A 57671-nucleotide genomic window follows, 5' to 3' on the forward strand; every position below is an offset into this window, starting at 1 on the left:
TCGCATTGACCGCCGACTCCAAACAAAATATATCGACACGAAATGCAAAAGCTTAGAGGAGGCGCTCTCTCTCTGTCGGAAAGCACAGGAAGAGAAAAAGCCTTTGAGCGTTGGCCTATTGGGGAATGCGGCGGATGTTCTGCCGGAACTCGTTCGCCGAAATATCGTTCCGGATGTTTTAACTGACCAGACGAGCGCACATGACACGCTTAATGGGTATGTACCGAACGGATTTACACTGGAAGAAGCGATTCGCATGCGAAAGGAAGACCCCCAGCGATATATTCGAGAAGCCTGTCGTGCGATTTCTGAACATGTGCGGGCGATGCTCGAACTGATGCGGAGGGGGGCAGAAACTTTCGATTATGGGAATAACATTAGGCAAGTCGCCTTCGACGAAGGTGTGAAAGATGCGTTTGCCTTTCCGGGATTCGTGCCTGCCTATATTCGTCCGCTCTTTTGCGTGGGCAAAGGTCCGTTTCGATGGGCTGCATTGAGCGGAGACCCAGAAGACATCGCTGTCATAGACGAATACATTCTCGAAAACTTTGCAGAAGACACCGCTTTATGTCGTTGGATTCGGCTCGCATCGGAAAAGGTAAAATTCCAAGGGCTTCCTGCGAGGATTTGTTGGTTAGGGCTTGGCGACCGCGCCAAATTGGGATTGGCGATAAACGAATTAGTTGCGTCTGAAAAAGTCAAGGCGCCTGTCGTGATAGGGCGCGACCATTTGGATACGGGCTCCGTTGCTTCACCGAATCGTGAGACGGAAGGAATGAAAGACGGCAGCGATGCGATTAGTGATTGGGTGTTTTTGAATGCATTAATCAATGCGGTGAATGGCGCTTCTTGGGTGTCGGTTCATCACGGTGGGGGGGTCGGAATCGGATATTCACAGCACGCTGGAATGGTCATCGTTTGCGACGGAACACCTGAAGGCGCGGAACGACTCCAACGGGTGTTGCATTCCGATCCAGCCATCGGCGTAATGCGACATGCGGATGCAGGTTATGAAGAAGCGATCGAAACCGCGAAGAAAAAAGGCTTGAAAATTCCGATGTTGGATTAATTCGAAATCACTTCTTGTTTTTATGCCTCAACAGCTCCTGCTGTTGAGGCTTTCACACCTAGTAGGAAAAAGACAAAACTCAAGTTATTGAATAAAAAAATGACCCCCCACCTTCAAGGTTCCCCCTGCTTCGCAAGGGGAACCGGATTTTTTGGAAAACAATTCTAAACAAATTATATGCCTAAACAGATTTTATGCCTCAGCAGCTCCTGCTGTTGAGGCTTTCACACCTAGTAGGAAAAACGACAAAACTCAAGTTATTGAATAAATGACCCCCCACCTGAAAAAAGTTCCCCCTGCTTCGCAAAGGGAACCGGGGGGTTAAAAAGCAAATTGGAAACATATAAGCAAAATTCATCCCTCTAAATGGATAAGAGTTTTCGAGCAAAGATTCTGAGCGAGAAGGAAACGAACAATAAGACTTACTTCACCCTTCTCAGGAAAACGTCTTGATAGCCATTCTTATCCCCGGGCACCAAATTCGACGCCTCTGACTGGAATGCTACAAAAGTTCCATTTCCCGATAGAGACACCCCCCCACTCTCGCCATTTCCCTGTTCTCCTGAAGAGGATACCGAAACTAAAAGCGTGCGGTGATTTATCCTATCATAAATAAAAACATCCGATGGAGAATTCGTGTCACTGGAAACGAGATTCGAAGCGAGGGAATTAAAAGCCACGAAACGACCGTCGTCAGAAATCCCGAGACTTCCGTCCGTTCCACTCGCACCATTTCCTTCTTCGCCCGTCGAGGATACGGAAATTCTCGTAGTTTCCCCAGTGCGTCTATCGTGTACGAAGACATCCGAAACATTATTCGTGTCGTTAACAACGAAATTCGAAGCATAGGATTGAAAAACTACATATCTTCCATCAGCGCTAATCGTGGAGAAATAACTCCACGAATTTCCTTGAGCCCCGTCGGAAGACACTGAAATTCGCGTGGTTACTTTTGTCAATCTATCGTGTACGAACACATCGGCAAAACCGTTCGTGTCTCCCGCTACGAAAATCGAAGACCAAGAAACGAAGGAAACGAACCTTCCGTTCGCACTAATAGACGGGAAAGAGGCATACGCACTTTGTCCCGTAGATGAGACAGAAACTTTCGTTGTTTTTTTCGTGAGTCTATCGTGCACGAAGATTCCGTTCGAATTATCATGGGAAAGGTTATTCGCGTAAGATTCGAAAACAACATAACGTCCATCGGCGCTAATATCCAAACCGAAAAGCCCACTATGGTTGTTTCCTTGTTCTCCGAATGAAGATATGGAAACCCGAGACGTCTCCCCCGTTTGTATGTCATGAACGAAAACATCTGCATAGCTATTCGTATCCCCAGAAACTAAATTCGACGCATACGAAACGAAAGCAACGTAACGACCGTTTGCACTGATTTGCGGTGAAAAACTTCTCGCGTTTCCAAAAGCGCCTGAAGAAGACTTGGAAATTATTTTTGTCTCTCCCGACACCAAATCGCGAACGAAAACATCGGTGTAGTCATTTTCACGAGGAGAAAAATTCGATGCGTACGATTCGAATGCGACCACCTTTCCATCGGTGCTCACGGAAGGAAACCTGCTCTCTCCATTTCCCTGCTCGCCCGTCGAGGAGATGGAAACCAGAATCGTAGAGCCGAATTGCAGCCCGAGAATCGAAATAGTGACAAAGACACTCAAACGCACAAATACGAGACCTCCCATAGAGTTAGTATAACTTAAGTTTTCCTAAATGGAGGAATTTTTATGAATGCTCAGGATCCCATGACCCCACCCAGGGTGCCGTATGAACAAACTACGTTGCGTCGCCTGTTGGGAGCTATGTCCCTTTTCACCTTGTTCATGACTTTTCCGCAAGTTTGGATAATTTGGGCGACTCGTCAAGCAGCTGGCGTCTCCGTTGTTTCTTGGAGCGCTTATTTACTTTCGGCTATTCTTTGGCTTATTTATGGGTTGCAAAAGCGCGACAAGAATATTTATCTGCCATGCATCGGTTGGATTCTTTTAGATTGCGCGGTAATTGTCGGAGTAGTTGTTTATTCGTAAGAAAAAAACCTTGTTACGGTTAGAAATGCTTATGCTTCGGGAACATAATCAGATGTGAACGTAGAAACCCTCATTGCCCCAATCGGAGAATTGCACACACTCGCAGGAAAGCCCGGAGCGCGCAAAGGGGAGGAGATGCAAAATACCTCTGTACTACGCAATGCCGCTATGGCCATCGGAGAGGGAATCGTCCAGGAAGTAGGTGATGCAAAGGAATTACTAAGAAAATGGTCTTCTGTTCCCCGAATCGATGCCGCAGATCATTTGATAACACCCGGATTCGTAGACCCTCACACTCATCTCGTTTGGGGGGGCTCTCGCGCAGGTGAATTCATTCGACGATGCAGAGGGGAATCATATCAAAAAATTGCAGCAGAAGGCGGAGGAATTCTAAAAACTATGCGCGCGACACGCGAAGCGAGCGTCGAGGAATTAACGCAGGGGATTTTACGAAGGGCAGAACTCATGCTGCGAAAGGGGACAACGACTCTCGAAATCAAAGCGAGTTACGGGCTTTCGGAAGAGGGAGTTCGAAAAGAACTCGATGCGATTCGTGAAGCGAAACGTACATTGAAACAGCGTACGGTCGTCACGTTCATGGGGGCACACGCATTCCCCCCCGAAACCACACGCGAGGAATATATCGAACTTTTAGAAGCAAAACTCATACCTTTTGCAGCGAAACATCGTGCTGAGCCTGCTTTCAACGATGTGTTTTGCGACGAGGGGGCGTTCGACGTACGAGAATCCGAACGTATATTGCAAGCAGGTCTTCGATACAACCTGCGCCCGAAAATTCATTCCGATGAATTCAAAGTCTTGGGGGGGACGGAACTCGGAACGCGTTTAGGAGCGGCGAGTTGCGACCACCTTTTGCAAAGCGGCGATGCGCAAATCGAGGCTCTGGCGAATTCCGATACGATTGCCGTCGTGCTCCCTGGGACTGCGTTTTATCTCGATAAGCCTTATGCGAATGCGAGGAAGATGATCGACAAAGGCTGCGCGGTCGCTCTCGGAACGGATTTCAATCCGGGAACGAGCATGATTTGCGACATGCGTTTCGTTATGGGACTCGCTGTCGCAAAAATGAAACTCACCCCCGAAGAAGCATTGACAGCCGCAACGGTGAATGCGGCGGCGGCGCTCGAAGCTGCTGTTCCTAAACTCCTCGGTACGCTAACACCGGGAGCACCCGCTGACTTTTGTATTTGGAATGCGGGAAGTTTAGAGGAGTTAATCTATCAATTTGCACTTCCGCTCTCTCCAGAAGTTTATTGTGCGGGGAAAAAAGTTTGAAATTTCAACGGGTCATTTGCATCGTGCTCGATGGATGTGGAGCAGGACCTGCTCCCGACGCTCAGGATTTCGGGGACTGCGGTGAAAACGAAGGTAACACGCTCAAAAACGTTTGGGAATCCGTAGGCGGTTTCGAGGCTCCTGTCCTATCTCGCATGGGCTTTCTAAAAGCTGGGGGAATCGATTGCAAAGAAGTTGAGGCTGTGTGGGGAAGGCTGAGAGAAATTAGCAAAGGAAAAGACACGATTACCGGACATTGGGAGATGATGGGGGTTCATTTGCAGCGTCCGTTTCCGATCTATCCGCAAGGCTTTCCCCTTTCTATCATCAAAGAATTCGAAAAACGCATCGGGAGGCAAACCATCGGGAACGTTGCAGCCAGCGGAACGGAAATCATCCAGCGCCTCGGCAAACAACATATGGAAACCGGATGTCCGATTATTTACACGAGTGCGGACAGTGTTTTTCAAATCGCATGTCACGAAGAAATCGTTCCTTTAGAAGAACTCTATAAAATGTGCCGAATCGCGAGAGATTTACTCGTCGAGCCTCATGCTGTCGGTCGTGTTATCGCAAGACCATTCATCGGAACTCCGGAGACGGGTTTTCAGCGCACACGAAATCGAAAAGATTTTCCTTCGCCCCCACCGCACAACGCGATCGATATTATCTCGGAAAATATAGGCGAGGTTTTCGGAATCGGAGTGATTCCTGAAATTTTTTCGGGAAGAGGTTTTCGCTCTGTTCCTCGCACGCAAAACAACAAAGAACATTATCATATGCTTAGGAACGCTCTCGAATCCGATGCGAGGTTTATTTGGGCGAATTTCGAAGATTTCGATATGCTTTATGGACACAGGAACGACCCCCATGGATTTGCAAAAGCCCTCGAGGAGTTCGACACGATGCTTGCCGGTATTTTTTACCGGCTTCGAGAAGGGGATTTGCTTATACTCACTGCAGACCACGGGAACGACCCTACGACACCAAGCACTGACCACTCTCGGGAATACGTTCCTTTTTGTTTATGGACTTCGGGGATGCGAGGCACGAAGCATTTAGGAGATAGAGATGGTTTTTGGCATGTCGGCGCGACCATTTCGGACGCATTCGGTGTCCCTTTCCCATTTCGATCGAACTGCAGTGTCCTTGGAGAATTGCCAGTCTCATAGGGAAGCAACCAGTAACCTCACGGGGCAATTTCCACACCGATGACGGAAAAGTTAAATCGGGCATCACATTTTAAGTCCTTTTCTATGGCGCTTCATCAAGAGACCTCTCAAAAAACAAAAACCGAAGTTCGCACGCAACTTCACGTAGACCCGCGCGTTATCGTTTCGGCAAAAATATTAGAGTTACCTTTATGCGAACTCGAAGTCGCTGTGGAACAAGAATTGAGCGACAATCCTGCGTTGGAACGAGAAGAAAGCGCGAAAGAAATAGTAAAAGAAGAAGAAGAAATCTTTAAGAAATTTTATAAATCAAGGAACGAGCCACGAGAGGAAGAACAATTTTTCGAAACCGAAAACAATGCCGATTGGACAGATTTCATCCCCTCTAAAGTATCTCTGCACGATTACCTTCTTGCTCAGTTGTTACCGATTGTAAAACCTCATCAAAAGGAATTAGCGAAATTCATCGTTCATTCCGTAAACGAGCAAGGTTATTTAGAGATTCCCGATGAAGAAATCGCTTATCTTTGCGGTTCGGATTTAGACGAGGTTCGCGAAGTTATCGAAAAACTACAATCTTGCGAACCCACAGGAGTTGGCGCAAGAGATTTGAAAGAATGTTTGCTCCTCCAACTTCGTGCAACTCGAGACGAGGTTTCTGAACTCGCTTGCTCGATCGTGCAGAATCACTGGGATAGTGTGTTGCGCCGTCGCACGACTGGAATCGCGAGGAGTTACGGTGTGTCGAAAGGTGCGGTCGAGCGAGCCTTCGAACTCATTACTTCTCTTTCCCCATACCCAGGAGAAACATTCGGTGGGGAACTAAATTTAACAAGCTATCGAGCCACACCGAGCATAACTGCCGACGTAGTCTATCATCGAGACGAAACGGGAATACAAATCGAAGTTCGCGGATGCGATCCTTCGGAATTTTTCATCAATCCCCAATATCGCGCACGCTACCTGCAGATTCGTTCTCAATCGTCGAGAATTACTCCTGAGGAAAAAACTCATGTAAAAGAATATGTAAACCGCGCTGTGACTTTCGTGAAAAGTCTAAAACAGCGAAAAATCACGTTGATGAAAATCGCCATGTATCTGCTAAAAGAACAAGGTGGATTTATCACGACCGGTTCGTACCATTTTTTAAAGCCGCTTACACGTTTGCAAATTGCCCGAGCATTAGGAATGCACGAAAGTACGGTATGCCGTGCGACGATGAACAAATATGTTCAACTCGTGAACAAAGACGTAGTGTCTTTCGATTTCTTTTTTAAGCCGGCTTTGCGAATCCAGAAACTTATCGAAGAAATTCTACAAAATGAAAATCCGAATCATCCTCTTTCTGACCGAGAGATAAGCGAAATTTTGAAAAGACAAGGCGTTCACGTCGCTCGCCGCACGGTGAGCAAGTATCGGGAACAAATTCGCATGCTCTCCAGTTTTCACCGTCGCAGTGCCTAATTTCTTATAAGCACGCTTCGAAACTATCAACTTTGTTTACCTTTTCGAGATACACTCGAATGCGTGCACGAGGCTATTTCCTTTCTCCACACGAGTGATCTACATGGACGTCTGAACGAACACTCTGCGAAATCCCTGGCAGAGCTTCGCAAAGAAGCGGACTTTTATTTCGATTGCGGAGATTGTGTGAAATCAGGAAACATAGGTATTCCGAGACAACCCGAAAAGGTTTGGGAGTTATTGCGTTTTGCGAATTGCACGGCTGGAGTGCCCGGCAATCGAGAGTTTCATATTTCGATGAAGGGATTTCGAGCGAAATTAAAAGGCTGCAGTCATCCTATGCTCGCCGCGAATTTGCGATGGAACGGAAAACCGAGAAGCCCTCTAATGATTATTCGAAACAATGAAGAAACGAAATCCCCTCTGCCCTCTTACATCGTTTTCGATAGGATAGGTGTATTCGGTGTTATGGTTCCTATGGTGACGGAGCGAATGCAAGCGCGCAGAATTAGCGCTTTTCTATTCGACTCTCCAATAGAAGCGGCAGAAAAATGTGTGCAGGAATTACGAGGCAGAGTGGAACTGCTTATCTGCCTTTCCCATATCGGTTTAGACGAAGATATCCGGCTCGTGCAAGAGGTTAAGGGAATCGACATTATCTTTGGTGGACATAGTCATCACACATTGGAAAAGCCCGAAAAGGTCGGTAAGACTTGGATTTGTCATTCAGGCGCATTCGCGCGTTTTGCGGGAAAATATATTTGGGAAAAGTCGAAACTGCAAGGTGAACTCATTCCATTGGAATGAGTTCACTTAGCATGTAACGCTTTTCCCAAACTAACACAGGATAATGCTGCGGTTATCGTGTTTTCCCACTCGAACGCACATTGTGCAGACAAAGTGTCTGCACTCTTTGAATCATTTCGCGAACTTTATCGAATTAATCGTCTTTTTCGCAAAACGCTCATTATCTTGCGTAGGCATATACGTGCAAATCACTTGCCAAAACTTTCCGCCTTCCGATAAGGCACATGCATAAAATCCCAAATGTTGACCTTGAAAACGTGCATAGCCACCGAAATATCTCGCTTCACGACCTTGGATTTTTCCTTTCCAAGCAGAATACTTCGAATTCTTTTCATCGCAATTTGCGAGAAGTTGATTCAATGCTCCTTCGGCAGCGGCATCCAAATTCACTGAGTTCCCTCTAAGAACACCATACGACATATGAACCACGAATGTGCCGTGAATCATCTGGTAAGTTTCTAAATGGGAATATGCATTCTTAACCTCTGCCGATAGCGGCAAATCAATTTGGCTCGGTTTCGACGGCAATTCTACATTCGCCACCGATCTCCCAATCGTATAACGCTTCCAAATGAGTTTATCTGCTGGGTCTCCGAGTGCGTCATTTGACGAAGATGCAAGCACGCATACGGCTACGCTGATAATCAAACTCGATAAAAGTCGAAAGTTCCCTCTCATCACACCCTCCGTAGGACAGATCGCCCCATTAGCTTTATCATCGGCATGGCAATACGTAAAAGTAACGTCAATAATGCGAGGTTATTTCCCCCTCGCTGGGTTATAATTAGGCTCGATGAGTTCCTTCCCAGTAACGCTGGGTGTCGAAGAGGAAGTCTTCGTACTCGAAAGCGACCGACTCCTACCCACTTTACAATCCTTAGACTATTTGCGAAAACTTTTTTGGTCGAACCCACGAAAATACACCCAACACACAGCATCGAATTTCGCGAAAGGAAATGACCGTCAAGAGTGCTTCATGGGTTCTGTGGAGGTTGCAACGGATACTCACGAAAGTATCGCAACGCTTTTAGATGACCTCATCGAAAGAAGGAAAGAGTTTGCTAAGGCGTCGGAGGGTGGCTTGGTTGTTCCCGTTGGCGCGCTGTTCACCCTCGATTCTCCCACGAACACGGCAAGCACGCATATTCACGTGGGAGTCCCTAAAGAAGAAAGGCAGCGGGTTTACGAAAATTTAGTTTATTTTCTGCCCGTTCTCGCATTAGCCGCAGCGAACAGCCCCTATGCCGCAGGGGCATTTTGGGGTGTTAGTTATCGCATGGCTTCTAAGGGTCTTTTGGGACCGCTTCGAGAGGACAACGAATATCGTTTTCAAGACATTATTATCAGTAAGCGCTTAGGAACAATCGAAATTCGTATATTCGACCCTATCCCAGAAATTTTTCGGTTAAATGAAATCCTCCGGGCATTGCTTGCAATTGCAAAATATCCAAAACATTGTCCTCTCGACCGTGAGTTTTATAATAAGGAACGCGAAGATTGGACGCGAAATGGCATCACTCCCTTCGTGCGAAAACGATGGGAAGAGCTCCAAACGATTGTTCCATTTCCATTCGAGTTGTTAGAAAACACACTTTCCAAACACCTCGGAACGATTGCAATGAATTATTCGATACGCGATGCTTATTGCGAAGCGGACCGAATTTGGAGAGAACCGACAAAAGTTCCGAGAACGGAGAAACGCTCCTCGGCATTGCGAATCGTTTCGGGAATCACAGGTTATTATGCTCTGCGTCTTCCTTACATCGCCTACAAAGGCTATAAGGAGTGGCATGGTAAAAGCGGATAAAGAAAATGGGAAGCGTTAACGTATTCATTTTAATTTTCTCTGCACTCGTTATAAGTGCGATTGCGATTATATGGTTTTTGCGCAAAGTTTGGTTTTATAGAAATCCTAATCATTCGAATACTCCGCAAACTCATGATAGCGTTCTCAGCCCCGTGTATGGAATCGTTGCCTATGTCAAGAAAATCCAAGACGGATTTGTGATATGCGAAAAAAAAGGCGAGAGCATTCCGATAACAGAGATTACGAAAAGCGATTGGCCATCGGAGGAATCGAAAGGCGAAGGTTGGCTAATCGGAATAGCCATGACTGCCCTCGACGTGCATTATCAATATTCCCCCCTTCCGGCGCAGATTGAAAAAATCGAGCACATTCCTGCAAAGACGAACCTTCCGATGTTCGACCTCTGGGAATACGTTCGGATAACGTGGTTCAGGCGTTTGATACAACTTTTCGGCAAAAAGTACCTCTTTCGAAACGAACGCCAAGTAATGTGGTTACAAGGAAATCGCATCAAATTAGGCTTAGTACTTATAGCCGACAAATTCGTGAACAAAATTACGACTTTTGTCGCTCCTGGGGATATGGTCCCTGCTGGAGGCAAACTTTCCTTTATCGGGAGAGGGAGCCAGGTGGATGTCGTAGTTTGCGGAGTTCCTGAATTGCAAGTCCTCGTCCTGCCCGGAGACAAGGTTAAAGGTCCCGATACTATTCTCGCCAGAGTTCCTGAAATCTCCTCAAAACAAGAAAAAGTCGTTTCTGTAGCCGAATTCGGTCGTATATAAAACGTAACCATGAAACGAAAACTATCGAAATTCGCACTCTCTTTCTGCGGAGTAATGCTGGTAAGCATCACGACAATTCCTTATCTTAGTGGATGCCGAGGTGTAAATATTCTTAGCAGAGAAGAAGAAATTCGCATTGGGCGTGAAGCCTCTGCGGAGATCGAAAAAGAATACGAAGTGAGCACGAATCCAGCCGATATCAAACTCGTAGAAACCATCGGTCAAAAATTAGTTGCCGCAAATGGTTTGAAAGATTTTCCGTACACTTTCAAAGTTTTAGAGACACGAGAAATTAATGCGATTTCCCTTCCTGGTGGGCCGATTTATGTATTTCGGGGTTTGATCGATCTTACGGAAGGCGATAAGGATGAATTAGCCGCCGTCATTGCACATGAAATTGGACACATTCATCGCCGACACATCGCACAAATGTATTCACGAGGTGTGCTTGCAGATTTATTAATTTCACTCGGTACGGAAGGAACCGTACGCACAGGTGCACAACTCGCTGCCGTTTTAGCGCAACTGCAATATAGTCGAGACGACGAATACGAATCGGATAGATATTCCGTTCGTTTTACTTACAAAGCCGGTTATGACCCGAACGGCATTATTCGGTTTTTCGAAAAGATGAAACGTCTCGAAAAACAAGGCAAAGGCGATATCATCGAAAACAACCTTAGGACGCACCCTCTGACCGAGAACCGCATCAAGCGCGCAAAAGAGGAAATCGGTAAATTAGTCCCTGAACTCACGGCTGAAGCGGAGCAGGAATACCTTCAAAGCGCGTCGAAGGGTAATAATAGTGAACGGTGAAGGTCGCCACCATTCTGCCTGCATATAACGAGGAAAGAAGAATCGGTAAAGTACTCGAAGCGGTGTGCGCTGTCCGCTCGATAGACGAGATTATCGTCGTGAGTGACGGCTCGACCGACCGCACCGCTGAGGTCGCCAGAGCCTTCGAGGGCGTTACGGTGATTGCCCTGCCCAAAAACATCGGAAAGGGCGGAGCGATGGCTGCCGGGCTACGGCAAACGGACGCCGATGTGATTCTCTTTCTCGATGCCGACCTCATCGGTCTGCAGCCTCACCATATCGAGTCGCTCATAGAGCCGGTATTGAACGGTTGCGAAATGAGTATCGGGGTTTTTCGTAAGGGGAAATTCTGGACAGACACAGCTCACAAAATCGCTCCGTTCATAAGTGGGCAACGTGCAGTGAGACGTTATCTTTTAGACCAAATCCCATGGCTCGAAGAATGTCGAATGGGAGCTGAAGTTACGATTAATCAAACCGCAAAATCGAAGAATGTACGTGTCAAACGCGTTCCACTACTCGGTGTAAGTCACCCCCCCAAAGAAAAGAAATTCGGTTTGGTGAAAGGAACTGCTGCTCGTGCGAAAATGTATGCAGAGATGGGCAAGGCTTATGTAAAAACCCGACGCCGTTTACGCACTCGCAAGTGAATCGAATGTTTTTTCTGCTCCTCGCGTTTTCATGTTCCCTTTTAGGTTGCGCGGGAAATGCTGCCTATGATTATCCTCTTACTACTGAAAAAAGGATTACTGTCGCGCCCGATTCGCGTTCGAAGAACGTGCTCGTCGTGTATAACGCTGAAGATTCCGATAGTATAAAAATCGCTAAAGCATATCAAAAAGCCCGAGAGATTCCCGAGAAAAACCTGCTCTCCATCCGCGTGCCGATTGCGGAAAAAATATCCATCGAACTTTACGAAACGAAAATCCGAGAACCGATTCGAAAAGCAATTATAACTAAAAAACTCAAAATCGATTTCATCTTGCTCATCCGCGGAGTCCCGATTAAACTGGAAGAACCCGGAGAACATTCGGTAGATTCTCTGCTCGCAATCGAAGCGCATCCTTCGAGGAAGCAACCCGTTATCACTCGCGCAAAAAATGAACCCGAAAAAATGGCGAAGCTGGTCGCACCGAATCCTTATTATCGAGCGAAAGAACTTTTCGACAGCAACAAGTATAAAATCTTCCTTTGCACACGCCTCGATGGGTACACAGCGGAAGATGCTTTGCGATTGATTTCGAATTCTATAAACGCAAAACCCGAAAAAGGACTCTTCCTTCTCGATGCCGACCCGAATCGCAATCATGACGGATACAGAAGAACACAGCAAACTTTATTCGCTGCACGCGACATTCTCTCGAAAAAGGGATTTCAAGTTATCTTAGACGAGGGAGCATCTTTTATCGGACACCGAAATGGAATTATGGGCTACGCGAGTTGGGGGAGTAACGATGCGAAATTTTCGGAGCAAGGCTATCGCTCTTTACGCTTTCATCCGGGCGCTATCGCAGAAACGTTTGTCTCGACGAGCGCAAGAACATTCAAAAAAACTACGGGGGGGCAAAGCCTGATAGCCGACCTCGTTGAAGCAGGGATAACGGGAGTAAAAGGTTACGTGAGCGAACCGTACACTTATGCTTTAGCGCAAGTGGATATCCTTTTCGACCGCTACACATCCGGATTCACGTTGGCGGAAAGTTTTTACGCAGCGTCCCCTTTTCTCGGATGGAAAGATATCGTCATCGGCGACCCTTTATGCGCACCTTATAAAGACGGAAATCGCTAAAAAATCAAATATCTTTCAAGATTTTATTTTCGCCTCCTCGAAGGTTCCCCCTCTTCGCTACGCTCGAAGGCGAACCGGGCTCATTTGTCATGCAGTTGCCTTTATCTCGTTCCCAAACTCTGTTTGGGAACGCCCATCCCATGCATCTTCGTCTATCTCGCCCAAACTCTGTTTGGGAACGCATCTCATAAACGTAAGGCAGGTATTCAGAGAATCTCGCCCCCCCTTATGAACTGTCCCATAAAAGTCTCCTCCTTTCTCTAAGACTGCGAGAGTAAATTGCGTCCGCTTTAACGGTAATCTTACTGCGTGCCCAAAACGACGTGGTCGAACACCCATCGTTTCCTATCGAATTTCGTGCCCCTTCTCATCGCGCTCCCCTTCCCTCTGCTGGCATTTTATTTCGATAGAATCGGCAAAACGAATTTAGGAACTCTTTTTTGGGCACTATCTCCCTTTGCTTTTTGGATGACGATTAACTTTTTCGGACTTTTCCTAAATGGGCGGCTTCGGAAATCCCTTCTTCCTCTCCGACCGGGCGCGCAAAAAGCGTGGTTCGTCGGTTTCGCACGTCCTTCTTATCGAGGTTGGCTTCATCCGCACGAATTCGTGGGATGGCTTATTCTCAACGACGATAGCGTGGAATTCCTCGGAGAAAATCATTCTTATCGCTTGAACCGCGACGAAATCATCGCTATACGAAAAGCATGGAACATACATACTCTCTTAAGTTTGGGCGGTTGGATTTGTTTAGAAGGGCGAGTATCGGGTCAGCGCGTGCGCATGCTGGTCGAACCGAGAGAACGCGCAACGATGCTCGGAAACTTTCTTTTGAGAAACCAAATCATTCGAGAACTGCAAAATCATTTTTTGCTTAAGCGGTAAACTTCATGCATGCCCATTCGCAAAAAAACCGTACGAGACATCGACGTATCTGGAAAACGTGTATTCGTCCGATGCGATTTCAATGTGCCGTTAGAAAACGGTAAGATTTCCGACGATCGCCGCATCCGTGAATCTTTGCCTACGATACGTTATTTGCTCGAAAACAATGCCCGTGTGATTTTAGCGAGTCATTTAGGCAGACCGAAAGGATACGACAGTAAACTTTCTCTAAAGCCTGTTGCAGTGCGTCTATCCGAGTTGCTGAACCGAGAAGTTCCTCTCGCACCGGATTGCATCGGCGAGGAGGTGGAAGAACTCGTAGCAAAATTAGAGCCAGGGGGGGCACTGTTATTGGAGAATCTCCGTTTTCACGAAGAGGAAGAAGCGAATGACCCTCAGTTTGCCATGCTCCTTTCGAAACTCGCCGATATTTATGTAAACGACGCATTCGGAACGGCACATCGCGCTCATGCGAGCACGGAGGGCATCGGTCACTTCCTCCCTGCGGTCGCAGGTTTTCTCATGGAAAAGGAAATCGAATTCTTAGGTGGCGCACTCGAAAACCCGAAGCGTCCTTTTTTGGCTGTTTTAGGGGGGGCGAAAGTAAAAGACAAAATTAAAGTCATCGAGAATTTGCTCGGGAAGGTAGACCGCATGCTGATCGGTGGCGGAATGATGTTTACTTTTTATAAAGCCATCGGTTTAGAAATCGGAAAATCGCTTTTAGACGAAGCGAATCTTGATTTTGCAAAAAGAATTCTCAAGGAACACGGAGAAAAAATCATCCTCCCGAGTGACGTGGTCGTTGCGAAAGAAATTTCGGAAACGGCTGAAACGCATGTGGTAGATAAAGAACAAATTCCATCGGAGGAAATCGGGGGGGATATAGGACCTAAATCTCGGGATGAATTCGCCTCACACATCCATTCCGCAGGAACAGTGATTTGGAACGGTCCGATGGGCGTTTTCGAAATCGAGAAATTTTCGGAAGGCACTCGAGCGATAGCGGAGGCAATGGCTTCCTGCGGAGGGGTTACGATCGTAGGGGGGGGAGACACCGCCGCTGCTGTCGAAAAATTCGGCCTCGCGGAGAAAATGACCCATGTAAGCACCGGCGGAGGAGCGAGTTTGGAATTCTTAGAAGGCAAACTGCTCCCGGGCGTCGCTATCTTGCAAGACGCATAGAGCGCAGCTGTTGGCTAAAAATACAATTTGCTCGGATAAACAAAACTCCCCTATCGGTTTACGATAGGGGAGCTATAGAAAAAATTTCTCAAACGAATCTACCAATCGATCTGCTGACGACTGCTACCGGCTTCTACAATCACGTATCTGCCGTTTTGGAAATCGAGCGTGAAATTCAACCAAGTCGTCTGTCGTTCGTTCCATGGGTCTAAGTAATCATGTCGCGCGATGACGCGATACTCTCCGGAACGCGCTTTGCGTACACGAACGATTTGGAAGTTCTCCGTGTACACGCTCTGAATCAAGTCCGCTGTCATGTCGAAATAATCGTCTGTGCTGACCGTATAGGCGTATTTGCCTTCCATGAAGATATCCACTCTTCCGCCAGGGGGGGCGAGACGTTCGAGAGCGCGCACATCCGAATACTTAAACGCATCCACTAGATCGCTCAATGCGCGATCTAAAGCGCTATATCCATCGTAATGGCGAGAATAAGTGTATCCATAATAATCGTGATATGCGCCGTATCCACAATACACCCAACGTACTGGATCGTTGATAATCACGATGATGCGAGGGGATACAACGATAATACGCGAATACCAGATATAGGGCGGCACGCACCAATACCAATAATACGGCGAGAAATAGCATCCGAAACTCGGATAGAAGTAATAAAAATTGTATCCGAAGTGATAATCACACCAAAACGGATCGTAGTGCACATAACCTATGCGCAGATAAAACCCTTTATAGAACCCTTGGTCTTGAATTTTGAATTGATCAGAGCCTTTCAGTTCCTTGAGAACCGGTAAAGCCAATTGGGGGGGGCGCTTCGTAAGGAGCGTGGTTTGGTTATGACTTTGCGTCTTTTGGTTTTCTCTCGACGGGTTATCGTAAACCCGCGACGGAGCGGCTATTCCTTTCGTGCGAGGCTGATAAATGGGTCCCGTGTCCGTTCGATTCCTCTTTCTCGGATAAGCGCCTTGAATCACACTGTCGGGTTTCGAGGGAGCCTCCTGACGATAGGATGGTGCTTGGTTTTCACGAACCGGTTGTTTTTCGAATTCGGAGCGTCGAGAAGGTGGATTATTCTCTTCTCTGCGTGCCGGAGGAGCGCTCTCCTCTTTGCGCGACGGAGGGTTATCCTTTTTCGATGGAGGTTGACCAGGTTGCTGATTGAAAACTCTATCCGTTGCGTTGTGTTTTATTGGAGGATATCTCCTCGAATACTCGGTTACGGGGTCGCTGGGGTAGTTTTGCCGCTCGAAAAGAAGTCCTCCACGCTCTCTCGTGTTGCTTTCGTTCCTTATACGGTCATCGTGGGTTCTGTAAAGCCTCGATTCACGCTCATAACTCCTTGGATACGAACCACCAGAGGAATACGTTCGGACCTCCTTAGTTTGAATTTGGCGGTCATATGTTCTTCGAACTGTGGCATTTCCCGAATAAGGTTGCGAATTCGGATAGGTACGCGTGGGAGAAACCTGAGAGCGCGTTGGCGGCGCAGCCCCTTTTATCGAAGAGGAACTCGTCTTTGTCACGCTGCTCCTTTGTGGGGATTGCGAAGACTTCTGGGAGGAAGGTGACGAAGACGGGCTCCGGCTCGATTGGCTAATGCCCAGCCCTGTTCCGAATATTAGTAAAACAATTACACATAAAGACAAAAACCATCTCATCTTATTTGCCTCCGTTTCATTATGCCCCTTCTGAGGATGAGTGAAGGGCTTTCCCGCCGAATTGACTTCCCCAGTTTCCTTAGAGAGAGGCTTGGCATTTAATATAACGTGTGAATTCGGTAGCCGTTTCTCGAATTACTTTGTCAACACACCAAGGTTCAGGTGCAATAATCCACAAAACTGGGAAAAATAACGAGCAAACCCTAAGAAACCGATTTTCTTGGGGAGAAAGACAGGCTTAGGACTTTTATTTAAAAAGACGTGCAACAGAAAGTTATGGAAGAGCAAATCGCCGAACTTGAAAAGTGGCTCCCCGAATGCCTCCGTATTCATAAAGAAGTTCCTCTCCATCAATACACGACTCTTCAAACGGGAGGCAATGCACGCTATTTTGTCAAAGTTTCGAACATCGAAGACTTTGCGTTAGTAACGAGTCTCGCTCAGCAATGGAATCTTCCTCATTGGATAATCGGCTCGGGAAGCAACCTTCTCCCATCGGACAAAGGCGTTCCAGGCCTTGTCATTTTCAATGCTTGTTCAAGGATCGATTTGGATAACGACCTTTATGCAGAAACGGGTTGCTGGTTCCAAGACCTATATTTAAAATCTGCTCAACGCGGACTTGCGGGTCTTGAATTCGCAGTAGGAATCCCGGGAACTTTGGGGGGTGCGCTCGTGAGCAACGCAGGCGCTTATCGAGCCAACATTGCCGAGCGATTGGCTGGCATCGAAATCGTCGAAAACGGAGAAAGACGTTGGGTGAAGCCGCATTATCTTCAATTCGGTTATCGAGATTCCATCCTTCGAAGACCGAACGCTCCTTCGATTGCTCTTTTAGCCGTGCGATTGAGATTAGAGCCAGGCGACTCGAAACGCATATACGACTTAGCGCGGGAATATCAAAGGCAACGCATCAGCAAACAGCCCCCCCAGGCGAGCGCGGGTTCTTTTTTCAAAAACGTCGAAGACAAAGCCTTCGCAGAGACGCTCGATCTCTTGCCGGAAAAACTCAAAGAAGCCGGGGTAGTGCCTGCAGGATTTCTTATCGAGCACGCGGGATTGAAAGGCGCGCGTTGCGGACGGGCAATCATTTCGAAAAAACACGCGAATTTCATTTGCAATTTAGGGGGGGCAACGGCGACACAAATCGCGACATTAGCGAATCGCGCAAAAACTGCAGTTTACGAAAAATACGGCGTACGATTGGAGGAAGAGGTTTTATACTTCGGAGATTGGAGTGACGTGAATTGACGGATTCCGCCACGCTCGGATTCGTTCTTGCTTTGATCTCCGCCTTCCCGTTCGCAGCGTACATATTGCCTCGTAAATTAAGCACTCTCCCTGTTTTGGAATATCAGTTTTGGCTCTCGATTGCCATCGTTCCGAGTTTTCTTCTTGTTGCATGGGTTTTCCGAGCGCCGTTAACAGGACGCGGAGATTTACTTTTTTGGGCTTTTAGTTGCGGATTGCTTTGGGCGATGGGTTCGATTTTTTATAGTTTAGCGGTAGACCATCTGGGTGTCGCACGAAGTACACCGATAAAAAACCTCGCTCCTATGTTTGCAAGTATTTACGGCATCCTGATTTTCGGTGAATACACGATTCGCGAACCGCGTGGGATGTTGATGGATATTTTAGGTGTGAGTTTTATGGTGCTCGCGGCAGTGATTTTAGGAAGAGCGGGCGCATTGGAGCATGAACGAGCGTTCGCTTACGATGCGTCGAAAACGGAGGCGGAGCGAAAAAGAGCATTCATATGGGGTTGGGTATTTTCGTTCCTCACTGCGGTCATGTACGGAAGTTATTCGATACCGTTGAAACACGTATTGCGACAAGGTTTCAACCCTTTTTCCGCTTGTGCATATCTCGGCTTGGGCGTTTTGACATTTTCCACAATCATGTTTACCACTCGCAAAATTATGGGGGGGCAATTGAACTTCGATTTACCGAATCGAAGGGAATTAGGATTAACGACGTGCGCAGGTGTCATATGGGCATCGGGACAACTTTTAGGTACGGTCGCAATGCTTCACGTACCGATGTCCGTAAGTTGGCCAGTTTCGAATGTAAGCACGTTGATTGCCGTCGTATGGGGGGTTTGGGTGTTTCGAGAAGTACATCTGGAAAAGCATAAAGGGGAAGTCGCTGCCAGCGTCGGTCTTTACATTCTCGGTCTCGTGCTACTTGCATTAGCCGCACCTCGTGGAAAAGTTTAAAAAACTCTAAGAAGCGATTGTCGAAGATGTTTATATCTCTTTTCAAAAAATAGTATTCGTTAAAATAGTATTCGTTCTAAGCTGTGGTCTCTCTGTTGGTCCTGCCCTTTCGTTAGAACTATTTTCATGGACTTTTAAGAACATGGCGAGAATTTAAAAAGACATCGAAACCTCATAAATGTCATACTCGAGACATGAATTGGGTCGGATTCGTTTTGCTGGTGTACACGGTGCTCGTTTTGGCAGGAGGATTTTATGGGTACGTAGCGAAAGGGAGCCTGCCATCGTTGATTTCCGCAGTTGTCGCAGACATTCTCATCACGGTAGGCATCTTGCTCGCAGTAATCGGAAAACAACCTGTATGGGGTTACGGTCTTGGTGGAGGAGTCGCGCTAATTCTCGGAATCTTTTTCGCAATGCGGCTAGCAGGAGGAAGTCTTTTTCCAGGTTTACCGATGTTGATATTGAGTTTGATTACGGTCATTTGCGTGGTTTATTGGATCGCCGCTTCGGGCGCAAAACCTTGATTCTCGATAGGTTACACTTCGGGTTATGAGTGTCGCTGTCGTTACAGGTGGAACTGGTGCGCTGGGACGAGCAGTCGTGAATGCATTTTCACAAAGCGGATATGAAGTGTATTTGACAACGATAGATGAATCGGAACGGGCTGGATATCAAGGTCCGGGAAAAGTAGATGTCGTAAACCTGGCATCTCTCGAGGAGGCGAAACGATGGGTAGCGGGAATCAACAAACCCATTTCGGCTGCAGCATTAGTTGCAGGGGGGTTTACGATGCAGCCCATAGAAAAAGCGAGCGAAGAGGATTTCGAACACTTGATGAATTTGAACGCAAGGTCTGCTTTTTATTCGTTGTCGGTACTCGTGCCCTATTTAGAACGTGCTGGCTCTTCCTCTGTAGTTATGGTCGGGGCACGAGTTTATTCCGGTGCCGCGTCCATGGCTTTGTATGCAGGTAGTAAGGCGTTCGTGGTTAGCCTCGCGAAAAGTGCGTCAATCGAACTCAAAGCAAAGGGCATACGCGTGAATGTGATTCTCCCGGACATCATTGACACACCAGCGAATCGAAGAGTGATGCCTGACGCAGACTTCGAAAAATGGGCGAAACCCGAAGAAATTGCACAAGTGATACTTTATTTATGTTCGGAAGAATCGCGCTTGATAACAGGCGCTGCCATTCCCGTTGGAAGGTAAAATCTAACATGGCTGCATTTGCGGAAAGACTTAGTTTCGATGATGTTTTATTAGTTCCGAAGCGCTCGGAAGTTCTTCCGGACGAAGTAGATATCTCGACAGAAATTCTCCCTGGAATACGTTTGCACATCCCCTTCGTTTCCGCCCCGATGGATACGGTAACCGAAGCGCGTATGGCAATTGCGATGGCTCGTGAAGGAGGAGTGGGAGTGATTCATCGCAATCTGACAATCGATGAGCAAGCGGATATGGTGGACCGCGTCAAGCGCAGTGAACACGGAATCATTCATCAGCCCATCCATCTCCGACCCGATAACACGATTCAGGATGCCATAACCATTATGGAGAAATATCATATCAGTGGTGTTCCTATTACGAAGGAAGATGGAACCTTAGTCGGGATTCTAACGAACAGAGACATCCGTTTCGAATCGGATTACAGCCGTCCGATTCACGAACGAATGACGTCAAAAAATCTGATCACCGCACCTGAAGGAACAACGTTAGAGCAAGCAGAAAAAATCCTTCAAGAACACCGCATCGAGAAATTACCATTAGTAGATGAAAAAGGGATTCTAAAAGGTCTTATCACCATAAAAGATTTGTTGAAAATAAAAGAGTTTCCCCATGCAACGAAAGACGAGAGAGGACGTTTGGTTGTCGGCGCTGCAATCGGTCCTATGCGAGAACCTTACGAACGCGCAAAAGCAGTAACAGAGGCGGGCGCAGATTTCATAGTGATTGACGCAGCGCACGGTCATACGAAAGGGGTGATGAATTGCGTGAAATTACTAAAAGAAAAACTCCCTGATTTGAAAATCGTCGCAGGAAACGTCACAGACAGAGACGCTGTTTGCGAACTGGTCTCTTTAGGAGCAAATTGTCTTCGGGTTGGAATTGGAGCGGGTTCGATTTGCACGACTCGCGTGGTTGCTGGAATCGGTGTGCCGCAATTTTCTGCGACTTTGGAATGCGCGGAAATTGCCCGAGAATTGGGAGTTACCACGATTGCTGACGGGGGCATTCGTTCCAGTGGTGATATCGTGAAAGCCCTGGCGGCAGGCGCAAACGCCGTCATGATGGGGAATATGTTCGCCGGATGCGACGAAAGCCCCGGCGAAATCGAGATGTATCGTAATCGGGCATATAAGGTCTACCGAGGAATGGGTTCTGTCAGCGCAATGCGACGAGGAAGCAGCGATAGATATTTCTTCGTAAAAGACCCGAAATTGCTCGTTCCGGAAGGTGTAGAAGGACGAGTTCCTTACCGTGGACCTCTACATGAAACAATGTTGCAACTAGTAGGTGGTTTACGCTCAGGAATGGGTTACGTGGGGGCTCGGAACCTTTCAGAACTTTACGAAAGAGCAGAATTCGTCAAGATAACCCAGGCAGGGTTACGCGAAAGCCATCCTCACGACGTTTGGATTACGAAAGAACCTCCGAACTACGCATCCCCATGGATTGGAGAGGACGCGGAGTAAAGAAAGGGCTTTACTTTTCCTTTTGGGTTGAAAAAAGCCCTTTATATTGAAAAAAAACAAAGCGTCCTTTCCACGCTACATCGCTTGAGCGCTCGAGAAAAAGCGAAAAGTAATCGATGGCGCTGGCGGTATAACCATTTTTCGAGTCGGAAACGCGAAATGAAACGGGTTGTCAGCGTGAGTTTGGGTTCCAGCAAGAGGAACAAGCAAAGTCGCGTAACGCTCTTGGGAGAGGAATTTCTCATCGAAAGAAGAGGAGTGGATGGCGACTTGTGCGCGTTCGAGAGAGCGTTTCGAGAACTCGATGGAAAAGTGGATGCTTTAGGGGTAGGTGGTGCAGACATTTATCTTTGGGTGGATTCGAAAAGATATGCTTTCAGGCAAATCGAACGCATCGTCTCTTGCGCAAAACGTACACCCGTAGTAGATGGAAGCGGGCTCAAACATACACTCGAAAGAAAAATGATTTTTTTTCTTCGAGACGAGGGGATTATTCGTTTCGAAAAAGAAAAGGTTTTATTGACGATGGCAGTAGATCGTGTGGGTATGGCTCGTGCGCTTTCAGAAGTATGTCATCACGTCGTTTATGGTGATTTGATGTTCGGTTTAGGACTTCCGATACGTTTACGTAGTTATAAAACTTTGAGCGTTCTCGCAAAACTTGCGCTGCCTATCATCACCCGTTTGCCATTTCGTTGGTTTTATCCTGTCGGTGAGAAGCAGGAAAAAAGAAAACCAAAGTTTGCGTGGGCATTTAATGAAGCGACGGTTATCGCCGGGGATTGGCATTACATCTTGCGTTACTGCCCCGAAAAATTGCCGAACAAGACGATTATCACGAACACACTGCGCAAAGCAGATTTAGATTGGCTTCGAGAGGCAGGGGCACGCCGAGCAATTACGAGCACGCCGAACATCGAAGGCGAAACCTTCGGTACGAACGTAATGGAAGGTGTGATCGTCGCCATTCTCGGAAAGCGACCGCAAGATTTGACTGCGGAAGATTATGAAAACGTATTACGCAAACTGAAATGGCAGCCGAATATCTTCGAACTTTCCTAAAGAAAATATGACGAAAGCAAAAAAAGTTTCTAGGGAGGAGGAAAAAATATCGAAAAGACTGGCGCACCTTTTGTATTCCGCGCAAAACGCTTATCTCGTTTTTCTTTTCATTTTGCTACTTACCGTGGCGTTCATCTCTTTGAAATGGCGCATTCAACACGATTTACCTGCAGTTTTATATCCGGGCTATCTATTCATGCAAGGGAACATCCCTTACAAGGAGATTTTCGACATCAATTTTCCCGGTTCGTTTTTCCTATACGGTTTTTTGGCGAAATTTATCGGAATCGAAAACATCTCCTTACGCCTTTTCGATTTACTTATGCTTTTTCTCCTTTCTTGGATGGGCTGGGTATGTTTCGGACCGATAAATAAAAAGGGAACTCTTTTCGGAATCTCTTCTTTCGGATTATTTTATTTAGGAGACAGCTGGTGGCTTTCCTTACAACGAGAAGTTTTTATCCTTCTTTTTCTTTTATTCTCGCTCGTCCTTTTGCTCAAGAATTCAGAACGCTATAACTTTATTCGTTTCGGAATGATTGGGCTTCTCGGTGGATGCAGTGCGTTGATTAAGCCTCATGCATTATTAGGTTTTTTGTGGATTGTAATCTGGGATGGTTTTTTCCGAAAGCCCAAAGATTCTGCGTTCGGCAAACGATGGGTTTTCGCTTTCTGCGGATTCATCGTCCCATGGGCGCTCACGATAATTTATTTCCAAAAAATCGGAGCGCTGAGAGATTGGCTGGATTTAACGGTGAATTATTTACCGCTCTATGGAAGCATCGCTGGCAATATAGAAGTCGTCGAAGGTTCAGAACGGTTGTTGCGAATCCTTCAAGGATTACTGCTCACGGGGGGGATGTTCGCATTCGCTGGTGTCAGTCTTCTTTCTGGAATTGTCGGATTACGAGAACATCAGGAAGGACGTTCGCGTGTGCTTTTATTATTAGGTCTCGCATTCGCATATTGGCTTTATCCGGTGATCCCTGGTCAATTTTGGCTTTACCATTGGATTCCTTTCGTCTATTTCGCTTGTTTATTGGGGGGGCTATCTTTTTTCTCGATGGATGCTCCCCGAAACTTACGACCGACCCGTGTTCTGTTGTTAGCCGGTGTCGTTCTTACCTCTTCTCTACTTTTTCCTACGCGTGCGCTAAAAGAGGCTATTTCCGAAACGAACCCTCGCGAACTTGCACGTGTCGACGAAATGGTTGCGTTTTTAAAACCCCGCCTAAAGCCGGGCGACAACATTCAACCGCTCGATTGGACAGGGGGGGCTATTCACGCGATGCTCATCCTTCGTGCGAAGCTGGCGACTCGATATATGCAAGACTTTCACTTCTACCATCACATTTCTCATCCGTATATTCAAAGCCTCCGTCTCGATTTCATAACAAAACTGGAACGCGAAAAACCGAAATTCGTCATTCGCGTACTATCTCCTGATAAACCTTGGGTTTTCGGACCTGACACGACGAAGGAGTTTCCGGAGTTGAATTCTTTTCTTTCGAAAGAATACGTGATCGTAAAAGAAGGAACGGATTATCAAATTTTAGAGCGCAAACACTGATTCCGATAGATGCCTTTAAATTTCCCCTTTCAATTCCGCTTGCTCGCGTTGCCTTCTTAAAAAGGTAGGAATATCCAAATTCGGTGCAAGAAATTCCTCTTGAGCGCTCTCCGAGGAAACGGGCTCCGGAGCAGAAACACAACGTGGTGACATCCCAGCCGCGAGCACTGTGATTTGCACCTTTGCGCCCAATTCTTCACGTACCGCATGCCCGAAAATGATGTCGGAGTCATCTGGGTCGGTGTACTGCAACAAATATTCCATGGCATCGTACGCTTCTCCGAGTGTGAAGTCGTTCCCCGTTGTGATGTTGACGAGAAGTCTCTTCGCACCCTCGATGTTCGTTTCTAAAAAAGAACTGTTCGCCGCTGTCTCGGCTGCAGTTTTCGCTCTTTGGTCTCCCTCTCCCGTGCCTATTCCCATCAAAGCAACTCCTGCATTCGTGAGAATAGCGCGCACATCTGCAAAATCTACATTAATGAGACCAGGAGTAATAATTACCTCGCTTATCCCTTGGACTCCCAAACGTAAGACGTCATCGGCAGCATTGAAAGCTTCCTTCAAGGTTGCATGACGCGAGACGGATTGGAGAAGTTTATCGTTGGGAACTGTTATAAGAGTATCTACACAGCCCTTGAGTTCTTCCGCTGCTTTTTCGGCGACAACTCGTCGTCGAGGACCTTCGAACAAAAAGGGTTTTGTCACTATCGCAACTGTCAATGCCCCTACTTTTTTCGCTTTATCCGCTACAAAAGAAGCAGCGCCACTCCCGGTGCCACCACCCAGTCCAGCAGTGATAAAGACCATATCCGCATCCTCAACCGCTTGTTCGATTTCGCGGTTAGCGCTTTCCGCCGCGCTTCGACCTAGTTCGGAGTCACCTCCGCAGCCTAAACCCTGTGTAAGCGATTCTCCTATGAGAACTTTTTTTTCGGCTTCACAGGTAGAAAGCGCTTGAGCATCGGTGTTGATACCGATAAACTCTACACCAGAAAGCCGCGAAGCGATAATTCGGTTGACAGCGTTGCACCCTGCTCCACCGACTCCAATAACTTTAATTTTTGCGCGAGACGGAAGGTTATTTTGGGAAAACATAATTTTTTCGCTCCGTGTTCATTGAATGATGCTCCAGCAGTCGCTTAGCAAAAGGACGAAAGGCAAAAGGATTCCGCATCATAGCCTATTTAGAAATCCATTGTCTATTCGTATTCGATTATTCTTCGACTATATTCATTCTATTCGAATAAGAAAAATTCCCCTTTCGTTTTCTACTCATAGATTGTGGAAAAAGGCTCTTTTTAAAATTTTACAAAAACGATGAATTTCAAGGGTGATCAGCCTTGCAATAGGGTTTATGATTCGTGGATAATTGATTGAACGCTCAATGAACTCAGAGTCGCTACCCGTCCACCCTATGCGCCGAGCCAATCAGGCAACCCTGCGCCGTCGCCAACTCCTCGACGCAGCCCTTAAGGTGTTTTCCGAAAAGGGTTATGAAGAAGCGACCATGAAAGACGTCTCCGAGAAGGCTGGGGTAGCCCCTGGACTGCTTTACCACTACTTCGAGAGTAAAGAGATTTTGCTCATGGAAGTCGTCCAAGAGCACGGCTTCGTGCCGGAGATTTGCAAGGTCATGAGCCCGAACCCCGAGCGTCCTGCTCGGGAAGTACTTTTGGAGCAAGCACAAGAAATTTACCGCTTGTTCGATAAGAAGCAGAGCCTTATCCGCGTATTCGTTCGCGAGGCGATGAACAAGCCTCGTCTTTACGAGCTTTGGGTAAAGCACATCAAAGAAGGAGCGCGGCATTTAGCGAAGTATCTGCAAGCGAGGGTGGATGCCGGTGAATTGCGCAAACATAATACAGAGATGTCGGCAAGGATGCTGCTTCACAGCGTCATCTTGTTTCACATCGTAGGAGACCCCCCCGAAAAACTCAACGAAGTGGTGGATTGCTTGTTGTATGGAATTCTGAAATGAAACGTCCACGTGAGGTGAATAAATGAACCTTTCCTTTTTCGTTATCGGTTTGAGCATCGTACCGCAAATGATACAAGAGGTCGATGTTCTAACTTTGGATGAGGCAGTGGCGATAGCCAAACAAAAAGCCTTCAACGTGTTGAGTTCTCAAATGGAATTGGAGCGAATAAAAGGTGTGGTTCGTGAAGCCTATTCCATGCTCTTGCCGAAAATCGATTTCGAAGCGACCTACACACGCTTCGATAAAGAGATGACAACGATGTTCGATTCCAGCGAAGTCGTCATCCGTCCCATTGATCGAAAAAAATTGACATTGACATTAAGACAGCCCATCGATATCAGCGGAATGCTGAGTTTGGGAGTCTCTAGCGCGAGAGCATTGGAACGTTCCAGCAATGAACTCATTACTGCAGCGGTAAACAACGCTGCTCTCAACGCAAAGAGTGCTTACTACGACGTGATGAAAGCGATGGAACTCGTCTCCGTTGCAGAAGAAAATATGAAAAACGCGCAAGCGAGATTCGATTTGGCAAAGAAGCGCGTAGATGCGGGTGTAGCGCCACGTTTCGAAGTAATACGCGCTCAAGCAGACCTAAGCTCTGCCGAGCAGGGACTCATACGCGCACAAAATAACGTTTCGATTGCAAAAGCGAATTTGAATAACGTACTTGCAAGAGATATTAACACACCTTTCGAAATCGAGCGAATCGAAACTGCCCCGAAAATCGAAGCAGATATGGAGCAACTGAAAAAAACAGCACAAGAAAATCGACCTGAACTCAAGTCTTTGCGGAATCAAGTCGAATATTTTACGGCGGTGCGAAGAGGTCGCGAACGCGAGCGCTTTCCGAAACTCAATTTGAGTGTGCAATTCGAACACGACCCCGATGCGCAAGGATTCGGTTCGGAAAAAGACATGCTTTTCGGAACGGCAACCTTGGGGTTTCCGATTTATGAGGGGGGGGAAATCGCAGCGCGAGTCAAGCAAGCGCGCGCAGAAGAAGAAAAGGCTCGTATCGCTTTGCGAGAAGCGTCTCTCGCAGTCGAATTAGAAGTCCATCAAGCATATCTGGATGTACAAACCGCATATAAAGTAGTCGAAACAGCGCGGCGTAACGTAGATGAAGCAAAAGAGGCTCTGAGGCTGGCAACCATTCGATACGAAGCAGGTGTAAGCATTCAAGTCGAGGTTTCCGATGCGTCGGTGCAATATATAGATGCACTAACCTCTTACGTCAACGCAATCGCCGATTACCGAATGGCTTTAGCACGATTGCAGCGCGCAATCGGAACGGAAAAAATTCCTATAAAAGAATAACTATGAAAAAATTTATCTTTCTATTTTCTTTACTTCTCTTTGCAATTTGGTTAACGAGCTGCAAAGACATAGAAGCGCAAAAACAAGCCGCAATCCGCACGCAATTGCTATCGGATACCGTCGTTCCCGTCACGATCATTTCTCCGAGAATCCAAACCGTGCAGCAGACTCTCGACCTCAACGGAGAACTCGAAACGATGCAAGAAGTCACGTTGAGTTCTAAAGTGACAGGCAAACTCTCTTATGTAACCGTGCATGACGGTTCACCGGTTCGAGCAGGTCAGGTCATTGCGCAAGTAGACGCTACGGACCTCTATGAACAAGTCCGACAGGCAGAAGCAGCGGTGGCAGCAGCGCAAGCAGCTAAAAAACAAGCGGAGATGAATTTGAATATTGTCATCGAACAAACCAGTGCAATGATTGCGGAATCCGAATCCAAAGTGAAAGCGGCAAAAGCGCGTCTCGACATGCTTCGAAAAGGAGCGCGTGAACAAGAAAAACGTCAAGCCCAAGAACGAGTCAAAGCAGCAAAAGCAAAATTAGACAAAGCGAAAGCCGATGTCGAACGCGCGCGAAAACTTTTTAGTCAAGATGCGATTTCGAAAAGTGAACTCGATACAATGGAATCGGCATACGAAAGCGCTCAGGCAGAATATCAAACCGCGCTCGAAGCCTACGACTTAATTTTAGAGGGCACACGTACAGAAGAAATTCAACAAGCAGAGGAAGCGGTTCGCCAAGCGGAAGAACAACTCCGTTCTGCGAAGGCGAACGCGAATCAACGAACAGTCCATAAACAAAACGTATCGCAAGCACAAGCGAAACTCGAAGAAGCGCAAGCCATGCTTCGCTTAGCAAAAACGCGTTACAAAGATGCCACGATAACCTCGCCTATAGATGGTTACGTTTCAGGGAAACCTGCACAAGCAGGAACTGTTGTTTCTCCTGGTGTTCGCATTGCTACCATCGTCAGCATTCGTGGAACGTATTTCGAAGGGCAGATTCCCGAAACCGAAGTCCGAAAAGTTCGCATAGGTCAACGCGTTATCGTACATGTGGACGCATTGCCGAATGAGGAATTCACAGGAATTGTCGAAGCGATACGACCCGATGCCGACTCTTTAGGTCGAATCTTCCGAGCGAGAGTCGTAATCACCGATTCTGACAATAGACTTCGCCCAGGGATGTTCGCTCGCGCGAAATTGGTGCTGCGTGATATTCCCGATGCTTTAACGATTCCAATGGACGCGGTTCTCACCGATGAGGGAAAAAATTACGTATTCGTCGTTCGTGAAAACAAAGCAAAACGAATCGAAGTAACTCTCGGAGCGCGAAAAGATAACTGGGTGCAGGTTTCCGGTATTTCCCCATCGGAAAAAGTCATCGTGGAAGGGAAAACGCAATTAGCCGATGGAACTTCGATAAGAGTCGAAGCAGGTAGAAGCGATATGAAACACGATGTAGTGGGATTGAAATAATGGGTCTGACTCTTGCCGCAATTCGTCGACCCGTTTGGGTCGTTATGCTGATGTGTGCAGCGATGGTGCTCGGTTGGATCGGTCTCCGAAGCATGCGCGTAGAGCAAAACCCAGAAGTTTCTTTTCCTTTCATCACCATCGAGACGCAGTATTTCGGTGCATCTCCCGATGAAATCGAAACTCTCATCACTCGTAAAATAGAAGATGCAATTTCTACGATAAGCGGATTACGAAGTATTCGCTCTATTTCCGTCGAAGGCGTTTCGAGAGTATTAGCCGAATTCGAATTGAGCGTTTCCGTAGATGCCGCTCTAAACGATGTAAAGTCTAAAGTAGATGCAATCATAAATCGCCTTCCGGACGCTGCCGAGCCACCTGTTGTCACGAAATTCGACATCGGGGCAGAACCGATACTTTATCTTGCAGTCGAAAGCGAGACGATGGGCTCTCTCGAATTGCATGATTTCGTGGAGGAGCGAGTGCGCGATAGGCTTGCGAGAATTTCCGGTGTTGCAGACATCACGGTTTACGGGGGGGATAGGCGCGAGATACGCGTTGCAGTGCATCCTCAGAGGCTTTTGAGTTATGGCATCGGGATTTTGGAAGTTCAACGCGCATTGATGGAAGCGACGATGAATTTCCCCAGCGGCAAAATCAAAGAGGGTAATCGCGAAGTCGGAGTGCGGGTGCAAGGTGAATTTCAATCGGTAGACGAAATTCGAGACCTCGTTATTCCGATAGCGGATATGCGGAACCCCAACGCAAAGCCCGCTATCGTTCGACTGCGCGACATTGCCGAAGTAAAAGATGGACCGGCGGAGAGAGATGTCATCAGCCGTGTGAATGGAAGAGATGGTGTAGTTATCGCAATTCAAAAAACACGCGAAGGCAATACGGTAGAAATCACCGATAAAATCAAAGCGGAACTCGTAAGACTCGAAAAAGAATATCCTGTGCGCTTCGTAATTACGCAAGAAAGCGCGAAACGGGTGAAAGAAGCCCTCGAAGATTTGCAAACTGCTTTGGTTCTCGGAATCATGCTTGTTGTGGGAATCGTTTATTTGTTTCTCCATAATTTTCGAGGGACACTAATTGTTGCGCTCGCGATTCCCACCTGTTTATTCGCTGCATTCGCCGCTATCAACGCAATCGGTTTTACGATGAATACGATGACGATGTTGGGCCTTTCTTTGGCGGTGGGGATTCTCGTAGACGATGCCATTGTCGTTTTAGAAAACACGTATCGCCATTTGACTTTGGGAGAGCCACCTATGGAAGCGGCACTCAACGGAAGAATGGAAATCGGGCTTGCGGCGCTTTCGATTACCATGGTGGACGTCGTCGTGTTTTTGCCCGTTGCATTCATGGGGGGGATCATCGGACAGTTTTTCCGTCCCTTTGCGCTAACTGTCGCTGTCGCGACGTTGTTCTCGCTTCTCGTATCGTTTACGCTCACTCCCATGTTAGCGAGCCGTTGGTACAAGAAAGGAGAAGATATCGAAGCGAAACGCGGTTTTGCAAAATGGTTCGAAACGCGATTTCAAAGATTCGCGCAAGGGTATCGCAATTTGTTGGACGCAGCACTCAATAGACGCTGGCTCGTTTTCATGAGCGGCTGGGCGATACTTTTCGGCGTATTCATGGCAATTGCTGGGGGGGCTTCGAAAAACCTTTCTGAAGCGCTTTCTCCTGGAATCTTTATGTTCTTCGTAAGTGCGGGCGTTGCTCTTTTTGCATTTGTTTTGAGCGTGCTGTTTAGAAGAACGAACGCACGAATCTTGGCCGGTGGTGTCCTCTTCGGAGGTGTGCTCATCATTGCACCTGTCATTGGCTTTCTGCTCGCTCAAAATAAAGGCGGACCCCTCCTCACGAATCGCTTTGCACCCGGGGTGGAAACCGGACAAATTACCGCAATCATCGAAATGCCACCGGATTCTTCTTTAGAACGCACGCAAAACGTTGTCGAACGCATCGAAAAAATCGCAGCCACAATTCCAGAAACGGAATACGTGACGAGTACGGTAGGGGTAAGACGTTCTGGGGGGGGATTAGCGGGGAGCGACACAGGCTCGCAATACGCCCAGGTGCTCGTAACCCTAAAAGAACGAAAGGCGCTCATTGATTCCTTGATGTTCTGGCGACCTTCTGAAGACTTGCGAACCCGCTCGCAAGATGCAATTACTACCGAACTTCAACAAAAAGTCGGAAAAATTCCTGACGCAAAAATCGTCATTTCCTCCCAAACAGGATTCGGCTTCGGTCCCGATATTCAAGTCTCTATATCCGGAACGAAACCGGAAAACGTCTATGCAGGGGCTGTAAAAGCGAAAGAGGTTTTAAGCGAGATACCGGGAATCGTAAACCTCGATTTATCTACGAAACCCGGTAATCCGGAATTGAGAATCCGTCCCGATCGCATCAAACTCGCAGACTACGATATTTCCGTCACGACTCTGGGCGCAATTTCTCGAACCCTCTACGAAGGAAACACCGATGCGAAATACCGTGAAGGAAACCTCGAATACGATATAAGAGTGAACTTGGCAGACGTAGCGCGCTACAACGAACAAATGATGCCGCTCATCCCGATAACGTTTCAACAAAGAGAACCGGTTTATCTCGACGAAATCGCAAATATCGAACGCGCTACCGGACACGACAAAGTTGAGCGCTATGACAGAAATCGCACGATCATGGTAACAGGTTATCTACTTCCCGGTTATGTAGTCGGGACGGTCGGAGCGGAAATTCGCAACAAACTCTCCCAAACAAATTTGGGGGAAGGCGTAACTTTCGCGCTTCGAGGGGAAAACGAAGTGCAAGCGCGTGAATTTCCTTATCTTGGCCAAGCGTTCATGTTGGGTTTGCTTTTGGTGTTCATGGTGCTTGCCGCGCTTTTCGATAACATTCTTTATCCGTTCATCATTCAATTGGCACAACCGCAGGCATTGGTGGGGGCGCTTTTGGCATTGATGATTACGAATCGCCCGTTAGACCTCGTGGGGATGATCGGTTTTATCATGCTGATTGGCTTGGTCGGCAAAAATGCAATTCTATTAGTAGATTACGCAAATACGCTCCGTGGACGAGGTTTTTCTCGTCACGATGCGCTTTTGACTTCAGGTCAAACACGCTTGCGACCTGTCTTGATGACTACTTTGGCGATGATTCTTGCTATGATCCCCGTTGCATTGGCATTAGGTCGCGGCTCGGAATTTCGCGCACCATTAGGAGTCGTGATTATCGGTGGACTTTCTCTTTCCACTCTCCTTACGCTTTTCGTGATTCCCTGCAGTTATACGATTTTCGATGACTTATCGAATGCCATTGCCGGCATTTTCCGCAGAGGAAAACCGAAAACAGAAGTCGCAGGTGATGGCGAAATTTCGGAGGAAGCGCCAGCCGCTTCACAAAAGCCCAAAGAAGAAGTTCATACTGCCTCACGGGGAGAAAAAAGTGATGAGTAGCATTTTTGCTTTTTCATTAGGGTTCATAATCGGTGCGCAAGTCGTTCCGAAAACTGCTTTATTGGAATTCGACAAAGAGCCCGTATCTGAATTCGTAGCCGAAGGGAAAAGACTTGCGGAAAACAAAAAGCCTGCTTACACGACCGCATTCCCCTTCCAGAAAGTCCTTTCACGTTGGTGGAATGGGAAAACCTATCGTCCCATTGAATTCGTGTGGTGGTTTTCACCGGAATATGTATCGCTACGATTAGGTTATCTCGCTCGAAAAGAAGGCTGGAAAGAGGGAGAAATTTCTAAACGTTGGCGACAAATTCGTCAAGATAGAAAGGGGAAACTATCCTTTATCGTCCAATTGGCTGCAGCACCGAAAGTGGACATTCTCTCCGGCGAAAAAGCATGGGAAACGGATACGAAAGATTTAGAAAATGTGCATTTCGTTTTGATTGTAGGAAAAGAGATCTTCCATCCGACGAAAGCAGAAATCGTGCATGCGCGTCGAACACGTGAGGAGTATCTTCTCTCTCGTTTTCCGTGGCATCAATTTGCACCTGGAGGAAATTTATTGAGGGAAGAAACCGAGGAACCTCTCCCTTCCGCTCTGCCGATCGGGGAGTACTATCTACATCTTTTTATAGTCGAATTCTCGACGAAAGAACTCCAAAAGATATGGAATGAAAGCTCCAACCTCGTTTTAGAAATTAGAAGCCGAGGAAAGGAACGCACGGCAGTATTCTCTCTACGGTTAACCATCGGTACTTATAACACTGGGAATTGACCAGCGTCTCTTGAAGTGCTTTTGCTTCATCCGAGGCATTATATTGCGCAAATCAGGTAACATTTCATTTACAAATTAATGTCCGTTACAGAAGAAAAAGTTCTAAACGCATTGCGCACAGTTATAGACCCTGATCTGAAGAGGGACATCGTAAGTTTAGGGTTCGTAAAAGACGTTCGGATTTGCGATGGAAAAGTCGCATTCAAAATCGAACTGACGACACCTGCATGCCCGGTAAAAGACGAACTTAGAGAGCAAAGCAAAAACGCTGTTCTCGCATTGGATGGCGTGAGCGATGTCTCCATCGAGATGAGCGCGGTCGTCCGTCAGTCTATGCAGTCGGAGGATTTGCTGCCTGGAGTCAAGAACGTCATCGCAGTCGCCTCGGGAAAGGGGGGGGTAGGAAAAAGCACAGTGGCGGTTAATTTATCCGTAGCGTTGGCGAAGACCGGTGCAGAAGTGGGTCTCCTGGATGCAGACGTGTATGGACCCACAGTGCCTCTACTCATGGGCTGTGCGAAAGAAAAACCATCGGTCGAAAACGGAAAAATCATTCCTATCGAGCGATACAACATCAAAATGATGTCGCTGGGATTTTTATTGGAGGAAGGGCAAGCCGTATTATGGCGAGGTCCTATGGTTGCAGGAACGGTAAAGCAATTATTAGGAGACGTAGCATGGGGGGGGCTCGACTATCTCGTCGTGGATTTGCCTCCCGGAACGGGTGATGCCCCGATGTCTTTGGCGCAACTCGTTCCTTTAACGGGTGTCGTGATTGTCGCCACACCGCAAGACGTCGCCGCGAACATCGCAAGCAAATCCGTTGCGCTGTTCGAGCGTTTGAAAACTCCGATTTTGGGTGTAATCGAAAACATGTCTTCCTTCGTCTGCCCGGAATGCGGCAAAGAAACCAAAATTTTCAAAGGCTTGAGCGGAAAAGAGTTAGCGGAGCAATTCCATGTACCCTTTTTAGGTTCCATCCCGTTAGACCCCTTTATCAGCGATGCAGGCGACGAGGGAGTGCCGAGCATAATCGCTCACCCGAGCCGTACCCAGGCGAAACTATTTCATGAAATCGCAGGCAGATTGGCAGCAGAAGTGAGCAAAGCTGCTGCCTCGCGGGAATAACTTCTTCGACGCGCAAATTTTACATAATCTTTCTTATGGTAAGAACGCATCGTTTCTCCCTGCAAACGAAAGGCAATGACGATATGCATGACATAACGCCCTTCGTCGAGGAAGCAATAGCGAGCGGCGCGATAAGCTCTGGAATCGCGACAGTCTTCGTAGTCGGCTCAACCGCTGCGATAACGACCATCGAATACGAACCGGGGTTACAAAAGGATATGGCGGCTGCGATGGAAAGAATCGCACCTAAAGACGCTTATTACGCACATGAAGAGCGCTGGGGAGACGATAACGGACATGCTCATATCCGTGCTTCCTTAGTCGGACCTGCGCTCGTCGTTCCTTTTACCGAGAAGAAACTCGCTCTCGGTACTTGGCAGCAGATCGTCCTTATCGATTTCGACACTCGCCCACGCTCGCGAACGATCATCGTGCAAACGTTAGGGGAGTAATCCTTCGACGACTCTATCTTAGGCTTTCTGTTTCTTCTCTGGGGGGGATTGTTTCTTTTTTTTCGTTCTCCCTCTCGGCAGAAGGCGTCGCCAAATCGTGCTTCGCAACGAATATCCAATGGACAAACAACAAAACGACTGCGAGCGTGATATAAAAATCTGCCAGATTGAAAACGTGAATGATTTTGATATCGATAAAGTCCGTTACGCGTCCCTCATGAAAAATCCTGTCCGTAAAATTCCCGATAGCCCCAGCAGTAACCAACATCATGGAAGCGGAGAACAATCGAAAATTAGGGGGGGCATAAAGGTACCCGAATGTCGCCGCTATCGAGACGAGTACTGCGGTCGGTGCGAGCCAAATCCCGGCATTCGGGAATAAACCGAAAGCGATGCCTGTGTTATAAACGAGCGTAAGTTCGAAAATCCCCGGAATGACCACGAGGGATTGACCCGGAACGAGATTCGTCCTTATCGCAGATTTCGTAATCTGATCGAGCGCTAAGAAAATCGCTACTACTAGAATAAAGCGCGCTAATTTCAATGCCATCTTTATTTTCATTTGGAGATTGACGCCGCGAGCATTCTGTCTCGCTTGCAAAGCGGAACTCCGTTTACATCTTCGACATCTGGTCGGCGCAATCTACATCGCTCGCATTTTGCAAATTCCGAAGCCGCGAATTCGAACCTTTCCTCCTCAGAATCGTGCAATTCCAACCAACTTACACGCAAGATGGTCGGCAATTCATCCCCAAAAGTTTTAAGGACATCGAGGCTCTTTTTCGGAGCATAGACTTTTACATAGATATCCTGCATGTCCTTTACACCGGAAGTGTTCTTCCATGCTTCGAGTTCCGCATAAAGCCGGTCTTTGAAACGAAGAAACTCCTTCATTCGGGAAAAGAGCTCTGAGTTTTCTATTCGTTTCGCTTCCTCGTCCTCGATAGGTTCGATAACCTCTAAGAAAACAGTTTCTTTGCTCTCGAGGGAAGGGATTTTCCTATACACTTCTTCACACGTGTGCGGCAATATCGGAGCGATGAGTTTAACGAGACTCATCAATATTTCATAACACGCTCTTTGTGCACTTCTGCGGCTCGGAGAATCTGCCGGGTCGCAATACATCCTATCCTTTATCGCGTCTAAATAAAACGCACTCATCTCTCGTGCACAAAAATTATGGAGCGTTGAAGTAACTTCACGAAAATCATAAACATCGTACGCGTCGCAGCATTTTTTCTCTAAAAGCCTCATCTGAAAAACAGCCCATTTGTCTAACGGGTTTATTAGATTATAGGAATTTTTCGGGTTGTAATCATAAAGATTCGCCAAAAGGAACCGAAACGTGTTGCGAATTCTTCTATAAACATCGCCAATTTGTTCGATGATTTTATTACTGCAGGAAACATCCTCCGTATAATCCACACTTGCAGCCCACAAGCGCAAAATATCCGCCCCATGATGATTCGCGACGTCTACAGGGTCTACGACGTTTCCCAGGGATTTCGACATCCTGCGACCTTTTTCATCAACCACCCATCCGTGTGTCAGCACCTGACGATAGGGGGGGTGATTGCAAAGCGCCATAGCCGTTATCAAACTGCTGTTGAACCAACCTCGATGCTGGTCGCTTCCTTCTAAGTATAAATCTGCTGGCGATTCCAAGTTTTTCCAGTTTCCATAATTCCAATCCAAAACAGCGAGATGAGTAATTCCACTATCGAACCAAACATCTAAAACGTCGGTTTCTTTTCGGAATTCCGTTTCACCGGTTTCTGGATGACGAAATCCTTGTGGAAGAATTTCTTCTAAGGGAGTGGTAAACCAAGCCTCGGATCCGCCTTTTTCGACGATTTGCGCCGCGCGTTCCATAATTCGAGAATCCAACACAGGTTTCCCCGACGGAACACCGTATACAATCGGCAAGCCGACCCCCCATATTCTCTGTCGAGAAAGACACCAATCCGGTCTTGTCGAAACCATCGCCGTGATGCGCTCTCTTCCCGAGGGGGGGAACCATTTCACTTGCGAAATCGCTTCGAGTGCGCGTTTTCTCAAATTCAAATGGTCTACTTTGAGAAACCATTGTTCGGTCGTGCGGAAAATGACGGGATGCTTATCGCGTTCGCTATACGGATAGCTGTGGCGATAATCGTAGACTTTGATTAAGTTCCCTTCCTCTGCGAGTCTTTTCGGAATGACTTCATCGGCTTCGTGAATATGTAATCCTGCGAATTCTCCTGCTTCTTCCGTGAATACACCCGCTTCGTTCACGGGGCAAAGAATAGGGAGATTGTATTTTCTGCCTGTATGGAAATCCTCTTCACCATGTCCTGGTGCTGTATGAACGACTCCTGTTCCTTCTTCCGTATTCACATAATCCGCAAGGACACCGATGGATTCTCTATCAAAAATTGGATGTTTAAACACCACCTCCTCGAGTTCACGCCCTTTCACGCTCAATACTTTTTTACCAGGCGTTTTCCCTATATCCTCGAAAACCTTTTCGATGAGACCGGAATACAACAAATAAAAATCGCCTTCGCTTTCCACCAAAGCATATTCCAAATCGGGATGGAACGCGAGCGCGAGATTTCCCGGAATCGTCCAGGGAGTCGTCGTCCAAATCAAACCATAGATACGATTCGATGGGAAATTCGCAAAAATTCCTTTAGGGTCTTTCAATAACGGAAAGCGAACGTAAATCGCTTTGGATGTGTACTCTTCGTAGACTAATTCCGTTTCTGCGAGCGCTGTTTGACTATAAATTGACCAATGTGTCGGTCGTAAATCTCTATATATATATCCTTGTTCCGCGAGCTTTGCGAACGCGCGAACGATCGTCGCCTCGTAACCATAATCCATCGTTTTATATGGCTTTTCCCACTCACCGAAAACCGCTAATCTCTGAAATTGTTTCGTTTGGATTTCTGCATATTCTTCTGCATGCTTTCGGCATTCTTTGCGCATTTCATCGGGCGAGAGATTTTTTCCTTTTTTACGCTGAATCGCCATTTCGATCGGAAGTCCATGATTGTCGTATCCAGGGACATAAGGCGCGAGGAAACCGCGCAACGTTTTATATTTCACGACGAAATCTTTAAGAGATTTATTGAGCGCTGTTCCCATATGAATAGGACTATTCGTGTACGGTGGGCCGTCGTGCAAAATAAATTTTTTTGCGCCCTCGCGCTTTTTTTGAATCAAATAATAAACGCCGATTTCTTTCCAATACTGTTGTATCTCCGGCTCACGATGCGGCAAATCCGCCTTCATGGGAATCGTGAAAGCGGGATTGGGAAGATTCAACGTCGCTTTGAAGTCCACGGAGTTGCTATTTTACCGCTTTCTCCATGCGCGTCATAATTCACTATAGATTCGAAGCATGAAAAAACCGAAGAAGTTCCTTCCCGAAATCCCCCGCGATCACACACATCCAGTCTCTGCGAAGTGCGTAATCTCGTCTTTCGAAGCCCGCACGATGCTCGAACAAAAAGATTCTTTGGGGAAGAAAATAGAGGTTTCCTTGAATCTCGGGATGAGCGTAAGTGAAGTAGAAATCGCACGGGAAGGGGTGCGTATTTCGAAAGACGCGATTCTGCACTGGGAGATGCTCGAAAAAATTGCCGAAGCGGGGAGAAGAGTTTTTTATTTAGTAGGGAACGAATGGCACGAAGCGAAAAAGTTTTCGGAGCGCACAGGATTAATGAGAAGCCTTGTCGCTACAGGCAGAGCGCCGACGATGATGGTTTCTGGAATTCTGATGCATCGCATTAAGGAAATAGACCCGATAACAGATACACAAATGAAATTGAAAACGATTGCGCCTATTCGAGGATACGTATTGGATACGGCAACCGGCTTGGGCTATACCGCCATCGAAGCCGCTAAAACTGCCGAATATGTTCTTACGATAGAACTCGACCCAGTCTCATTGGAACTGGCAGCGATAAATCCGTGGTCCAAAAATCTTTTTACGAATCCGCGCATCGAGAGGATACTCGGAGATACTTCCGAATTGATCTACGAATTGCCCATAGGAAGTTTCAGCGTCGTGATTCATGACCCCCCCACGATATCTTTGGCCGGCGAGATGTATTCCGGAGCATTTTATGAGCAACTCTTTCGTGTTTTGAGTCGAAAAGGAAAACTCTTTCATTATGTCGGTGATCCAGAAAGCAGAACGAGTTCACGAGTCGTGAAAGGGGTAATGAGACGCTTGAACGATGTCGGCTTTCGCAAAGTACGCTTGCATCACGAAGCATTCGGCGTGAGCGCAGAAAAAATGTAAAGATATTTGGAACGTAAACAATTGGGGAAACAATCCGTTTAGATAGAAAACAAGGGGGGGCGTTGCCCCGTAGCATCATCGCGCCTCACGGCGCTCGACAGTTCCCCAGGCTGCTTTTGCAAAAGCCTCGAGGTTCGAATAATCCCCTCGCCACGTCGTATACATTACACCGACTACTCCGGAAACCGAGGCGGCATCTTCGAGCCACTTTTTGATGCTTTCCACTTCTCCATCATAATATCCAGCGAGAATTTGCTTATGCCCTCGCGATGCAAAGAATGGCAAACTCTTTTTGCGCTCAACGAAATTCCAATTCACGATAATGACCTCTTTCGGCAACCCGAGCCATGAACCTTCCCACGAACCATTTACGAGATAATAATCTCCACGCGCATTATGATAAGGGTCGAACATATCACTCCAAACGAAAACTCTCGCATTCGGAGACGCACTTCGAATCATCTCGATGCATCTTTTTACATTATCCGCGAGAAGTTGACCTGGGGTGAGTTTACGCGCGATACACGTTTTGCACCAATTGGCGACTCGAATTTCATCATGAGACATAAAATAACCTTTTGGGTCGAGAACGTTCTTCACGTTCGACAACTCTTGTTGCAATAAGGAATAAGTCTTCGGCTCACTCAAGCAGATACATACCTGCCCTTGATAAACTGTAATCGCGTGATAAAAACTCACTTTCAGTCGCTCTCCTTGTTTTATTCGCGAGTTCGGAGTCAATCGAAGGCGTGGAGGTTCGTGATAGACTTCGTATCCTCCGGGCCAGGGGACTGTTCCCATTCTTTCATCTATGACGGTTTCGAAATCCCTGCCCTCTACGTATTCGATTCCGCTCTCGCTTCGAACGGTCAGAGGACAACCTTCGCGTCGAATTACGTTGAGCAGCCCCACCTGCTCCATACGCGCATCGTCCCACCAAATTTTTCCGTTATTCCCCCCCCAAACTCCGAAGTAAATCCGCACACTCGTATTGTCTCTGCTGTTAAAAACGACATGATGCTCTTTCCAATCCTGCGTTGGCCGCACACCGAGCGAAGTGAAATCGAGCGACTTTCCCTCTCTTGTGAGCACGGCAATGCGCGCATTCCCTGCTCGGTCGAAGTTTTCCGTTTTAATCCAAACAGAAATATGATATTGCTTCCAAGGCTTCACTTCGACAAGTTGATGCACTCGAGCATTTCCGTGAGGGTTCACTTGCCCGATGTTTTCCATGCGCAAGGAACGAGCGCCGTGATGGACGATTCGCGAATCGGCGAATGTCGAAAGCCCTATATCGTCCTGAAATTCCCAGCCGGCGAATTTATCTCCTGTCGCTTCTTCGAAATCCAAATTCTTTGGAAGAGGCTGCTCTTCTTTAGCGAGTTCAGCGTATCTCTCTCGCGCTACGAATATCGCATCGTAAACCGGTAGTCCTTCGACGAGATTAGGGTCGTGGGATAAAAGCCCTTCGGAATATCCAATGGAAAAAACTGGGGGATAAATATCAAGTTCGAGTTGTTTTGCCGCTTGCTTTACTTTTTCTATGTTTTCGAAGTACTGCTTCGGTACTCGGTCGAGAATAGAGAGTTTGAAATCGGCCAAAACGATTCCGTTATATCCCGCATTTTTCGCCCGCTTCATGATACTGATCACTCTCTCGACGTTTTCGTTTACTTGAAGATTCCCCGTCACATATACCCAACGATATTCGAACTGTTCGGGCATTTTCGATGCAGTCAAAAAGCAACTTAGGAATACAAAATATAACGAATATAACAAAATAATCACCTCCTATCGAATTATCTTATAACGACGGGAATCCCCCCCTCCGCACCGACTGCGAAAATATGGTCGTCTTTATTAACTTTTTCTATCGTGATATGATTAGTCTCTCCTACGTGTTTCACATTCTGCCAAACCGGGCTCGTTGTTTCTCTCCAATACACGACGTATTTCACACCAGGTGTCGCTTTCCAAGTAAGCGTCGTGTCGTGTCCTTGTCGCATTTCCATGCGAACATCTGTCGGTTGCTCACCGGCATTAGCAAGAGATGCCATCGCAAGTAAATTCACCCGAGCGACATTCGCTAAATATTCGAAATCCATGTGTTCCGGCAAATCGTTTTCCGTATGCTGCCTCGTGTATTCCTCATGCACTTCCACGAAACGCACCGCCGTATAACCCTCTTCATTAAAAGGAACATGGTCTCCTGAGCGACCGAAGCGGTCTCTGCGAAAAACTAACTTTATATTGAAATCGGAATCTCTCGTTAGCCATTCTATCCATCGCGCGAGTTCACGACTTTGATGATTTTCGGATTCTTCGCTGAATATTCGAACTCGTTTGGGATCTTTTTGTCCGTTTAGATTTCCACTCGAACCCACCGTGTCGTTATTGAACACTGCTTCGATTTTCCATCCTTCGGCTTTTGCCTTTTTAGCAAAGGCGCGTGCTCCATGAAGTCCTTGTTCTTCTCCGCTAAACGCGCAAAACACCAAAGTATGTTTCCACTTGTGTTTCGCCATAACTCGTGCGAGTTCTAACGCCAGCGCGGTGCCACTACCGTCATCGTTCGCTCCAGGGGCGCGTCCAGTAATCGGGTCTTCGCGCAAATTCAAAGAATCTATGTGCCCCCCCAAGAGAATGATTTTGTCATCCTCCCCTGGCAGACGCGCAATCACTTGAACGACTTCTTTATCTTCGGGAACGCGCCTTCCCTTCGGAAGTGTGTACCGCATAATTTCGACTTGCAATCCAGGGATTTTTCGATACTCTTCTGCAATCCACTCGCATGCTTTAGTCAATTCCGGTGAAAGGGTGTTTCGAGTATGAAAGGAAGCCAATTTTTCTACGGTTTCACGCAGACGCTGAGGGCTAATCTCTTCGAGCATTTTCTCGATATTTTGTACCGGAGAAAGTGCAACAAAAAACGAAACTAAAGTTCCTACCATAATTTCCTCGATTTTTAAAAATTGAGAAGCAACGACCTAGCAAAATTGAGAGTATAATATAAACAAGACTGCCGAATCCCGACCTTCGGTCGGGAGCGGGGGACCCAAAACCAAGGGGTGAATTCGAAGGATCGAAAGAGTAGCTCTTGGCTCTAACCCGTCAGCTAACCCCGTAGGCGGAAAACAAGAGCGTCTTCGCGCACTCGCGGTGCTACGACGACGCTCCACACCAATTCCGAGGAGGTCGAAAAATGCTTTCGGAAATCGAAGTTCGTCGCCGTATCGCTGAAATAGAACACACAGAGGAGAATCCCGCTCAGAAAGCCCATCGTCTTTTGCAAATCGCCCAAGCGCTTCATGGTGATGTCTTGCGCCTATCGCGTGGGGTGGACATTTTGGAAGGAGACGGTGCAGAAGACGAGGTCAGGAGAATGAGGACTTCCCTTGAGCGCCTCAATCAACTCTCGAAGGAGGTTATGGAAAAAGCCAGGCACCTCCTCCGCCCGAAATCTTCTCACGAAGTGCCAACAAGTTTTCATTTCGGCAGATAGGACTTCGTTCTTTCGGAGTCGATATAATTCCCTGAATGAAGGGATTTTTGTCTATCTCCGATTTACCATTGCGACGAATAGGTCGCTCAAAGCGAATTTCGAGTTGGGATAAGACAGGTGCGAACCACGATTGGATTCCCTTCGAACCACGCGAAAGAAAAATCTTAGCCGAAGTGTCCGGTGCGGGAATCATTCGGCACATCTGGTTCACGATTAATCATCGGGATAGATTGTATCTGCGAAAAATGGTTTTGCGCGCGTGGTGGGATGGAGAAAAAACCCCGAGTATCGAAACGCCGGTAGGAGATTTCTTTTGCTTAGGACACGGCATCGCGAAAAGTTTCCAAAACGCAATGTTCAACACGGTAACGAGCGCATTTAACGAAAGTTGTCTCGGAGGGGGGGTGGCTTTGAACTGTTATTTCCCGATGCCTTTCGAAAAAGGAATGCGAATCGAAATCGAAAACGAAAGTGACGAACGCTGCGATAGCTTTTATTATTATGTAGACTACGACGAGCTCGAAAATCTGGAAGAAGGGATGTTACGGTTCCATGCCCAATATCGTCAAGAGATGCCTACACTGGTAAAAGGAGGCACAATCGCAAGCAAAGGCAAAAATTATTGGATGTACATGGACAAGAAAAACTTAACCGGAAAAGAGAACTATGTTATTCTCGAAGCGAAAGGTACGGGACATTATGTGGGATGCAATTTAAGCGTCCACAACATAGACCCGACGGTGCATATTAAAAAATTCGGAGACGAGGAATTGAAAGTCCCCGAATTGACGTGGTGGGGGGAAGGCGACGACATGTTTTTTATTGACGGTGAATCCTGGCCTCCGAGTTTGCATGGAACGGGAAGCGAAGATTATTTCACGCAAGCATGGGGAATGCACGACCATGCATACCTTTATGCCGGTGTATCTATTTATGAACATGATTCGAAATTTCCAGAACGCCATGCAACGACTTGCTATCGCCTGCATCTGCTCGATCCAGTGATTTTCCAAAAGAGCATTCTCTTCAGTATCGAACACGGTCATGCGAATTTACAGCAGAACAATTATTCTTCGGTCGCGTATTGGTATCAAACGGAACCGCATGCCGCTTTCCCCGTTCTTCCACTCGCTGAAGAACGGATTCCGAGATTTGCAATATTGTAATACATTCTTAGTAAAGAACAGTATGACATTCCAAGTTAGCGAACCTCCAAGTGCGGAATATGGTGGAAATTGGACAAGAGATAAACTTGATCGTCTCAAAAGATACTTACATCCTTATCAGCAAATTCTTAAAGGCGAGAAATATGGTAACTTTTTTAACACGATTTATGTTGACGCCTTCGCTGGATGTGGCAAGGTATACATAAAAAAAGGAAATGTAACTGAACAATCGGATTTTGAAGAATTTCATGAACCCGAAACAAAGGAGTTCGTCGAAGGCAGCGCTAAAATTGCTCTCGGTATTGACCCCCCCTTCGATGAATATATCTTCATCGACAAAAGTAAACAACGTACAAAAGAATTAAAACAACTTTTGGAAAATTATGGACGGGGAGGTCAAGTCATAAATCAAGATGCAAACTCATGGTTGCAAAATTGGTGTGACTCTACGGACTGGAATCGAACGAGAGCAGTTGTGTTCTTAGATCCATGGGGAATGCAGGTCGAATGGGAAACAATTAAAAAATTGGCATCAACTAAGGCAGTCGACATGTGGTGGCTGTTTCCACTCGGTATGGGTGTCTTGCGCTTGCTTGACAGAGATAAAATGCCTACAAAAGCACGAGAAAAACGATTAACAAAGACGTTCGGCAACGAAGATTGGAAAGAAAAATTGTACATCAAGAAAAAAGAGAATACGCTCTTCGGAGTTGAAGAACAGATAGTAAGAGACGCCGATTTAGAAACTCTAAAAAATTACATTCTAGAAAAACTCAGCTCAGTGTTCGTTAGAGTAGCTCCGAACCCGCTCGTTCTCCGCAATTCGAGAAATGCACCACTTTATCTACTTTGCTTTGCGGCATCAAATGTGAAAGGAGCAAAGACAGCCGTTAAAATTGCAAGTCATATTCTTGGGAGGTAATCATGGCTGGTGTTAGCGAGATTGAATGGACCGAAATGACATGGAACCCTGTAACAGGCTGTACTAAGGTCAGTCAGGGTTGTAAACATTGTTATGCTGAAAGATTCGCAAAGCGCCTCAAAGCAATGGGAGTAAAGCAGTATGAAAACGGATTTAAGATAACGCTTCATCCCGAACTTTTGGATGTTCCATTAAAATGGAAAAAGCCCCGTTTTATATTCGTAAATTCTATGAGCGATTTGTTTCACGAAAAAGTTCCATTTGAATTCATTCAGAAGGTTTTCAGGACAATGTGTGAGTGCACATGGCATACATTTCAAGTTCTCACAAAAAGAAGTGATCGCCTAAAAGAGATTGCTTCATTACTTCCCTGGCCAAATAATGTTTGGATGGGTGTCAGCGTGGAAGATGAGCGAGTTTTATACAGAGTACATGACCTTCTTCAAACACCAGCACGAGTAAAATTCCTATCATGTGAGCCTCTTATAGGACCACTCGATGATTTACCGCTTGATGGAATCCATTGGGTAATCGTGGGAGGAGAATCAGGACCAAAAGCCCGGCCTATGAAAAAAGAGTGGGTAATTTCAATTTATAGACAGTGCCGTCAAGCAAATGTCCCATTTTTTTTCAAGCAATGGGGTGGAGTACGAAAAGATCTAACCGGCAGACGATTAAACGGGAGAATCTACAACGAAATGCCAGAACCGATAAACCTATAATACGAAGTCATTCAAAACAATATCAGATCTCTTCTTATTTTCTAATTTCCGACATTACTTCAAATCGAACCATTCGTCCGTAGTGAAATTTCCGTCTTCGTCTAAATCTCCTAAGTTGTTCTTCACGAAATCCTCTGCCTGAAAGCCATAGCCGAAAGTGCCGGAGCGATATTTCGGTCTAAGCGTTTTCGCATGTCCGTCGCACCAAACCGTATTTCCCATCTCGTTATGCCGTGCGTGAAACCCCGGATAATTGAAGGAGGGGGGGTCGAGGTAAGCATTGCCCTCTAACGTCGCTTTATCGTAATCCCAATTGTTGATGCGAGCGGAATCGGCGAATGCTATCGTGTTCGCTGGGTCTTGGATTTGATGGGTAAAAACCGGAATCGGAACCTCCGTCCAGTCCGGTGGTTGATATTCAGAAGGGCTCAAATAAGCATAATTGTATGCGTAGCCCGTATATCCCAACACCGTTCGGAGGAAATTTTCGAACGAAGGGCACGCTTGAATAGCGCGATTGTTCATGTAGGGATAGAGCAATCCTTCGTTTTCGCGCAATTTTTCTCCGTCCCAACTCCCCCACCAATAAATCGTCTTGTTTCCGTTTGCGATGTTTGCGCGCATGCAAGTTTCGTCGAAGTCGGAATTGTACATTCCCCATGCTTTAGCGATTTGCGATAGATTCGAAGCGCAACTCGTCTTCCTCGCCGCCTCTTTCGCGCGCGTGAGAACGGGGAACAAAATTGCCGCGAGAATAGCGATGATTGCGATAACGACGAGAAGCTCGATCAGCGTAAAACCTTTTCTTTCTTTCATCTTTTCCTCCATGTTTTCGTATGTGTGATTCAAAGAAATGTGCGAATAGATTTGTCGAAAATGGAGGACTGCAGGTTTTAAAAAAACCGCAGCGCTCCTTTAAGGGCGCTGCTTTCGAGATGAAGACTTAGAAGTTCTTCAGTTTTTCACTGATTCGACCGACAAATCTTGTGCTCGCAAGCAACACCGGTCGCTTCGCAAAGCAGGCATTCGGGCTTCGGTTCTCACCGTTACCGTTGCGGCACAGCGCCGGACTTTCACCGGACTTCCCCTGCACGCGAGGCTTAACCAAATATACCCTACGATTCCTTTTGCATCACGTGGGCTACGAAAAGCATATGGGCAATTCGTTCTAAAGTTTCCATCCGAATATATGCCTCTTCTAAAGAACCCCCTATCGTAACCGCTCCGTGGTTGCGCAAAAGGAACGTTTTATGCGACTGCAAGAAGGGAACTAAAACATTCCCCATTTCATCTGTCCCCGGCGTAGCGAATGGAACTAACGCAACTTTCCCCAAAACAATTTCGACTTCGGGAAGACTTTCATGAGGAATCGTCTTTCCTGCAATAGCGAATCCGGTGGCAGTCGGTGGATGCGCATGGACGACGGCAAAACATTCCGGCAGTTCTCGATAAATTCGAATGTGCATTCGAAATTCCGAAGAAGGCTCTCCATAAGAAATCGGTTTACCGTGCAAATCGGTTACGACGAGTTGATGTGGCTCCAAATCGCCTTTGATAACTCCGCAAGGCGTAATCAAAAGATGATTTTCGTCGAATCGGCAGGAGACGTTTCCTTCGGAGGCACCTATAAGTCCTCTTTCCCATAACCTTTTTGCGATTCGACACATCTCAAACCGCAAAGCCGTCTCTGAAGGATATCTATTTTTATGTTGACTCATTTATCAAAATTCTACTCTTGTTAGATTCATTTCCCCTTGGCGAGTAGGAGAAAGTTTGTTATACTAACTTGAGAAAGGGGGATAAAAATGAACCGCAACTGCCTATTTCTTGTTCTGCCGCCTCTACTCTCGACGATTATCCTGCCGGGAAGCGTGCCTAAAGACCAATTAGGAGGCGTAAAGCCACCGATTCTCCGTCTGACAATAGAGAACGATCAGGGCGAATTTTCCGGCACAGGCACAATCTTTCGCAAAACAGTAGAAGGAAGCGAAATCCGCTTCTGTATCCTAACGGCTGACCACGTGGTCGAAATAAAGGGAAAACTCACACTCGGATTCGGAGATATCGGAGGTGCGGAGACTTTTATTGTTGAACCGAAAGCAAAGACGATTCATGGAAGCCAAAATTTCAATAACGCAGACCTGGCAGTCGTTCAAGTCACCATCGACAGTACTCAAGTAGACACACATCAGTGGTCTTTTTTAAGCGGTATCTTACCAGTCTCCATAGCCTCCCCCCCGAATGCAGAGCGAGAGTGGCAATTCGACAACAAACTCATGTATGACGTATCGCTTTGGGGCTACGGAAGAACAGGAGATCCGCTACGTCAAGACGGATATCGCTCCCTTTTCGCAAGACCCGAACACGAAAATGGAACACTTCGATGGTTCAGGCAAAGAATTATCGCGCATGCAAACGAATTCGAATTCACAGATTCAGGCACCGGAAAGATGTATAAAAGCAACATCATGGTATATACATTCGACAGAAATCGAGACGCCGGAGCGATTGCTAATGAGGGTTACCCTCTTACGGGAGATTCCGGCGGACCCGTCTTCTATGGGGATTTCGTAGTCGGAGTTCAGAGTTTCGCTACGAACGAAGAGGTGAAAAACGAAAAAGGCGAAGTGATTGGAATTGATGTTTTATATGGCAAGCCTGGTGGACCCGTCCGTCTTACCGCAGGATATATTCAAAAAATCAATAAACTATGCCCTGAGTAAGAAACCGACATAAAGAAATGCTGTTATGATATTGATGAATTTTCTTGTTTTCGCTGCATTTTCCCATTCAGAGCCTATGAAACCTATTCCGTTCGAAAATCCGAAACAGGACTTCTTTCACGAATCAAAAGAACTTCGTGATCAGCGTATGCGGTGGTTTCGAGAAGCCCGATTCGGAATGTTCATCCATTGGGGGCTCTATGCAATTCCCGCTGGAGAGTGGAAAGGGAAAACATATAACGGAGCGGGTGAATGGCTCATGTATCACGCGCAAATCCCCCCCGAAAAATACGAACCTCTCCAAAAACAATTCAATCCCGTTAAATTCAATGCGCGAGAATGGGTGCGCATCGCAAAAACGGCTGGAATGAAATACATCGTGATAACCAGCAAACATCACGACGGTTTTTGTCTATTCGATAGCAAGTTCACTGATTACGACATCATGGGAACTCCTTTCAAGCGCGACATCCTTAAAGAACTCTCTCGTGCGTGTAAGGAAAACGGGATTCGCTTAGGCTTTTATTATTCGATTATGGATTGGCATCACCCCGATTATTTGCCTCGCCGCCCTTGGGACAAACGCGACGCATCGCAAGCGAATTTCCAACGTTACATCGAGTATATGAAAAACCAACTCCGAGAACTTCTCACCCATTACGGAGACATCGGAATTCTCTGGTTCGACGGAGAATGGGAAGAAACATGGAATCACGAGTACGGAAAAGACCTTTACAACTTCGTACGAAGTCTGCAACCGAATATCATTATCAATAACCGCGTAGACAAAGGGCGCGAGGCTAAGGGAGAACACTATGGTGATTACGGAACACCAGAACAGGAAATTCCAGCAAGCGGATTGCCAGGAATGGATTGGGAAACTTGTATGACGATGAACGACACATGGGGATATGTAAAACACGACAACAACTGGAAATCCGCCGATACTCTCATTAAAAATTTGGTAGACATCGCCAGCAAAGGCGGAAACTATTTGCTCAATGTCGGACCGAACGCATTAGGCGAGATCCCGCAGGAAAGCGTCGAAAGGCTTAAGACTATAGGAGCGTGGCTGAAGAGAAACGGAGAAGCCATTTACGGAACTTCTGCAAGTCCGTTTTCCGAAAAATTAGAATGGGGGCGCGTAACTCAAAAACCTGGAAAGCTTTTCCTCCACGTTTTCGATAAAGAACGAAAGGAAATCGTTCTCCCTGCCTTCGATGCGAAAATAATACGCATTTACGAACTCACCAATTCGAAAAAGAAAACTCTAACATACACGAAAACGAATAACGGTATAGCGATATTAATACCGTATCTACGTCCTGATAATTCGGTAAATGTTTTTGTTGTAGAATACGAAAAACTAAAGTAAGTCTATTGGTTTGTTTCACGGTCTTTAGTGGTTGAACTCTGTGTTATTAACAACATGAGACGCATGAAGTCAACTCGTAATCCGGTATCCCCCATCTATCCTTGGAACTCCGGGTTAATACTTTCCCCAAGTTCGCCAATGTACTAAATCTGTTATCGCTTTCCACTTAAGCGCTGATAGTCCCTCAGTTTCCCACCTAACTTGAGCCGTTATTTCACCAGTCGATGATACGAATCGTTTTGCGTTATTGTTCAATCCAATGGTAATATTAATCTTTGAATCACTAAGTGTGCTCTCGCGTAAATCAATTAATTCGAAAGAGTTCGTCTCATAATTAAAAAGGTAAAGACCTTGCAGGATGTTAGGTATAGAAGCAGACGACTCTACAGTTATTTCTAATTGAGTGATTTTGGTAATCGGGCAAATGCCTTTTACTTCTATAACATTTTGAGGTTTCTCTGTTCTTGAAGAACTTTCAACTATAACTTTAGAATCATCACTTTTGAGGAGAGATGTTATATCACCTTGCAGCAGATTCCCGGCAAGCACTGTAAAGGAACTTGGCAAAATATCGAAAACGCTCCCTCCGAATTCTGCCTTTGCAACCCAACCCTCCCACACACTCCCCGAATTACCAAAGCCAACTACAGTTACATAGGAACCATTTCGAGCAACATCAAAAGCGTCCGCTATCTGTGAATATTTCGGAGCATTAACGTTATTCGCAATCAACCAATCGACTACGCGTCTCATTCCGTATTCGGCGTCCCAAATGATGCCCTCGTTTCCATAAATTGTTGTAAAGCATTGACCAACGATCACCGTACCGTCCCCAGAAACCGCCCAGGCTGTACTGTAAAAGTAGTTAGTTACCTCAGGTAAGTACCCCAATCCTTGCATGCCTTCTTCTGCAGTCCACCTGAACGCTTCAGCTTTTTCTGAACCCGGAGAAGCTACTCCAACAATAACCGACCCATCTGCAGAAACTGCGTTCGCAGCACTCGCATACGAGCCGCTTCCTAAGTCACCTAATCCTTGCATTCCCCCTGAGGAAGTCCATCGGAAAGCTTCAGTGCCTTTTGAAGACATACTTTGACCTACAATCGTGCTTCCATCTGCTGAGACGCCATAAGCAGCGCTAAAAAATCCGCCTCCTGCCAAGTCCCCGAGTCCTTGCATTCCATCAGACTCTGTCCACCGAAAAGCTTCTATTCCATTCGCTGAGTTACTTTCGCCAACAACAATAGACCCATCTCCAGAAACACCCCACGCAATACTTCTAAACGACCCCCCAGGAAGATCGCCGAGACCTACTAGTCCTCCTTCTGAGGTCCAACGGAACGCTTCTGTAAAAGCCCCGTTAGACATTTCTCCAACAATAAACTTTCCGTCTTCAGAAACATTATATGCAATCCCGTTCACATCCGTTGTTAAAGGTTCTAATCCAGTAAATTCTGTCCATTGCACGGGTACTGTCCCTTTATTTCCAAGTACTGCATTGCCAACTGCAACCATGCCGTTGTCGGATATCCCCCGTAGAACGCTTACTTCGTCTTCAACTAAAGTACCAACCCAAACAAAATAACCGTCCGCAAAAAGATTCTTAGGAAAATTGAACACCAATAAAGTCAAAGTAAAAAAAGATAATTTTATAGCCTTTTTCATAGTCTTCCTCTTCATTTTCATTGACTACCGGCTTTGGCGGATTGTTCCATAGCAACACGGAACCTGTGCCAAATTTCTTAAAGAAAATAACGACATGGGAATAAAAGGTGCAAAAAAGCCAAAATGCTTCTAAAAAATGGGTATCCTATGCCGAATGCACTCCGATAAGCGTATGCTCAGGGGGTCTCGATGGAGCACTGGCTCCTGGTTCGGCATGCCGTTTTTGATAATCGCGCGGTGTGCCCGCGACCACGCCAGCAAGGAGACCCAGACAGTTCGATTGTCGGGTCTTCGTCTTTTATAGGCACTTCCTATGCATCGAATGGACGTACTGCTTTTGAACAACAACTACGAGCCACTGAACGTGTGTTCCATGGTTCGTGCCATCACGCTCATGGTGAAGGGGAAGGCGGAAATCCTGCATCATAACGGTCACATCGTGCGTACCGGAAGCCAAGAACTCCGAGCCCCGTCAGTCTTGCGTCTTCGATACCACGTCAAACGCCCCGTTCCTCAACTCAGGCTTTCCCGGCATTCGATCCTTGCTCGCGACAATTACCGCTGCCAATACTGCAACGTCGCTGGCAAAGAACTAACGATCGACCATGTGATTCCTCGTCGTCTCGGTGGTCCTCATACGTGGGAGAACGTCGTCGCCTGCTGCAGGAAATGCAACCTCAAAAAAGGAGACAAATCCCTCAAAGAGGCGGGAATGAAGTTAATCAAAACTCCCAAGCGTCCACACTACATTCCTTACATTTCCCTGCCCGAATACCTCCGCGCCAAAGAGCGCGAGGACTGGATGCAGTACCTCCCGGTTTGGAATTCTCACTAAATTTATAAACCCGATAGGGGAACCGCAATAAAAAACACCTTTCTTGCATTGTTTCCTTCTTTTTCACAAGTAAAAAAGCGAAATTACGGGTAGAAAAACAAAATATGGGAAGAATCGTCGTTCCAGAAGCGGAGGAATTGCTCGACAAGGAGATCCGCGTTCTCGATAAGGGTTTCGTACGCTTGGTGGACTATTTAGGAGGGGATGCGAGAATCGTTCAAGCGGCTCGCGTCTCTTACGGGGCGGGAACGAAGACGGTTCGAGAAGACCGTGCCCTCATTCATTACCTTCTGCGCAACGACCATACGAGCCCTTTCGAGCAGGTGATATTGACTTTCCACTGCAAGATGCCGATTTTCGTTGCAAGGCAGTGGGTGCGGCATCGTACGGCGAGGTTGAACGAAATCAGCGGACGTTACAGCGTGATGAAAGATGAGTTTTATCTTCCGGTTCCGCAAGAAGTGCGCACACAAGACCAAGTGAAAAAACAGGGACGCAGCGAAGAAGTCGTCCCTTTAGAAAAAGCGGAGGAGATAATCGCGAAGTTGCAGGAAGAGCAACGTCGAGTCTACGAGAATTACGAAAAGATGATCGAAGAGGGGATCGCTCGAGAACTCGCACGCATGAACCTCCCTTTATCGTTATACACGGAATGGTATTGGCAAATCGATTTACACAATTTGTTTCATTTTTTGCATATTCGCATGGATGAACATGCGCAGTACGAAATTCGAGAATATGCAAAAGCACTTGCGATGTGCGCTAAAGCCGTCGCACCGATGGCATATGAAGCATGGGAAGAACACGTCTTTCATTCCGTGCGCTTCTCCCGCTCGGAATGCAAAGCATTAGCATCCTTGCTGGAAGGGAAAGAACCAGAACTCGAAGAAAAACCGATGAAAGTTTTCCAACAGAAATTAGAGAAACTCAAAAAAATTGCGCAGATTAAATACGAAAGTTCCGAAATAAAGTCTGCTACCGAAAAATAGCCAGCGTTTTTTAGAAACTTGTTCTCAGCGTTATTATTCGTGATTCCCTTTTTCGGAGATTGAGCCTGTTTGCTCTTCTCGAACGAGTCTCGGCGTGATCATGATTACGACTTCTGTCTGACGAGTTTCTGTTCGATGGAATCGGAAAAGCGTACCTATCAACGGGATTTCGCTCAAAATGGGCACACGCGAAGTGCGTCGGCGTTTCGATTCGAAAGACATTCCTCCGATAATGACAGTTTCCCCTTCTTTTACGCGCACGGTTGTCGTGGCCCTTCGAGCGGTATTGATCGGCAATCCCGCTTGACCGGTTCCGATTGCATCGCTGACTTCCGGTGATAGTTTCACCGTAATTCTTCCGTCATCTGCCAAAAATGGTGTCATACGAAGCGAGATTCCTGTCTTGATGAGTTGAATGGTAACGTACGGAAAGTTCACCGGTCCTGTTACTACTTGAAAGTAATTTTCTTGAGCCACCTCGATCATCGCTTCTTGACCTTCGAGCGCCATAACCCTCGGATTAGCGCGTACCTCTGCTTTTCCTTTGCTGATGAGAAATTTCATAGTTGCTACGTCGTTTTGTGTTACCTGCGTATAGCGCAATTGAATGCTATCCCCCCCTGTATCCAAGCCGAAATGCCTCCACGTCCAAGAAAAATCGAATTGGTCGAGCGTCTCCGTCGAGATCTCCGTTACCAACGCTTCTATAAGAATGCGCGGTGGTGGGGTATCGAGAAGGCGAATGTCTTCGAGAATTCGTTGCGTTAAAGCCGGTGCCGCGGTAATAGTCAGCACGCGGTCCGATGTAGTGTATTGGACGAATTCCTTCAACGTCGAAGGGAGCAAATTTGCGATGCGCTCCGGGGTGCTGAAATTGGGCTTGTAAACTGTAGTTTTCGCAAACCTCAAAAAGTTAGGATTGCTCGGATGTGCGCGCCCCACCAAGTAATAACCGTTCTCCTTAGCCCAAGAGTACCCCCCCGGTGATGTAATCAGCGTCAAAGCTTGTTCCAAGGGAACGTTTTCCAATTGCATAGTAACCGTTCCTTGCACGGTGTCATCGGGGATGATAATCACGTTTGCAGAAGCCGCTATGTCTGCCAAAGCCTGTCGGATATCCGTATCCGCAAATACGTTGCTGATCGTCGGTTCTTGCGTCTGCGGTGGTTTTTGCGGCTCTTGTTTGCCATTCGAAGAGGAACTCGTTTCGCTCGACGACGGCTCTAATAGAGATATAATGGGGGGGCTTAAAGCCGGTGTGAATTTCGGAACACATAAAGATGAAAACTTTGAAGAATAGAAAATCGGATTCCTTTCCAAAGGCTCTGCGCACGGCTTCCATCCTATGGATAACCAAATCGAAATACTTGCTGCGAAACAAAACGAAAACATCATAGCAAAAATCTCCTTCTGAAAAAATAGGGGGGGTAATGCTGGATTAGGCTACTATCCTCACCGCACCTGCGCAAGATTACCCCCCTCGTTTAAGAATTGATTTGTTCTAAGACCTCCAGACTTCGCTCACCGTTCGCCGCTGAAACAACCTTCACCATGACTGTCGAAATCGCGCGATTCTTTTCATATTCCACGACGAAACGCAAAGCGTATTTTCCAGGAGGCACGTCTCGAAAATTCACAGTGTAACTATATGCCCGCGTTTCGAGGGGCAAGAGAAATCCCGAACCTTCTTCTTCCGGTTTCAGTTCCTTCAAAACGCGCGAACCTTGCGCATCCATCAAGGAAGCGCTGGGCTTTAAATCCAAATGGACAGAACCGAGATTTGCAAATCGCATAACGAAGTTGTATTCGCTCTTTCTGGTTTTCGTTACCGTCACCCTTCCCGACGGAGTTAATTCTGCCTTTACCACTGCATTTTTAATCTTTACTGCCAACAAACCTTCGACTGTACCGATTGGTTGACCTTCGGGAGATAACGCCGTCAATAAAAGCCTCGCGTAGTAATGCGAATATTTCACACCTTCACGCGGTATGCGAACGAGTACGTTGATTCTTCTCTCTGAGCCTGGCTTAATGACACCCTCCGTCGAGCCGAACGAAACCCATGAAGGACATGAAAGTTCCTCTCCTACGATGTTTCCTGCGGAAACCCCTTGCAATGCACGAGGTACGCCGGCTCCTGCTTTCAACTGCACCGGTTCAGCACCGGTATTTCTAACCAACAAGGATGCAGAACGCGTGGCACCGGGCGCCCCCTCTATTTCGAGCGTTTCAGGAGACATCTCTAATTCCGAAGCGAATACAGCGCTTTTCATCTCCGGGTCGCCTTCATAATCGAATTCACCAGAAGAACGAAAAGGCGTCGAACCTTCTAATCGAACCTCTGCTGATAATTTGTATTTCCCTTTCGGCAGTCGGGTCAATGTTCTTTGTGTGAGCACAGCCTGTGCATGCGGAAGCAAAGTCCTCTCTTTGAAAGAAATGTTTGCCACCTTACGCAAACGGTCATCCATCGAAGAATAAACGGTCAGATTCGCATTCACCCGCGCCATGCTTTCCCCTGCGTTTCGTATAGGGATTTTGAAAATGGTTCCAACGGGTTCTCGCTCGTTTTTGGACGCGAATTCCATAGTCGGAACTCCGACTTCTATTCGTCGTGTTGATGCCGTCCCGTATACCTGCACTAAGATGGGAACTAAAAAACGAATGCGTATCGCTATCGTTCCCGGCTTTCGTTCCGGTACGGTTTGCACGATGGCACAACCGCTGTAAAAGCCTCGCGCATTCACGGGAACCTGCATTTTCACGTTGATGATTTGAACGCCTTCGGGGGGGATTTCGAAGTCCTCTTTGTCGAGTTTCGTGAACGGAAGGCAGGAGGGCGATGGGGGGGGAGGCGGATTCGCTACGACCTCGGGGTCCATCACCATCAATCCACCATCTTCCGCTTGATAAAGTTCCCACAAACGCGCCTGCACCTTAGCAGGATGGGTCTTACTGAGGTTTCGCACGCTCACCGGCACTTCTACACGCTCTCCGGGCTTTGGCTGCAAATCCAGCCGCACGGGCTGAACCATGATGGATGTTTGCTGTGCCAAAGAGGAGGCGCTGAGCATTGTAAAAACCGAAATCCAAATAGGTGCAATTTTCATATCGGGTTCTCCATTCGCTTTAGAGGATGCAGGGTCGTGAAAAACCCTGCATCCTTAGCCAAGTGTTTCCGCGCTTCGAGCAACGTCTGCTACCCAGGACCCACGGTTACCGTGACCGTAGACGTATAGGTATTCGGTGGAGTCGGAAACGTCAACCCCGAAACCTGCACCGTCAAAGAACCGAGCGTTTCACCGGGTCCTCCGCTGGTGGGGAATCCATTGGCACCGAAGAACCAACTGGGGTTGAGAGGCGGGCTCCAACTGCCGAAATTAGCGCTCACGAACTGCCAATTCACGTTCGCCAAAACATGCCATGGTCGCGAGCCACTATAAGTTCCCGCTTGTCCACCGTCGTTCACCTCGATGAGGATTTCACTCGGTGGACTCAGAAACTCGAAGAAGATGAATGAACCTACACTGCTGGTCACGGTTGCGTTTCCACTGCTTTGAGCGAGCGCACTCGAAGGACACAGAAACGCCACCGCTCCTACGGAAAGAAGCATGAGCCGAGCAAACCAGAGATGGCTTACTTTTCCCATGCTCATTTTACGGACCTATCGTCACAGTGATTGTCGCCACTGAAAGGCTTCCAGGTCCTGCAAAGTCCTTACCTCCGATTGTAGACGTGCGCGATAATGAAGCACTCAAGAGATTTGCCTGGTTAGCTCCTGCTCCACCGGTCATATCTGCCGCAGAAGCAGTGAAGCTCCAAACATCAGCAGCGCCTACTTGCATATAGGACCCTTGACTAGTGAAAGTAGCGTTGTCGAAGTTATTAGTAACCGTGAGATTCCAGTTCGTATTTGCTGTTACGGTGAATGGATCCGAGCCAGTGTAAGGCCCATCTCCGAACAATCCATCATTGATGGCTATATCGATGTTTTCCACACCATTAACAGCACGATACGCAGCAACGTTGAATGTTACGTTGCTATTACTCTGTGCAAACACAGAAGCAGTGACAGCAAACGCCGCAAGGGCGGCTAAGATTTTGAAGTATTTCATTGTTTATCCTCCTTTAGGATCGAATTTTCGCTCCTCCGTTCAAAAAAGGGTTTCTTCCTCTTTCGAACGGTAATTGCAGAATTTCCTCCGCATCCGAGAGACGGAGCGACCTCCCTCGGCAAATCGTTTGCACCTTTTTCGTAAAGAATCACTGCGGCGCTATGGTGATAATCATCAGTGCAAGGACAGGCCCCCCTCCCGGATACTGCGCCGTTACTTGCGCAGTTCCGAAAAGAACCCCCCCACCGTACGCTATCGTGTGCTGCTGTCCTTGCTGAGAGACATCGATATCCCAAGTCCAATATTTCGGTTTCGGCTTGTAAGCGACGAGTTGCGCCGTTATCGTCGCGGGAAGGTTCGCATGCGCAATGAAATCTCTCGACGCCGTGAAGGTTCCATTTTTCAATGTCCCACAAATCGCCCAAAAATC

General features: G+C 47.0%; 52 protein-coding genes and 2 riboswitches (2 of these 54 running past the window's edge). Of the genes, 36 read left to right on the forward strand and 16 right to left on the reverse strand.

Annotation, left to right across the window (positions count from 1 at the left end; translation table 11 throughout):
- Positions 1-1069, forward strand: partial view of a urocanate hydratase gene (gene hutU / locus VNK96_02520; GenBank protein HWP30584.1) — the 3' portion only. 626 nt of this gene lie to the left of the window's left edge; only the last 1069 of its 1695 coding nucleotides appear in the window; the start codon falls outside the window, past its left edge; it ends in the stop codon at positions 1067-1069.
- A 422-nt stretch (positions 1070-1491) separates the two neighbouring features.
- On the opposite strand, the gene VNK96_02525 is transcribed toward hutU, so the two are convergent.
- A complete protein-coding gene (locus VNK96_02525; GenBank protein HWP30585.1) occupies positions 1492-2754 on the reverse strand; it encodes a hypothetical protein in 1263 nt (420 codons plus the stop codon).
- Between the two features lie 135 nt (positions 2755-2889).
- Between VNK96_02525 and VNK96_02530 the strand changes: the two genes are divergently transcribed.
- The 5 genes from VNK96_02530 (at position 2890) to VNK96_02550 (ending at position 7853) form a co-directional block, all read left to right on the forward strand.
- Positions 2890-3114: a SemiSWEET family transporter gene (locus tag VNK96_02530; protein HWP30586.1), complete on the forward strand. Its 225-nt coding sequence runs from the start codon at positions 2890-2892 to the stop codon at positions 3112-3114.
- Between the two features lie 54 nt (positions 3115-3168).
- Positions 3169-4410 (forward strand): imidazolonepropionase, encoded by a 1242-nt coding sequence (gene hutI / locus VNK96_02535; GenBank protein ID HWP30587.1) that lies wholly within the window; start codon positions 3169-3171, stop codon positions 4408-4410.
- Positions 4407-5582, forward strand: a complete 1176-nt coding sequence (locus VNK96_02540) for a phosphopentomutase (GenBank protein HWP30588.1) — start codon at positions 4407-4409, stop codon at positions 5580-5582. The genes hutI and VNK96_02540 overlap by 4 nt, the downstream gene beginning before the upstream one ends.
- A gap of 84 nt (positions 5583-5666) precedes the next feature.
- On the forward strand, positions 5667-7046 hold the full coding sequence (gene rpoN, locus VNK96_02545) for an RNA polymerase factor sigma-54 (GenBank protein ID HWP30589.1): 1380 nt from the start codon (positions 5667-5669) through the stop codon (positions 7044-7046).
- Between the two features lie 63 nt (positions 7047-7109).
- Positions 7110-7853, forward strand: a complete 744-nt coding sequence (locus VNK96_02550; protein ID HWP30590.1) for a metallophosphoesterase — start codon at positions 7110-7112, stop codon at positions 7851-7853.
- A 111-nt stretch (positions 7854-7964) separates the two neighbouring features.
- On the opposite strand, the gene VNK96_02555 is transcribed toward VNK96_02550, so the two are convergent.
- Positions 7965-8531, reverse strand: coding sequence for a hypothetical protein (locus tag VNK96_02555; GenBank protein HWP30591.1), 567 nt, complete (start codon positions 8529-8531; stop codon positions 7965-7967).
- A 115-nt stretch (positions 8532-8646) separates the two neighbouring features.
- On the opposite strand from VNK96_02555, the gene VNK96_02560 reads away from it, so the two are divergent.
- The 7 genes from VNK96_02560 (at position 8647) to VNK96_02590 (ending at position 15117) form a co-directional block, all read left to right on the forward strand.
- Entirely contained in the window at positions 8647-9660 is a 1014-nt protein-coding gene (locus tag VNK96_02560) for a glutamate-cysteine ligase family protein (GenBank protein ID HWP30592.1), read from the forward strand.
- A gap of 5 nt (positions 9661-9665) precedes the next feature.
- The gene (locus tag VNK96_02565) at positions 9666-10442 is read left to right on the forward strand and encodes a phosphatidylserine decarboxylase (protein ID HWP30593.1); all 777 of its coding nucleotides are present in this window, start codon (positions 9666-9668) and stop codon (positions 10440-10442) included.
- A 9-nt stretch (positions 10443-10451) separates the two neighbouring features.
- On the forward strand, positions 10452-11258 hold the full coding sequence (locus VNK96_02570) for a M48 family metallopeptidase (protein ID HWP30594.1): 807 nt from the start codon (positions 10452-10454) through the stop codon (positions 11256-11258).
- Positions 11255-11908 carry a glycosyltransferase family 2 protein gene (locus tag VNK96_02575; GenBank protein HWP30595.1) on the forward strand — a complete coding sequence of 218 codons (654 nt, stop codon included), beginning with the start codon at positions 11255-11257 and terminating at the stop codon, positions 11906-11908. Before VNK96_02570 ends, VNK96_02575 begins: the two co-directional genes overlap by 4 nt.
- A 5-nt stretch (positions 11909-11913) precedes the next feature.
- Positions 11914-13047 (forward strand): TIGR03790 family protein, encoded by a 1134-nt coding sequence (locus VNK96_02580; GenBank protein HWP30596.1) that lies wholly within the window; start codon positions 11914-11916, stop codon positions 13045-13047.
- 309 nt (positions 13048-13356) lie between these two features.
- Entirely contained in the window at positions 13357-13932 is a 576-nt protein-coding gene (locus tag VNK96_02585) for a hypothetical protein (GenBank protein HWP30597.1), read from the forward strand.
- Positions 13933-13947: 15 nt separating this feature from the next.
- Complete coding sequence (locus VNK96_02590) at positions 13948-15117, forward strand: phosphoglycerate kinase (GenBank protein ID HWP30598.1); 1170 nt, start codon at positions 13948-13950, stop codon at positions 15115-15117.
- Positions 15118-15215: 98 nt separating this feature from the next.
- Here the strand turns inward: VNK96_02590 and VNK96_02595 are convergent, their stop codons facing one another.
- Entirely contained in the window at positions 15216-16661 is a 1446-nt protein-coding gene (locus VNK96_02595; protein ID HWP30599.1) for a hypothetical protein, read from the reverse strand.
- A gap of 396 nt (positions 16662-17057) precedes the next feature.
- On the opposite strand from VNK96_02595, the gene murB reads away from it, so the two are divergent.
- The 7 genes from murB (at position 17058) to VNK96_02630 (ending at position 24340) form a co-directional block, all read left to right on the forward strand.
- The gene (gene murB, locus VNK96_02600; GenBank protein ID HWP30600.1) at positions 17058-18047 is read left to right on the forward strand and encodes a UDP-N-acetylmuramate dehydrogenase; all 990 of its coding nucleotides are present in this window, start codon (positions 17058-17060) and stop codon (positions 18045-18047) included.
- The gene (locus tag VNK96_02605; GenBank protein ID HWP30601.1) at positions 18044-19012 is read left to right on the forward strand and encodes a GRP family sugar transporter; all 969 of its coding nucleotides are present in this window, start codon (positions 18044-18046) and stop codon (positions 19010-19012) included. Before murB ends, VNK96_02605 begins: the two co-directional genes overlap by 4 nt.
- 194 nt (positions 19013-19206) lie before the next feature.
- Positions 19207-19539, forward strand: coding sequence for a TMEM14 family protein (locus VNK96_02610; GenBank protein HWP30602.1), 333 nt, complete (start codon positions 19207-19209; stop codon positions 19537-19539).
- A 25-nt stretch (positions 19540-19564) separates the two neighbouring features.
- Entirely contained in the window at positions 19565-20224 is a 660-nt protein-coding gene (locus tag VNK96_02615; GenBank protein ID HWP30603.1) for an SDR family oxidoreductase, read from the forward strand.
- Positions 20225-20232: 8 nt separating this feature from the next.
- The gene (gene guaB, locus VNK96_02620; GenBank protein HWP30604.1) at positions 20233-21708 is read left to right on the forward strand and encodes an IMP dehydrogenase; all 1476 of its coding nucleotides are present in this window, start codon (positions 20233-20235) and stop codon (positions 21706-21708) included.
- Between the two features lie 159 nt (positions 21709-21867).
- Entirely contained in the window at positions 21868-22770 is a 903-nt protein-coding gene (locus tag VNK96_02625; protein HWP30605.1) for a hypothetical protein, read from the forward strand.
- A gap of 7 nt (positions 22771-22777) precedes the next feature.
- Positions 22778-24340 carry a hypothetical protein gene (locus tag VNK96_02630; GenBank protein HWP30606.1) on the forward strand — a complete coding sequence of 521 codons (1563 nt, stop codon included), beginning with the start codon at positions 22778-22780 and terminating at the stop codon, positions 24338-24340.
- 15 nt (positions 24341-24355) lie between these two features.
- Here VNK96_02630 and ftsZ read toward each other — a convergent pair whose 3' ends face one another.
- A complete protein-coding gene (gene ftsZ / locus VNK96_02635) occupies positions 24356-25435 on the reverse strand; it encodes a cell division protein FtsZ (protein ID HWP30607.1) in 1080 nt (359 codons plus the stop codon).
- Positions 25436-25724: 289 nt separating this feature from the next.
- Here ftsZ and VNK96_02640 point away from each other — a divergent pair, with 289 nt between their 5' ends.
- The 7 genes from VNK96_02640 (at position 25725) to VNK96_02670 (ending at position 34936) form a co-directional block, all read left to right on the forward strand.
- On the forward strand, positions 25725-26318 hold the full coding sequence (locus VNK96_02640) for a TetR/AcrR family transcriptional regulator (GenBank protein HWP30608.1): 594 nt from the start codon (positions 25725-25727) through the stop codon (positions 26316-26318).
- Positions 26319-26340: 22 nt separating this feature from the next.
- Positions 26341-27636, forward strand: coding sequence for a TolC family protein (locus VNK96_02645; GenBank protein HWP30609.1), 1296 nt, complete (start codon positions 26341-26343; stop codon positions 27634-27636).
- Between the two features lie 2 nt (positions 27637-27638).
- Entirely contained in the window at positions 27639-29114 is a 1476-nt protein-coding gene (locus VNK96_02650; GenBank protein ID HWP30610.1) for an efflux RND transporter periplasmic adaptor subunit, read from the forward strand.
- Positions 29114-32581, forward strand: coding sequence for an efflux RND transporter permease subunit (locus VNK96_02655; GenBank protein HWP30611.1), 3468 nt, complete (start codon positions 29114-29116; stop codon positions 32579-32581). Before VNK96_02650 ends, VNK96_02655 begins: the two co-directional genes overlap by 1 nt.
- Positions 32574-33356, forward strand: coding sequence for a hypothetical protein (locus VNK96_02660; GenBank protein ID HWP30612.1), 783 nt, complete (start codon positions 32574-32576; stop codon positions 33354-33356). Before VNK96_02655 ends, VNK96_02660 begins: the two co-directional genes overlap by 8 nt.
- A 78-nt stretch (positions 33357-33434) precedes the next feature.
- The gene (locus tag VNK96_02665; GenBank protein ID HWP30613.1) at positions 33435-34484 is read left to right on the forward strand and encodes an Mrp/NBP35 family ATP-binding protein; all 1050 of its coding nucleotides are present in this window, start codon (positions 33435-33437) and stop codon (positions 34482-34484) included.
- Positions 34485-34519: 35 nt separating this feature from the next.
- Positions 34520-34936, forward strand: coding sequence for a secondary thiamine-phosphate synthase enzyme YjbQ (locus VNK96_02670; protein HWP30614.1), 417 nt, complete (start codon positions 34520-34522; stop codon positions 34934-34936).
- Between the two features lie 13 nt (positions 34937-34949).
- On the opposite strand, the gene lspA is transcribed toward VNK96_02670, so the two are convergent.
- Positions 34950-35498, reverse strand: a complete 549-nt coding sequence (lspA, locus tag VNK96_02675; protein ID HWP30615.1) for a signal peptidase II — start codon at positions 35496-35498, stop codon at positions 34950-34952.
- On the reverse strand, positions 35495-38263 hold the full coding sequence (gene ileS / locus VNK96_02680; protein HWP30616.1) for an isoleucine--tRNA ligase: 2769 nt from the start codon (positions 38261-38263) through the stop codon (positions 35495-35497). The genes lspA and ileS overlap by 4 nt, the downstream gene beginning before the upstream one ends.
- A 58-nt stretch (positions 38264-38321) precedes the next feature.
- Here ileS and VNK96_02685 point away from each other — a divergent pair, with 58 nt between their 5' ends.
- Positions 38322-39227, forward strand: coding sequence for a hypothetical protein (locus VNK96_02685; GenBank protein ID HWP30617.1), 906 nt, complete (start codon positions 38322-38324; stop codon positions 39225-39227).
- A 75-nt stretch (positions 39228-39302) separates the two neighbouring features.
- On the opposite strand, the gene VNK96_02690 is transcribed toward VNK96_02685, so the two are convergent.
- Complete coding sequence (locus VNK96_02690; GenBank protein HWP30618.1) at positions 39303-40967, reverse strand: carbohydrate binding domain-containing protein; 1665 nt, start codon at positions 40965-40967, stop codon at positions 39303-39305.
- Between the two features lie 59 nt (positions 40968-41026).
- Entirely contained in the window at positions 41027-42178 is a 1152-nt protein-coding gene (locus VNK96_02695; protein ID HWP30619.1) for a M28 family metallopeptidase, read from the reverse strand.
- 59 nt (positions 42179-42237) lie between these two features.
- A riboswitch (cyclic di-AMP (ydaO/yuaA leader) is annotated at positions 42238-42373 on the forward strand.
- A gap of 56 nt (positions 42374-42429) precedes the next feature.
- On the opposite strand from VNK96_02695, the gene VNK96_02700 reads away from it, so the two are divergent.
- Genes VNK96_02700 through VNK96_02715 form a run of 4 tightly spaced genes read left to right on the forward strand, consistent with a single transcriptional unit; the run spans position 42430 to position 45539 of the window.
- A complete protein-coding gene (locus VNK96_02700; protein HWP30620.1) occupies positions 42430-42729 on the forward strand; it encodes a hypothetical protein in 300 nt (99 codons plus the stop codon).
- Positions 42730-42764: 35 nt separating this feature from the next.
- Positions 42765-43895, forward strand: a complete 1131-nt coding sequence (locus VNK96_02705) for a glycoside hydrolase family 172 protein (GenBank protein ID HWP30621.1) — start codon at positions 42765-42767, stop codon at positions 43893-43895.
- 22 nt (positions 43896-43917) lie between these two features.
- Positions 43918-44817 (forward strand): three-Cys-motif partner protein TcmP, encoded by a 900-nt coding sequence (gene tcmP / locus VNK96_02710; GenBank protein ID HWP30622.1) that lies wholly within the window; start codon positions 43918-43920, stop codon positions 44815-44817.
- Positions 44818-44819: 2 nt separating this feature from the next.
- A complete protein-coding gene (locus VNK96_02715) occupies positions 44820-45539 on the forward strand; it encodes a phage Gp37/Gp68 family protein (GenBank protein HWP30623.1) in 720 nt (239 codons plus the stop codon).
- A 54-nt stretch (positions 45540-45593) separates the two neighbouring features.
- On the opposite strand, the gene VNK96_02720 is transcribed toward VNK96_02715, so the two are convergent.
- Positions 45594-46355: a prepilin-type N-terminal cleavage/methylation domain-containing protein gene (locus tag VNK96_02720; GenBank protein ID HWP30624.1), complete on the reverse strand. Its 762-nt coding sequence runs from the start codon at positions 46353-46355 to the stop codon at positions 45594-45596.
- 183 nt (positions 46356-46538) lie between these two features.
- Positions 46539-46658, reverse strand: a riboswitch (cobalamin riboswitch).
- The gene (locus VNK96_02725) at positions 46655-47257 is read right to left on the reverse strand and encodes a class II aldolase/adducin family protein (protein HWP30625.1); all 603 of its coding nucleotides are present in this window, start codon (positions 47255-47257) and stop codon (positions 46655-46657) included. (Overlaps the previous riboswitch by 4 nt.)
- Before the next feature lie 87 nt (positions 47258-47344).
- Here VNK96_02725 and VNK96_02730 point away from each other — a divergent pair, with 87 nt between their 5' ends.
- Both VNK96_02730 and VNK96_02735 read left to right on the forward strand, forming a co-directional pair.
- Positions 47345-48262: a hypothetical protein gene (locus VNK96_02730; protein ID HWP30626.1), complete on the forward strand. Its 918-nt coding sequence runs from the start codon at positions 47345-47347 to the stop codon at positions 48260-48262.
- Between the two features lie 76 nt (positions 48263-48338).
- On the forward strand, positions 48339-49637 hold the full coding sequence (locus VNK96_02735; protein HWP30627.1) for an alpha-L-fucosidase: 1299 nt from the start codon (positions 48339-48341) through the stop codon (positions 49635-49637).
- 114 nt (positions 49638-49751) lie between these two features.
- Here the strand turns inward: VNK96_02735 and VNK96_02740 are convergent, their stop codons facing one another.
- Positions 49752-51302: a hypothetical protein gene (locus VNK96_02740; protein ID HWP30628.1), complete on the reverse strand. Its 1551-nt coding sequence runs from the start codon at positions 51300-51302 to the stop codon at positions 49752-49754.
- A 322-nt stretch (positions 51303-51624) separates the two neighbouring features.
- Between VNK96_02740 and VNK96_02745 the strand changes: the two genes are divergently transcribed.
- Together VNK96_02745 and thyX are read left to right on the forward strand one after the other, a co-directional pair.
- Complete coding sequence (locus VNK96_02745) at positions 51625-52137, forward strand: HNH endonuclease (protein ID HWP30629.1); 513 nt, start codon at positions 51625-51627, stop codon at positions 52135-52137.
- 104 nt (positions 52138-52241) lie between these two features.
- A complete protein-coding gene (thyX, locus tag VNK96_02750; protein ID HWP30630.1) occupies positions 52242-53126 on the forward strand; it encodes an FAD-dependent thymidylate synthase in 885 nt (294 codons plus the stop codon).
- A gap of 33 nt (positions 53127-53159) precedes the next feature.
- Here thyX and VNK96_02755 read toward each other — a convergent pair whose 3' ends face one another.
- The 5 genes from VNK96_02755 to VNK96_02775 form a co-directional block, all read right to left on the reverse strand.
- Positions 53160-54521, reverse strand: a complete 1362-nt coding sequence (locus VNK96_02755; GenBank protein HWP30631.1) for a hypothetical protein — start codon at positions 54519-54521, stop codon at positions 53160-53162.
- Between the two features lie 89 nt (positions 54522-54610).
- Entirely contained in the window at positions 54611-56236 is a 1626-nt protein-coding gene (locus tag VNK96_02760) for a hypothetical protein (GenBank protein ID HWP30632.1), read from the reverse strand.
- Positions 56237-56325: 89 nt separating this feature from the next.
- On the reverse strand, positions 56326-56781 hold the full coding sequence (locus VNK96_02765) for a hypothetical protein (protein HWP30633.1): 456 nt from the start codon (positions 56779-56781) through the stop codon (positions 56326-56328).
- A gap of 1 nt (position 56782) precedes the next feature.
- Entirely contained in the window at positions 56783-57241 is a 459-nt protein-coding gene (locus VNK96_02770) for a hypothetical protein (protein ID HWP30634.1), read from the reverse strand.
- A 148-nt stretch (positions 57242-57389) separates the two neighbouring features.
- Positions 57390-57671: the 3' portion of a hypothetical protein gene (locus VNK96_02775; GenBank protein ID HWP30635.1), read on the reverse strand. 156 nt of this gene lie beyond the right edge of the window; only the last 282 of its 438 coding nucleotides appear in the window; the start codon falls outside the window, past its right edge — the gene reads right to left on this strand; the stop codon is at positions 57390-57392.

The organism is Fimbriimonadales bacterium (genome assembly GCA_035559795.1).
Taxonomy (GTDB): Bacteria; Armatimonadota; Fimbriimonadia; order Fimbriimonadales; family ATM1; genus DATMAR01.

Excerpts from the sequence above, each read along its gene's own strand:
- VNK96_02650 (HWP30610.1), top strand. The coding sequence starts at position 27,639 with ATGAAAAAATTTATCTTTCTATTTTCTTTACTTCTCTTTGCAATTTGG.
- VNK96_02530 (HWP30586.1), top strand. The coding sequence starts at position 2,890 with ATGTCCCTTTTCACCTTGTTCATGACTTTTCCGCAAGTTTGGATAATT.
- VNK96_02610 (HWP30602.1), top strand. The coding sequence starts at position 19,207 with ATGAATTGGGTCGGATTCGTTTTGCTGGTGTACACGGTGCTCGTTTTG.
- VNK96_02715 (HWP30623.1), top strand. The coding sequence starts at position 44,820 with ATGGCTGGTGTTAGCGAGATTGAATGGACCGAAATGACATGGAACCCT.
- VNK96_02725 (HWP30625.1), bottom strand. The coding sequence starts at position 47,257 with ATGAGTCAACATAAAAATAGATATCCTTCAGAGACGGCTTTGCGGTTT.
- VNK96_02570 (HWP30594.1), top strand. The coding sequence starts at position 10,452 with ATGAAACGAAAACTATCGAAATTCGCACTCTCTTTCTGCGGAGTAATG.
- VNK96_02580 (HWP30596.1), top strand. The coding sequence starts at position 11,914 with ATGTTTTTTCTGCTCCTCGCGTTTTCATGTTCCCTTTTAGGTTGCGCG.
- VNK96_02645 (HWP30609.1), top strand. The coding sequence starts at position 26,341 with ATGAACCTTTCCTTTTTCGTTATCGGTTTGAGCATCGTACCGCAAATG.
- VNK96_02730 (HWP30626.1), top strand. The coding sequence starts at position 47,345 with ATGAACCGCAACTGCCTATTTCTTGTTCTGCCGCCTCTACTCTCGACG.
- VNK96_02660 (HWP30612.1), top strand. The coding sequence starts at position 32,574 with ATGAGTAGCATTTTTGCTTTTTCATTAGGGTTCATAATCGGTGCGCAA.
- VNK96_02700 (HWP30620.1), top strand. The coding sequence starts at position 42,430 with ATGCTTTCGGAAATCGAAGTTCGTCGCCGTATCGCTGAAATAGAACAC.
- VNK96_02695 (HWP30619.1), bottom strand. The coding sequence starts at position 42,178 with ATGGTAGGAACTTTAGTTTCGTTTTTTGTTGCACTTTCTCCGGTACAA.
- VNK96_02665 (HWP30613.1), top strand. The coding sequence starts at position 33,435 with ATGTCCGTTACAGAAGAAAAAGTTCTAAACGCATTGCGCACAGTTATA.
- lspA (HWP30615.1), bottom strand. The coding sequence starts at position 35,498 with ATGAAAATAAAGATGGCATTGAAATTAGCGCGCTTTATTCTAGTAGTA.
- VNK96_02560 (HWP30592.1), top strand. The coding sequence starts at position 8,647 with ATGAGTTCCTTCCCAGTAACGCTGGGTGTCGAAGAGGAAGTCTTCGTA.
- VNK96_02770 (HWP30634.1), bottom strand. The coding sequence starts at position 57,241 with ATGAAATACTTCAAAATCTTAGCCGCCCTTGCGGCGTTTGCTGTCACT.
- VNK96_02755 (HWP30631.1), bottom strand. The coding sequence starts at position 54,521 with ATGATGTTTTCGTTTTGTTTCGCAGCAAGTATTTCGATTTGGTTATCC.
- guaB (HWP30604.1), top strand. The coding sequence starts at position 20,233 with ATGGCTGCATTTGCGGAAAGACTTAGTTTCGATGATGTTTTATTAGTT.
- thyX (HWP30630.1), top strand. The coding sequence starts at position 52,242 with ATGGGAAGAATCGTCGTTCCAGAAGCGGAGGAATTGCTCGACAAGGAG.
- VNK96_02615 (HWP30603.1), top strand. The coding sequence starts at position 19,565 with ATGAGTGTCGCTGTCGTTACAGGTGGAACTGGTGCGCTGGGACGAGCA.
- VNK96_02705 (HWP30621.1), top strand. The coding sequence starts at position 42,765 with ATGAAGGGATTTTTGTCTATCTCCGATTTACCATTGCGACGAATAGGT.
- VNK96_02640 (HWP30608.1), top strand. The coding sequence starts at position 25,725 with ATGAACTCAGAGTCGCTACCCGTCCACCCTATGCGCCGAGCCAATCAG.
- VNK96_02630 (HWP30606.1), top strand. The coding sequence starts at position 22,778 with ATGACGAAAGCAAAAAAAGTTTCTAGGGAGGAGGAAAAAATATCGAAA.
- VNK96_02760 (HWP30632.1), bottom strand. The coding sequence starts at position 56,236 with ATGAAAATTGCACCTATTTGGATTTCGGTTTTTACAATGCTCAGCGCC.
- ftsZ (HWP30607.1), bottom strand. The coding sequence starts at position 25,435 with ATGTTTTCCCAAAATAACCTTCCGTCTCGCGCAAAAATTAAAGTTATT.
- VNK96_02685 (HWP30617.1), top strand. The coding sequence starts at position 38,322 with ATGAAAAAACCGAAGAAGTTCCTTCCCGAAATCCCCCGCGATCACACA.
- tcmP (HWP30622.1), top strand. The coding sequence starts at position 43,918 with ATGACATTCCAAGTTAGCGAACCTCCAAGTGCGGAATATGGTGGAAAT.
- VNK96_02670 (HWP30614.1), top strand. The coding sequence starts at position 34,520 with ATGGTAAGAACGCATCGTTTCTCCCTGCAAACGAAAGGCAATGACGAT.
- VNK96_02565 (HWP30593.1), top strand. The coding sequence starts at position 9,666 with ATGGGAAGCGTTAACGTATTCATTTTAATTTTCTCTGCACTCGTTATA.
- VNK96_02555 (HWP30591.1), bottom strand. The coding sequence starts at position 8,531 with ATGAGAGGGAACTTTCGACTTTTATCGAGTTTGATTATCAGCGTAGCC.
- VNK96_02655 (HWP30611.1), top strand. The coding sequence starts at position 29,114 with ATGGGTCTGACTCTTGCCGCAATTCGTCGACCCGTTTGGGTCGTTATG.
- VNK96_02740 (HWP30628.1), bottom strand. The coding sequence starts at position 51,302 with ATGAAAAAGGCTATAAAATTATCTTTTTTTACTTTGACTTTATTGGTG.
- VNK96_02735 (HWP30627.1), top strand. The coding sequence starts at position 48,339 with ATGAAACCTATTCCGTTCGAAAATCCGAAACAGGACTTCTTTCACGAA.
- VNK96_02720 (HWP30624.1), bottom strand. The coding sequence starts at position 46,355 with ATGAAAGAAAGAAAAGGTTTTACGCTGATCGAGCTTCTCGTCGTTATC.
- VNK96_02745 (HWP30629.1), top strand. The coding sequence starts at position 51,625 with ATGGACGTACTGCTTTTGAACAACAACTACGAGCCACTGAACGTGTGT.
- VNK96_02765 (HWP30633.1), bottom strand. The coding sequence starts at position 56,781 with ATGAGCATGGGAAAAGTAAGCCATCTCTGGTTTGCTCGGCTCATGCTT.
- VNK96_02625 (HWP30605.1), top strand. The coding sequence starts at position 21,868 with ATGAAACGGGTTGTCAGCGTGAGTTTGGGTTCCAGCAAGAGGAACAAG.
- rpoN (HWP30589.1), top strand. The coding sequence starts at position 5,667 with ATGGCGCTTCATCAAGAGACCTCTCAAAAAACAAAAACCGAAGTTCGC.